The sequence below is a fragment of the Xanthomonas chitinilytica genome, assembly GCF_026107455.2.
In the GTDB taxonomy this organism is placed as follows: Bacteria; Pseudomonadota; Gammaproteobacteria; order Xanthomonadales; family Xanthomonadaceae; genus Stenotrophomonas; species Stenotrophomonas chitinilytica.
On sequence record NZ_JAPCHY010000001.1, the window covers coordinates 1 to 57,671 of the forward strand.

Consider the following 57,671-nt stretch of genomic DNA (forward strand, 5'->3'; position numbering starts at 1 on the left):
GCCTCACGCAGGAAGCCGATGATCTGCTCTTCGGAAAAGCGCTTCTTCACGTCCAATCTCCTTACTCTGGGGAATTGGACTCCAGATCGCCGCGCTACTCAAAACCGGGGGGACGTCGGCCGGATTTCCTTCTCCGCCGGCGGGCGTGATCGTTCCCCCGGGCAACAGCGCGTTGAAGCGGATGTTCTCCGGCGCGTGCTCCGACGCCAGCGACTGCACCAGGCCGAGCAGGCCGGCCTTGGCCGCCGCATACGCCCCCATTCCCGGCATTCCGCCATTGCTGAAGCCCACGAACGATGAAGTAAAGACGACCGACCCCCTTCCCTGCTTTCGAAGCGCTGGAATCTGTGCCTTGGCCGCCAGGAAGGCGCTTGTCAGATTGATCCGGATAACGTCCTCCCAATTGGCGACCGCCATGTCCGGAATCGACACCATCTCTCCGACGGCCCCGACATTGTTGAATGCACCGTCCAAGCCGCCGAACGCGTTCACCGCCAGGTCGACCAGGGACTCCGCGTAGCCTTCGTCCTTCACATCACCGGCCCGGAATACGGCCCTGCCGGCACCGCGATTTATCCGGGCGGCGACAGCTTCGAGGTGGTCTGCCCGCCGTGCACCCAAGACCACGTTGGCTCCTTCGGCTGCAAACAACAAGGCTGCCGCGGCGCCGATTCCGCTGCTCGCTCCAGTCACGATGATCGTCTTGTCTTCCAGTTCCATGGTTCATCAATCCGGATTGAATGGGTTGGCCATGCTACGAACGGGCGAGTGGCCCGACTATCCGGTTCTTGCGCCGTAATCGCAGTCGTCCGCGCCGAACCCGGAACCGGGATGTCCGGGGATCGACGCGGGCTCGATGGACGTCATGCCTGGGCCTCCTTTTCCAAGAGGGCACGCTTGCGCTCGATGCCCCAGCGGTAGCCGGACAACGCACCATCGGTTCTGACGACGCGGTGGCAAGGAATCGCCACTGCGATCCTGTTGGCAGCACAGGCCCGCGCCACGGCGCGGGCCGATCCGGGATCGCCAATGCGCCGGGCAACCTCGGCGTAGGAGACCGTCTGTCCGGCCGGCACCTGCCTCAATGCCTGCCAGACCCGTTCCTGGAACGCCGTGCCGCGGATGTCGAGCGGCAGGTCGAGCCCGGTCTGCGGCGCTTCGACAAAGCCCACGACCCGCGCGACCAGATTTTCGAACTCGGCGTCGCCGCCGACAAAATCGGCCTTGGGGAAGTGGTCCTGCAGGTCGCGGACCAGCTGGTCAGGATCGTCGCCCAGGGTGATTGCGCAGATTCCCTGGTCGCTTTGCGCGACGAGAATCGCGCCGAGCGAGCACTGCCCCACGGCGAAGCGGATGACCGTGTTCTTTCCACCATTCCTGAAGGCTGATGGCGTCATTCCAAGCGCCTCGCTGGATCGCTCGTAGAACCGGCTGCTGGAATTGAACCCGGCGCCCAGGATCGCGGTGGTCACGCTGCGGTCCCGGTTCGACAACTCGTTGCGAAGCCTGCGCGAGCGATGCGCGGCGCCCCAGGCCCGTGGCGTGAGCCCGGTGATCGATTTGAACTGGCGGTGGAAATGATAGGGACTCATTCCGACCCGTGCGGCCAGTTCCTCCAGTTTCGGTATCTGCGCCGATGCCTCGATGAGGCGACAAGCTGCCGCTATCAGCTCGGCATTGATCTCCGCGATCGACCTGCCATCCGGGTTGCAGCGGCGACACGCCCGGAAGCCGGCTGCTTCGGCCTCGGCGGGAGCGGCATAGAGGGTGACATTGGCAGGTTTCGCTGCCCGGGAAGGACATGAAGGACGGCAATAAACTCCCGTTGTCCTTACCGCGTATACGAAGGATCCGTCAGCGCCTGGATCCCGGTTGACCACGCTTGTCCAGCGTGGATCCCGCTCGGCTGGAACTCCATTGTCGGGCATGGCAGGTACGATCCGGACTTGCTCCGCGGAAATTCTAGACGGACGCCCCACCACTTCACTCCGGTTCTTGCTTTCGATTTCCGGCAAAACTGAGGCCGGAATCGATTCTCTTGCCGGTTCACCGGCAAACCCGGCTCTGGCCAACGCTTTGGTCGACCTTCACGCCTGGGGAAAAGAGACACGGTCCATCGCAAGCGGAGCCGGGCCCGTTGCCTGGACGAAGAAGAGCTGCCAGGGACCATTTCCGAAGCATTCCACAAAGCGGAACAAGTGGTCAGCGGCCATTTGATTCGTCGGAACTGTCCCTGACAACATTTTCGCCACCTTCGACTTTCAGTGTTGCCCCGGTTTGGGTGGGTGGGCCGGCGCAGGCCAGCGCGCCTTCCGGATCATCGAGAACGAGCATGTCGTGAAGTACGCTGGATGGATCGCGTGCACGGCTGCGGCAATGGTGCCAGAGGCGTTGTCCAATCCAGTACGCCAGGTCGGCCGGGCGCTCCGCGGTGCCAGCGTTCCACATCCAGCGGGTCCCTGCCGCGACCGCTTCGGGATCCGGTTCGGGTCCCTGCCAGTGCCGCTTCACGATGGCGCGATCTTCCACGAACGAGGCGAGCAGCGACCGTTCGCGGGCCATCGCCCACGCGTTGTCGATGCCGGACGGGTCCTGCCCCAGCACCAATGCGGCGAAATAGTTGGCCGCTCCCTCGCGCAGGGCCCACATGAGCAGGTCGCGGCGGGCGGGATCGTTCTCCGGCAGGTCCGGTTGCGCGGTGTGGGCCAGTTCGTGCGCGAGCAGTTGGCGGAACTGCATTTCCCAGTCGTCGCCGCAGAACCGCTCCAGCGCCATCGCCACGTTGTGGCCAGGCAGCTTCATGCCGGCCGAGTTGCCGGCACCGAACAGCAGGTACACCGTCGGCCGCGGGAAATCGGGTACCAGCCGGCGGTAATCATCGACGAGCTCGCCGGCGATCGCTTCCATCGCCGCCTGCTCGGGCAGGCACCGCTCGATCGCGCGCTGATAGTCATCGCGTCGCGTCGCGATGGCCGCGGCCATCGCATCCACGCCGCCAATGGCCGCGACATCGAAATCGTGCAATGCCTCGCTTCCCGGTTCGAAATAGTGGCGGCGCAACGCCGCCGCATCGGGATGCCCGGCACGGGCCTGCCATGCGTCGACGAAACGGCGGGCGTCGTCGCCGTCGACCAGCGGCGGCTGGCTCGCCAGGCCACGCAGCGGCACCAGCATCGCAACGGCTGCAATGGAACAGGCGACGAGGATGACCAGCGATCGTCTGGGCATGGCCGTACGGACAGGGCAGGACGATTCCCGCGTGCCATCGAACGATGGGAACGAAGCCCGGGGCTGTCAACCCACACGTCCTTGCCGCTGCAACCGGTGGGTGCGGTCCCACAGGTGCTGGGGCCTGCCCGATCCGTCGCGCCCTGGATGTATCGCTCCGGCTTGGCGAACCGGCTTTACATGCAGGATCCGCTCTCGGCGGCGTGGCCCCTCCCAGTCCGCCTGCCCACCTTTCCCTCTCCGGGCGCGTGGGTGATGCACTTACCTTGTCGATCTGCGGCGGCCAACAATTCATTCAAGCCGGTCAATCGAGGTGCGACACCTGGGCCGTTGAAAGGCTCTTCCCCTGACCAGCCATCCGGCTGCGGCGGCCTTCCAGGCCGGCCATGGCCGCCTCGCGCCGCGGCTCACGCTCCACTTCCCATGGAGGTGAGCCGCTGGCGCCCTCGCTCACTGCAACGGAATCGCCACCTCCACCGCATCCATCACCAGCGGTGCGATGCGGCCGTCACCGCCGCCGAACTGCATCGCCCCGCCCTCCTCGCTGAGCTTGCGGTAGCCGCTGTCGTAGTCCCAGGTGGTGACGAGGATTCTCGCTCCGGCCAGGGTGTCGGGCCTGCCGAGGGCGGCGGCCGGGAACGTGAGACTGACCCGCCGGTTGTCCTTGTCCACCGCGATCGATGCGGCCGGCGAGACCGAGGTTCCCTCTTCCGTCGCGGTCGCGCCTTCGGCGCCGAACAGGGCGTTGGACCAGCCGTGCAGGCGCGCACGGTAGTGCCAGCGCATGCCCTCCGGCATGCCGGCGTTCTGCAGGGGCATCACCGTACTTCCGCCTTCGCGTCCGGGAAGCTGCAGGAAAACGGTGAAGGCGACATGGTCGAAGCCGTTGGGCGGGTTCCACAGTGCCACCAGCCCGCTCATCTGCAGTTCCAGGCGCAGGGCGCCGCCGGCGCCGTACACCCGCAGGCGATGGATGTCGCCCGGGCGCTGCGCCCAGCCCGGGTCCTGCGGATAACGGTAGTTCCCGTCCGGGCCGCGGTCGTCGCCGGCGGGGTCCTCCACCTCGGCCAGCAACTGCCATTGCCGCTCGACGCGGAAATGGGCCGGCGCCGATGCCGTCTCCGTTGCCGGGTCCCAGGCCACGATCCGGTGTTCCAGCGCCGCGTCGATCATGTCCTGGGTATCGACCGTGGCCCGCCAGCGTCCGTCGGCGGCCACCGGCACGCGTTGCGCGGCGCCGATGTCGCCATCGACCACCAGCAGGACCGCAGCCGCGCCCGGCGCGCTGCCGGCGACCTCGAAATCGTCCGCCACCGGCGCCTGCGGCAGGCCGTCGATGGCCGGGCGTGGCGTGCCCGGCGCCTGCCGGGTCCGCACATCGCCGGCGACGCGCCACACCCTGCCCGCCCGTGCCGGCAGCTGCAGGCTCAACCGCCCGGCGTCGCCGACGACCGCCGGGGCCGTGTCGCCATCGATGTCGAACAGCACCTGCAACGAGGTACCCGCGGGCAGGCCGGTTTCCAGGTTGTCCAGCAGCACCGGATGGTCGGCGGTGTTGAACGCCACCAGTGCGGAATCCTCGCCATGGCGCATCCGCCAGGCGATCGCGCCGGGGCCGGCCGCATTGGCCTGCAGGATCTCCGGCGTGCCGCGCGAGAACAGGCGATGTTCGCGGCGCAGCGCCGTGGCCTGCTGCAGGAAGCGGTACAGCGGCGCCTGCGTATCGAACCGGTCCTGGCCGCCGGCGTCGTAGCCGGCCGCGAACATCGCCGTGCGCGGCCGGGTGAAGCCCTGCTCGGTGCCGTAGTAGATCGTGGGAATTCCCGGCAGGGTCATGATCGCCAGCAGCGCCTGCTTCAGCCCCGCCTCGCTGCCGCCGGCCAGGAAACGGTCCACGTCGTGGTTGTCGACGAAGGTGGGCATCAGGTGCGGCCGTGCATGCACCCGCATCATGTTGTCGATGCGCCACGCCAGTTCCGCGCTGGCGTGGCCGCGGGCGAACACGTCGCCCAAGGTGCCGTAGAGCGGGAAGTTGATCATCGACGGCAGCAGCGGCCCTTCCGCGTCGGCCACGTAGCCCTCGATGCGCCGCGCCTGCCGGTCCTCGAACGGGCGGTCGATGCCGAAGCCCTCGCCGAAGGCGAGGAAGTCCCCGCGCCCGGTATCGCGCGCCACCTGCAGCATGCCCGGCGCCTGCGGGTCGTCGCTGTGGAGGAAATCGCGGAAGTATTCTTCCGGCACGTAGAACGCGGTATCGATGCGGAACGCATCCACCCCGGCCTCGCGTATCCAGTCGCCGTAGGCCTTGCGCAGTGCCCGCCGCACCTGCGCGTTCTCGGTATTCAGGTCGTCCAGGCCGGCGAGCTGGTAGTCCAGTTCCTGGTGCCGCTGGGCGAAGTCGGTGATGTCCGGGGTCCAGTGGTAGAGGCCGGCCCGCACGTGGGCGGGGTTGCCGGGGTCGTTCAGGTCGAACGGCGCGGCCGGCTGCCGCTGCCCGGGGTGCCAGCGGCAGTCGCGGGCCGGCCGGCCGGTGTCCGCCGAGCAGGAGAAGTAGTCGCCGGTGTGGTTCACCACCACGTCCTGCACCAGGTACATGCCGGCCGCGTGCAGCCGCCGCGACAGGTCGCGGTAGGCGTCGAGATCGCCGAAATGCGCGTCCACCCGCGAGAAGTCCTCGGCCCAGTAGCCGTGGTAGCCGCCGTAGTTGGCGCGCGGATTCCACCACTGGTTGGCCACCGGCGGAGTGATCCACAGCGCGGTGGCGCCCAGCCCGCGGATGTAGTCCAGCCGCCGCGCCAGCCCGGCCAGGTCGCCGCCGCTGAAGCGCGACGGGTCGGCCGGGTCGTATTCGCCCTGCCCCTGGTCGTTGTTGCCCGGGTCGCCGTCGTCGAAGCGGTCGATCATGGCGAAATAGACCACCTGGTCGCGCCAGTCCGGCGAGGACACGTGCAGCGGCCCCTCCGCTTCCCCTGCCAGGACGGCGGCGGAAAACCACCCGCATGCCGCCATCGCCAGATACGACGCTGTCTTGCGCATTGCCCCTCTCCCATGAATTGCGGCCCATGCGCCGGCGGCTGCGGTAGCCGGCGTTGCTTGCCGCGTCATGACGATGGTGGCCACTGGAAGCGGTTACGGCAGCCCCGGCGGCCTTGAATACGTATGCAGCCGGGTTCCGCAAACCAAACCCGCGCTTAACATGAATCGTCGTCCGACTGCGGGCTTTCACCCGACGCGGCGCACGCCCCGGCAACAGCGGGGCTACAAAAAAATCCGAATTGCCAACATTGCCTGGGAGGGGAAAATGTTGAACCTGAAACGCAGTGCGTTGAGCGTAGCGCTGGCTGCCATCGTGGCGCCCGGCTGGGCCATCGCCCAGACTGCCCAGGCCGATGCCGGAACAGAGGCATCCAGGGCCATCAACCTGGATACCGTCCAGGTCACCGGCATCCGCCGCGCGATCGAGGCCTCGATCGACACCAAGCAGTCCGAGAACACCGTGGTCGAGGCGATCTCGGCCGAGGACATCGGCAAGCTGCCCGATGCCAGCATCGCCGATTCGCTCGCCCGCCTGCCCGGCCTGACCGCGCAGCGCTTCGGCGGCCGCCCGCAGGAAATCAATATCCGCGGCTTCGCCGGCGACTTTTCCACCGCCCTGCTCAACGGCCGCGAACAGGTCAGCCTGGGCAACAACCGCGGCGTGGAGTTCGACCAGTACCCGTCCGAGCTGATGAGCCAGGTGGTGGTGCACAAGACCACCAGCGCCGACATGGTCGGCCAGGGCCTGTCGGGCACGGTCAACCTGAAGACGGTGCGCCCGCTGGCCTTCGGCGAGCGCACCGTGGCGGTGAACGTGCGCGGCGACATGAACGAGCTGGACAGCGGCAAGGAATACGGCAGCCGCTACTCGATTTCCTACATCGACCAGTTCGCCGACGACACCGTGGGCATCGCGATCGGCTATGCGCGCATGGACAACCCGATCCAGGGCCGCCAGTACGAGGCCTGGGGCTTCACCGGCGACGACAACGGCGTGCTCGGCGGCGCCAAGTACTTCAGCTACGACACCGACAACGTCCGCGACGGCGTGATGGGCGTGCTGGAGTTCAAGCCCAACGACAGCTTCTCCTCGACCCTGGACCTGTTCTATTCCAAGTTCGACAAGGAGGAGTACAAGCGCGGCCTGGAGATGGGCTTGGTGTGGGGCAACGGCTCCACCCTGGTGGACAGCACCACCAGCGCCAACGGCACCGCGGTGGACATGCAGTGGGAGAACGTGCGCCCGATCGTGGTGCGCAACGACTACAACGGCGTGCACGACAAGCTGTTCGCGCTGGGCTGGCGCAACGAGCTGGTGCTGTCCGACTACTGGAAGCTGACCACCGACGTCAGCTACTCCAGGGCCGAGCGCAAGGAGCGCATCCTGGAGACCTACGCCAACCTGCTCGACGAGGGCACCGACAGCGTGCGCGCGGTGCTCAATCCGCGCGGCTGGTTCGACGTGACCCTGGGCCAGGACTACGGCAATCCGGCCCTGCTCGGCTTCTCCGACCCGGGCGGCTGGGGCGGCGAGCGCGCCCAGGCCGGCTACCTGAAGGACTTCGACGTCAAGGACACGCTGTCGTCGATCCGCTTCGACGTCGAACGCGTCTTCGACGGCGGCTTCATCAGCAGCATCGCCTTCGGCGCGAACCACAGCGAGCGCGACAAGAGCCGCGCCTCGTTCGAGAACACCCTGTGCGTGACCGCCGGCTGCGTCGACAACGAGTACGGCGCCATCCCGGCGCAGTACATCGGCGACTCCTCGTTCGGCTTCGCCGGCATCCCGTCGATCCTGCGCCTGAACTCGCTGGCCATGCTCAACGACGGCGTGTTCCACCTGCTGCCCAAGGTCCACCAGGACATCGCCAACAAGAACTGGGAGATGGAGGAGGAAAGCAACACCGCCTACTTCCAGGTCAACATCAACGGCGACCTCGGCCCGGTGCCGGTACGCGGCAACGTCGGCGTGCAGGCCGTGCACGTGAAGCAGAACTCCGTCGGCATCGCCAGCTTCGAGGGCGTGCCGCTGTCCGATCCCAGCCAGGCCGGCGCCAGCTTCACCCACTACCTGCCCAGCCTGAACCTGTCGTTCCAGCTGCCGGCCGAACAGTACCTGCGCGTCGGCGCGTCGCGGCAGATGGCGCGCCCGCGCATGGACGACCTGCGCGCCAACGCCAACTTCTACTTCGACCAGACCCGCGGCATCCTCTCCGGCGACGGCGGCAACCCCACGCTCAAGCCGTGGCTGGCCGATGCCTACGACCTGTCCTGGGAGAAGTACTTCGGCGGCAAGGGCTACGTCAGCGCGGCGTACTTCTACAAGGACCTGAACACCTACATCTACAACCAGACCCGCCAGTTCGATTTCAGCCAGCTGCCGCTGCCCCCGGGCGTGGACCCGGGCGACCTGCCGAGCGGCCTGGTCGGCGAGTTCAGCCAGCCGGCCAATGGCGAAGGCGGCAAGATCCACGGCTACGAACTGGCCGTGTCGGTACCGCTGGAACTGCTGTGGGCGCCGCTGGAAGGCTTCGGCATCACCGCCAACTACTCCGACACCACCAGCAAGATCGAGCCCAATGGCCCGGGCACCACCGAGCCGCTGCCGGGCCTGTCGAAGTACGTGTCCAACATCACCGCCTACTACGAGCGTTACGGTTTCTCGGCCCGCGTGAGCCAGCGCAACCGCTCGGCGTTCCTGGGCGAGGTACAGGGCGCCGGCGGCGACCGCACCAAGATCTACTTCGAGGGCGAGACCGTCACCGACCTGCAGCTGGGTTACACCTTCCAGACCGGCCCGCTGGAGAACCTGTCGATCCTGTTGCAGGTGAACAACCTGGAGAACGAGCCGTTCCGGGCGCTGTCCGACAACATGAACGACCGCCCGAGCCAGTACTACGAGTATGGCCGCACCTACCTGCTGGGCCTGAACTACCGGTTCTGATCCCGCAGTCGACTCGACCCCAAGCCCGCCGGCGCGATCCGGCGGGCTTTTTTCTGCAACGGCTGGCGCCGGCAATCCCCGCGCGGCTCAGTGCTTCCTGCCGCCCAGCATTTCGTCGCGCCCCTGTTCGGCCCTGGACGCGCCGATCGCGGTCTCCACGTTCCTGACCTCCTCGGGCGGCGGCAGCAGCACCGGCATGCCCAGCGACTGGATCCACAGTTCCCGGCACCATCCCATCGTGTGGTAGAGGTGGTGGTCCTCGTCGCTCTCGACCGCCCTGTAGGCCGGCTCGAGCACCTCGCCCAGCGGCCCGCCCTGCTCCACGACCTTGCCGATGAGCTCCCAGTTCTGGTGGTCCTTGGTCTCGGCCAGCACGACGCATTCGGCGGCCACCCGTTCGGCCGCTTCCGGCGGACCGGAAGCGATCGCCATTTCGATCGCCTCGACCAGCGAGGAGCCCAGGTGCGCCACCACCTTGCGACCCGGCGAGGCTTCCCCGGCCTCCATCCCGAGCTGCTCGAAAACGCGCATCAGCACCTGCTCGTGGGTCCTGGTCTCCTCGAGATACTCGCCCCACTCCTGCTTCAGGTCCTTGTTGACCGCCGCCGCGATGGCTGCGGTGTAGATCCGGATCCCGCCGCGCTCCGTTTCGAGCGCCTGAAGAAGCAGTTCGTGGACCTGATCGTTCTTGACCTTAGCTGGAACGGGCCATGGCCAACACTCCGGACATCGATGGATGAGGCCCCTCTTCGCGGAAAAACACCACGTGACAGGGACCCGAGGACGACCTCCACATTCCCCGATCCGCAGAGGTTGCGACGGCCGATGGAGAAACGCATGAAGCCGCGCGCAGATACCGCGCTTCTGATCCCGGACATGCTCAACCGGTTCGACTTCGAGGACGGGCCGCGCCTGGCGAAGGCAGCCGCCGCCATTGCGCCGCGGATCGCCCGCCTGCGCGAGCGCTTCGACCTGGCGGGCGCACCGACCATCCATCTCAACGACAACTTCTCGCACTGGCAGGGAGAGTTCCGCGAACTGGTCGCTCGCTGCCTGGAGGCCGGCGGCCATCCCGCCGCCATCGCCGGCCACCTCGCCCCGCGCCCCCGCGACTACCACGTGCTGAAACCCAAGCACTCCGGCTTCCTTGCCACGCCCCTGGCCATCCTGCTGGCCAGGCTGGGGATCCGGCGACGGGTGCTGACCGGGATCGCGGCGGATTCCTGCGTGCTGGCGACCGCCCAGGACACCAACATGCGCGAGTACCGGATCTGGTCGCCGCGGGACTGCGTGGCCGCCATCACGGGCGAGTGCAGGGAAAGAGCGCTGAAACTCATGGCCAGCGCCATGACTGCGAAGGTCGCGGCCAGCACCCCGGGCCGGGGCATCTTCCCCCGCCAGGCACGCGGCGGTGCTGCGCGACGATGCCGGCAAGTTGTTACCGTCGGGAAAGTTCGCGACTGGTGGCCCGACGAAGCCCCAAAAGAAAAGCGGGCCGAAGCCCGCTTTTCCTGGTCTGCAACAGCGTCGTGGCTTATTCGGCCACCACGCCCTCGCCTTCTTCCACGGCCTTCATCGACAGGCGGATGCGGCCCTGCTTGTCGACTTCCAGCACCTTGACCTTGACCACGTCGCCTTCCTTCAGCTTGTCGCTGACCTTCTCCACGCGCTCGCTGGAGATCTGCGAGACGTGCACCAGGCCGTCCTTGCCCGGCAGGATGGTGACGAACGCGCCGAAGTCCATGATCTTGGCGACCTTGCCTTCGTAGATGCGGCCCGGCTCGACGTCCGAGGTGATCTGCTCGATGCGCGACTTGGCGGCCTGCGCGGCGATCGCGTTGACCGAGGCGATGACGATGGTGCCGTCGTCCTGGATGTCGATCTGGGTGCCGGTTTCCTTGGTGATGGCCTGGATGGTCGAGCCGCCCTTGCCGATCACTTCGCGGATCTTGTCCGGGTGGATCTTGATGGTCAGCAGGCGCGGCGCGTAGTCGGACAGCTCCGAACGCGGGGTGGTCAGCGCGTTGGCCATCTCGCCCAGGATGTGCAGGCGGCCGGCCTTGGCCTGTTCCAGCGCCTTCTTCATGATCTCTTCGGTGATGCCTTCGATCTTGATGTCCATCTGCAGCGCGGACACGCCTTCGGCGGTACCGGCCACCTTGAAGTCCATGTCGCCCAGGTGGTCTTCGTCACCCAGGATGTCGCTCAGCACCACGAAGTTGTCGCCTTCCTTCACCAGGCCCATGGCGATGCCCGCCACCGGCGCCTTCACCGGCACGCCGGCGTCCATCAGCGCCAGCGAGGAGCCGCACACCGAGGCCATCGACGAAGAGCCGTTGGATTCGGTGATTTCCGACACCACGCGGATGGTGTACGGGAACTCTTCGATGGTCGGCATCACCGCCAGCACGCCGCGCTTGGCCAGGCGGCCGTGGCCGATCTCGCGACGCTTCGGCGCGCCGAAACGGCCGCACTCGCCCACCGAGTAGGGCGGGAAGTTGTAGTGGAACAGGAAGTTTTCCTTGTACTCGCCCGAGACGGCATCGATGACCTGGCCGTCGCGCGCGGTGCCCAGCGTGGTGACCACGATGGCCTGGGTCTCGCCGCGGGTGAACAGCGCCGAGCCGTGGGTGCGCGGCAGCACGCCGGCCTTCACGGTGATCGGACGCACGGTGTCCAGCGCACGGCCGTCGATGCGGACCTTGGTGTCCAGCACCGAGTCGCGCATGGTGCGGTATTCCAGCTCGCCGAATTCCTTGGCCAGTTCGGCCGGGTTCCAGCCCTCGGCGGCGACGCGGCCGGCCAGCTGCTCGGTCACGTCCTTCTTGATGGCGGCGATGGCGTCGCGGCGCTGCAGCTTGTCGCGCACCTGGAAGGCCTCGGCCAGCTGGGTGCCGACCGCTTCCTTCAGCGCCGAGATCAGCGCCTCGTTCTTGGCCGGGGCGACCCAGTCGCTCGGCTTGGTGCCGGCTTCGACGGTCAGCTCGTTGATCGCGTTGATGACCTTCTGCATCTCGCGGTGGCCGAAGGTCACGGCGCCGAGCATCACTTCCTCGGACAGCAGCGCGGCTTCGGATTCGACCATCAGCACGGCGTTGGCGGTACCGGCGACCACCAGCTCCAGCTGCGATTCCTTCAGCTCGCTGACGGTCGGGTTGAGGATGTACTGGCCATCCTTGTAACCGACCTTGGCGGCGCCGATCGGACCCATGAACGGGGTGCCGGCCAGGGCCAGCGCCGCCGAGGCGCCGATCAGGGCCGGGATGTCACCGTCCACTTCCGGGTTCAGCGACATCACCGTGGCGATGATCTGCACTTCGTTCTTGTAGTCTTCGGGGAACAGCGGGCGGATCGGGCGATCGATCAGGCGCGAGATCAGGGTTTCCTTCTCGGTCGCGCGGCCTTCGCGCTTGAAGAAACCACCCGGGATGCGGCCACCGGCGTAGAACTTCTCCTGATAGTCGACGGTCAGCGGGAAGAAGTCCTGGCCTTCGCGCGCGCTCTTGGCAGCGACGGCACTGACCAGCAGTACGGTGTCGTCCATCTTGACGATGACGGCGCCGCTGGCCTGGCGGGCGACTTCGCCGGTCTCAAGCGTGACGGTGTGTTTGCCGTACTGGAAGGTTTTGGTGATTTTTGCCACGGGGGTTTCCTTGGATGATGCTTTCTTCAGATGGACCGGCGGCGGCCCTTGCCGTCGACGGGTGACCGGGCGGTTCCGGTCGCTGGTTTTTTACGGGGTACCAAAACAAAACCGCGGCGCATCGCTGCGCCGCGGGGGATTCGTTGCTTAGCGACGCAGGCCAAGCTTCTCGATCAGGGCCTTGTAACGCTCGACGTCCTTCTTCTTCAGGTAGTCGAGCAGGCTGCGACGGCGGTTGACCATCTGCAGCAGGCCGCGGCGGCTGTGGTGGTCCTTCTTGTGGGTCTTGAAGTGGCCGGTCAGCAGTTCGATGCGGGCGGTCAGCAGGGCGACCTGGACTTCCGGCGAACCGGTGTCGGCAGCGCCGCGCTTGTTTTCTTCAATGACCTTCTGGGTGTCGATCGACATGATGTTTTCTCTTGGATGCGTGGCCGGCAGGAACGTGCGATGACGCACCGCGCAGCTCGCCGATTACCGATGGATGCGCCGTAGGCGCGACGTGCCTGAAAAGGCCGCAATATTGTACCGGCGCGGGGCCGCCGGGACAAGGCGCAGGCCTTCCCCGGCCCCAGGAATTCCCCCTGTAGGAGCGACGTCAGTCGCGACCGGGCTTTCCCGACCGAGGGTCAGGGCCGAGAACCCTCCGGCAGGTTTCACGGCAAGGCCCCGTCGCGACTGACGTCGCTCCTACAGTTCCCTCGGGCAGCCCCGGGATCAGAGGTTGAACAGGCGCTGCGGCGCCAGCAGGCCGGTGGCGTCCACCTGCCCCAGGCCCAGTTCGAGGCCGTCGGCCTGGAACACCGCCACCGCCCCTTCCGGCCAGGCCGGGTCGCGCAGGCGCTGGCCCATGCGGAAGCGGCGGGCCTGCTCGGCATCCAGCTCCACCCTCGGGAAGCCGGCCAGGCCGGCCGACAACGGCAGCAGCCAGGCCTGCATCGCCGCCTCGTCGCCGCGCTCGGCCAGGTCGCGCAGGGCGTCCAGGGTCACCATCGGCGCCTGCCGGAACGGCTCCACCCACAGCCGCCGCAGCCCGGCGATGTGCGCCCCGCACCCCAGGACCTCGCCCAGGTCGCGGGCCAGGCTGCGGATGTAGGTGCCGGAGCCGCAGGTCACCCGCAGCGACAGCCGCGTCGGCTGCCGGTCCAGCACCTCGATGGCGTGCACCTCGACTTCGCGCTCGGGCGCCTCGATGGCTTCGCCGCGCCGCGCCTTCGCGTACAGCGGCTCGCCGCCCTGCTTGAGCGCCGAATAGACCGGGGCGCGCTGGCGGATGCGGCCGCGCAGCGGCGCCAGCGCCGTTTCCAGCATCGCCTCGTCGATCGCCGGCACCGGGCGGGTGCGCAGCGGCTGGCCGTCGGCGTCGTCGGTATCGGTGGTGGTGCCCAGCACCACCTCGGCGTCGTAGGCCTTGGCCGAGCCCAGCAGCAGGCCGGCGATCTTGGTGGCCTCGCCGAAGCACAGCGGCAGCATGCCGGTGGCGAGCGGGTCCAGGCTGCCGGTATGGCCGCCCTTCTCCGCGCGGAACAGCCGGCGCGCCACCTGCAGGGCGGCGTTGGAGCTGATGCCGGTCGGCTTGTCGAGCAGCAGGATGCCGTCCAGGCGGCGGAATGCGATGCGTTGGGACATGGAAGCTACGTTGCGGCGCCGGCGATGCGGCGGAACCGGCCACGGGCCGGCGGGCGATTCGAGCGGCAGGCGACCGAGGGCCGGCCGCCGATACCAGAACAGCCCTTGCGGGCTGTCTGGGGTCTTATTCCTCGTCCGGCTTCGACTGCGCCGCGAGCGTATCGGGCAGGTCGCGCAGGATGTTGTCGATGCGTTCGCCGCGGTCCACCGAGTCGTCGTAGTGGAAATGCAGCTCCGGCACGTGCCGCAGCTTCATCGCCCGCGCCAGCGCGGTGCGCAGCTCGCCCGACAGCTCCTTCAGCCCCTTGACCGCCTCGGCCGAACGCTCGGGCATCAGTGCGGTGACGTACACCTTGGCATGGGCCATGTCGCGGGTGACCTCGACATCGGACACGCTGACCGAGGGCAGCCCATGCTCGCGCACGGCACTGTGCACCAGCGTGCCCAGATCGCGGCGGATCTGCGCGGCTACGCGGTCGGTACGGTGGAAGGTCTTGGGCACGTCGGGAACTCTTCTGTAGGGGGAAGCGGTACTGCCTGGAACCGGGGCCGGGACGCCCTGCGGCGCCCCGGCTCCGTATTGCGGTTACAGCGTGCGCTGGACTTCGATGCGCTCGAAGCACTCGATCTGGTCGCCGGCCTTGACGTCGTTGTAGGCCTTCACGCCGATACCGCACTCGGTACCGTTGCGGACCTCGTCGACGTTCTCCTTGAAGCGGCGCAGCGATTCCAGTTCGCCTTCGAACACCACCACGCTGTCGCGCAGCACGCGGATCGGCTTGTTCCGCTTGACCACGCCCTCGACCACCATGCAGCCGGCGACGGCGCCGAACTTGGAGCTGCGGAACACGTCGCGGACCTCGGCGATGCCGATGATTTCCTCGCGGATCTCCACGCCCAGCAGACCCGAAGCCACCTGCTTCACCTGGTCGATCACGTCGTAGATGATCGAGAAGTAGCGCAGGTCGACGCCGTTGGATTCGATGATGCGGCGCGCGGAGGCATCGGCACGCACGTTGAAGCCGATCACGGTGGCCTTGGAAGCGACCGCCGAGTTGGCGTCCGACTCGGTGATGCCGCCCACGCCGGAGTGGATCACGTTGATGCGGATGTCGTCGTTGGACAGCGCCACCAGTGCCTGGCACAGCGCCTGCACCGAGCCCTGGACGTCGGCCTTGACGAGCAGGTTCAGCACCTGCTGGCCTTCGCCCTTGCCCATCTGCGCCATGATGTCTTCCATGCGGCTGCCCGCGGACTGCACCAGGCGCGACTCGCGCCGCTTGGTCTCGCGCTGCTGCGCCACTTCCTTGGCCAGGCGCTCGTCGTCCACCACCACGAAGTCGTCGCCGGCATCGGGCACGCCGGACAGGCCGAGCACCTGCACCGGGATCGACGGGCCGGCGTGGTCGGGCTGCTTGCCGGTTTCGTCGAACAGGGCGCGCACGCGGCCGTACTGGATGCCGCACACCAGGTAGTCGCCCTTCTTCAGGCTGCCCTGCTGCACCAGCACCGTGGCCACCGGGCCGCGGCCCTTGTCCAGCGAGGATTCGATGACCACGCCGCTGGCGCGGCCTTCGGCCACCGCCTTCAGCTCCAGCACTTCGGCCTGGATCGTGATCGCGTCCAGCAGGTCGTCGATGCCCAGGCCGGTCTTGGCCGAGATCTCCACCATCTGGATGTCGCCGCCGAAGTCCTCGGCCACGACCTGCTCGCCGAGCAGTTCGTTCTTGACCCGCATCGGGTCGGCGTCGGACTTGTCGATCTTGTTGATGGCCACGATCAGCGGCACGTTCGCCGAACGCGCGTGCTGGATCGCTTCCTTGGTCTGCGGCATGACGCCGTCGTCGGCGGCCACCACCAGCACCACGATGTCGGTCAGCTTGGCGCCGCGGGCGCGCATCGAGGTGAACGCGGCGTGGCCCGGGGTATCCAGGAAGCTGATCACGCCCTTGGGCGTTTCCACGTGGTAGGCGCCGATGTGCTGAGTGATGCCGCCGGCTTCGCCGGTGGCGACCTTGGTGCGGCGGATGTAGTCCAGCAGCGAGGTCTTGCCGTGGTCGACGTGGCCCATGATGGTGACCACCGGCGGACGCGCGACGGCCTCGCCCTGGTCGCCCTCGGTCAACGCCAGCAGCGCGTCCTCGATGTCGTCGCTGTCGGCGCGGGTCACCTTGTGGCCGAGTTCCTCGGTCACCAGTGCCGCGGTGTCGTGGTCGATGGTCTGGGTGATGGTGGCCATCACGCCCATCTTGAACAACGCCTTGACCACGTCGCCGCCCTTGAGCGCGAGCTTCTGCGCCAGGTCGGCCACGGTGATGGTCTCGCCGATGGCGACCTCGCGCACGACCGGAGCGGTCGGACGCTCGAAACCATGGCTGCCGCTGCCGCTGCGCGACTGTTCGTTGCCGCGGCGGTTGCCCGGACGCGACGACGGACGGCCGCGCGAACCGGTGTTGCTGCGACGCGCACGGTCGGCCGCGGACAGGTGCAACTGGCCGGCGAAGCGGTTGCCGCCGTCGTCGTCGGACGCCATGGCGTGCGAACCGCGCGGCTTGACCGGCTTGGCATGGGCGGGCCGCTCCTCGGCGCGCGGCGCGGCCGGCTTGGCCGCCGCCGGCGCAGCCGGACGCGCGGGCCTGGCCGGCTCTTCCACGGCGGTGGCGGCCACGGCAGCCGCTTCGGCCGCCTTGCGTTCGGCCTCGATGCGCTCGCGCTCGGCTTCTTCTTCCCTGCGCTTGCGTTCGATCTCTTCGGCGCGCTGGCGATCGATCTCGGCCAGCCGGCGCTGTTCTTCCAGATTGCGCTGCCTGGATTCCTCCAGCTTGCGCAGGATCTCCGCACGCTCGTCGTCCACCGGGCCCGATGCGCGCCCTTCCGCCGTATCGGCCGTCTTGACGTAGGTGCGCTTCTGCCGCACCTCGACGTTGACGGTGGTCTTGCTGCGGCCGGCGCTGACGGTCACTTCCTGCAGCTTGCGCCGGTTCAGGGTGATCTTCTTGGGCACGGCCTCGCCCTCGTCGGCACCCTGCTCGCTCTTGCCATGGGTGCGGCGAAGGAAGCCGAGCAGCTTCATCTTCTCGGTACTGGTCACGACCTGGTCGGGACCGCTGAACTTCATGCCGGCCTCGGCCAGCTGTTCCAGCAGTTTCTCGACCGGCGTGTTGACCAGTGCGGCAAGCTTGCGGATGGTGGTTTCCTGCGACATTCGGATCCTATGATCTGGTTGGCGCCCCCTCGACACTTGCGAAGGTTGCGCGGATTCTAAGCCCTGAACGGGTCAGGGCACTGTTCATCGCTGGCTCATTCGCCGCGCTCCAGGCGGGCGATCTCCTCGGCGCGGGCTGCCAGGACCAGCGCCGCGGCGCGTTCCAGGTCCATGTCCTCGATGCCGAATTCCAGGATCTCGTCAGCCGCCAGCTCCGAAAGATCCTCGCTCGTGCGCACGCCATGGCCGGCCAGCGCGTAAGCAGTGGCGTCGTCCATGCCTTCCAGCGAAAGCAGGTCCTCGGCCGGCTGGCCTTCCTCCAGGCCCTCCTCCTCCGCCAGCGCCTCGTTGAGCAGCGCGTCGCGGGCTCGGGCGCGCAGTTCCTCGACGATGTCCTCGTCGAAGCCCTCCACCGCCAGCAGTTCGCCGACCGGCACGTAGGCCACTTCCTCGACGGTGTTGAAGCCCTCGGACACCAGGATGCCGGCGATTTCCTCGTCCACTTCCAGCTTGTCCATGAACAGCTGGCGGGCGACGGCCTGCTCGGCCTCCGACTTCGCGGTGACCTGGTCCTGGGTCATCACGTTGAGCTGCCAGCCGGTCAGGCGGCTGGCCAGGCGCACGTTCTGGCCGCCCTTGCCGATCGCCTGGGCCAGGCGGTCCTCGGCCACGGCCAGGTCCATCGAGTGCTTCTCTTCGTCGACGATGATCGACTGCACTTCGGCCGGCGCCATCGCATTGATGACGAAGTTGGCCGGGTTCTCGTTCCACAGCACGATGTCCACGCGCTCGCCGTTGAGCTCGTTGGACACGGCCTGCACGCGCGAACCGCGCATGCCGATGCAGGCGCCGATGGGATCGGTACGGGCGTCGTGCGCCAGCACCGCGATCTTGGCGCGGTCGCCCGGGTCGCGGGCGCAGGCCTTGATCTCGACCAGGCCCTGGCCGACTTCCGGCACTTCCAGCTTGAACAGCTCGATCATGAATTCCGGTGCGGCGCGGCTGATGAACAGCTGCGGGCCGCGCGGCTCCGAGCGCACTTCGGCCAGGTAGCCGCGCACGCGGTCGCCGGTGCGCAGCACGTCGCGCGGAATGCCCTTGTCCTTGGGGATGAAGGCTTCGGCGTTGCCGCCCAGGTCGACGTAGATGTTGCCGCGCTCGGCGCGCTTGACCACGCCGGTGACCAGCTCGCCGACGCGATCCTTCCACGCATCGACCACCTGCTGGCGCTCGGCCTCGCGCACGCGCTGCACGATCACCTGCTTGGCGGCCTGCGCGGCGATGCGGCCGAAGTCCGGGTTCTCGATCGGCTCTTCGATGTAATCGCCCACTTCCACGCCGTCGGCTTCGTCGATGGCGTCCATCAGGCGGATCTGGCGGTCGGGCGACTCCATCACCACGTCGTCGGCCACGACTTCCCAGCGACGGAAGGTTTCGTAGCTGCCGTCCTTGTGGTCGATGGCGACGCGCGCCAGCACGTCCTGGTCGGGATAGCGCTTCTTCGCCGCCGAGGCCAGCGCGGCCTCGATCGCCTCGAAGATCACTTCCCGCGGTACGCCTTTTTCGTTGGCGACCGCATCCACTACCAGCAAAAGTTCCTTGCTCATTGGCTCACTCCGCGCGCGGCTTGTCGGCCGCCGGCTCGTTGGATGGTTTCTTTTTCGCCTTGCCACCCTGCTTGGGGGCCGGGCCAGTGGGTTTGGTCGGCGCCAGGCCGAGGGCGGCCCAGTCCGGAATGATGCGCGCCTTGTCGATGTTGTCGAACGCGGCGACCAGCGGGCGGCCATCGACGGCGAACGTCACCGTGCCCTGCTGTTCGTCGACGGCGACGATCTCGCCCTGCAGGCGGCGACGGCCGTCCTGCGGCAGCTTCAGGCCGACCTTGGCCGACTCGCCGAGATGGCGCTGGAACTGCTCCAGCGTGAACAACGGACGATCGACGCCGGGCGAGGACACCTCCAGGGTGTAATTGCCGCTGATCGGGTCCTCGACGTCCAGCTGCGCGGAGACCTCGCGGCTCACGCGCTCGCAATCGTCGATGTTGACGATGCGCTCGGGCTGCTCGGCCAGCGGCACGTCGATATACAGGCGCAGGGTCGCGCCACCGGGTGCCGGCAGGTACTCCGCACCCAGCAGATCGAGCCCCAGCGCCTGCACGGTGGGGCCCAGCAGATTCGCGATTTCGGTTGCCTTGTCGCTCACAGCCTGCCTTGGTTCTATGAATGGGGACTGGCACTACCCAGCCGGGTTTTCCGTCTTCCGGAAACAGCAAAGGGCCCAGCTGGGCCCTTTGTCCGGTATGAATCCGGTGACTGGATTCCGGTTGCAAGAACGGGAACATGTCGTTCTTGCGAGCCCAGCTTTCCGAATCTCCGCAGGACTTCCGGGGAAGTCCTGCGCGACTCGAAGCTGGTAGCGGGGGCAGGATTTGAACCTGCGACCTTCGGGTTATGAGCCCGACGAGCTGCCAGACTGCTCCACCCCGCAGCAGAAGCGGAATTATGAAGGTTCGATGCGGATATTGCAAGCTTCGAAACTTCTTTTTTGCGACCCGCCGGGGCGGGAAACAAAGGAAGGCGATGTTGCCGCCTCCCTGCCGAACCGGCCCTGGGGACCGGGTTCGATGCGGCGCCGCCTTTCGGAAACCGCCGCATTCAGTAATGCAGGGCGCGCATGTTACACGATGCGCGCGGGTTTGTGTCGAAAATCAGGACAAATGCGTGAACGCGTCCTTGCACCACTGCAGGATCGGGTTCATGCCCAGCGGCAGCACCAGCAATGCCAGCGCGTTGACGCCCAGCACGATGCCCAGCACGCGGTCGCGGCCGACCGGCATCGGCTCGCCCACCGGCTCGTCGAAGTACATCACCTTGATCACGCGCAGGTAGTAGAAGCAGCCGATCACCGCGCAGATCACGCCGAGGATCGCCAGCCACAGCAGGCCGCCGTCGACCGCCGCGCCCAGCACCATCAACTTGGTCCAGAAGCCGAGGAACGGCGGGATGCCGGCCAGCGACGCCATGATGCACAGGACCAGCCCGGCCATCCACGGATTGCGCGCGTTCAGGCCCTTGAAGTCGTCGATGTTCTCGGCCTCGAAGCCGCGGCGCGACAGCGCGATGATCGCGCCGAACGCGGCGGTGGACATGATCGCGTACGACACCGCGTAGAACAGCGCCGCGGTGTAGCCGCGCTCGCCGCCACCGGCGATGCCCAGCAGCAGGAAGCCGATGTGCGAGACCGTCGAATAGGCCAGCATGCGCTTGAGGTTGCTCTGCGCGATCGCCATCAGGTTGCCGATCACCAGCGACAGCGCCGCCAGCCCGCCGATCACGCCCTGCCACTGCTCCGACAGCGGGCCCACGCCCACTTCCAGCAGCCGGTAGGCCATGCCGAAGGCGGCCAGCTTGGGCGCCGAGCTGATGAACAGCGCGATCGGGGCCGGGGCGCCCTGGTACACGTCAGGCAGCCACATGTGGAACGGCGCCGCACCGAGCTTGAAGGCCACGCCGGCGATCATGAACACCACGCCGGTCAACAGCAGCAGGGTCTCGTCGGAATGGGTGATCGCTTCGTGGATCGCCGGCAGGCTGAGCGTGCCGGTGGCGCCGTAGATCAGCGACATGCCGTACAGCAGCAGGCCCGATGCCAGCGAACCGAGCACGATGTACTTCATGCCGGCTTCGGTCGCCAGGCCGTTCTCGCGGTTGCTGGCCACCAGCGCGTAGGAGCACAGCGCCAGCAGTTCCAGGCCCAGGTAGACCATCAGCAGGCTGCCGGCCGAGACCAGGATCATCATGCCGGCGGTGGCGAACAGCAGCAGCACCGCGATCTCGCCCTGGTACAGGTCGCGCTCGCGCAGGTAGTTCCAACCGTAGATCAGGGTCAGGCCACTGACCAGCACCACCACGGTCTTCATCACGTCGGCGGCGTTGTCGCGCACGAACATGCCGTGGAACACCTCGCCCTGCCCGCCGACGCCGGCGACCAGCATGGCGAACACGACCGCCAGGATCGCGACCGACAGGATGTGGGTCCAGACCTTGTGGCGCTGGCTGATGAACAGATCGAGGATCAGCAGCGCGAAGGTGCTCCCGATCAGCACCAGTTCTGGCAGCAGCGGCGGGAGGTCGGCGGCGGTCAACGGCACAAGCGTCGGCGTGGTCATCATCAAATCCTGGAATCAATACTCTCGACGGCCCGATTACAGCAGCTTGCTGGATGCGATCTGCATCGCCAGCTTCGCGATCGACGGCTCCATCAGGTCGGTCAACGGCTTCGGGTACAGACCCACGGCCAATACACCCACGGCGAACACGCCAAGCACCAGCCACTCGCGGCCGTTGATGTCCTTCAGCCCGGCGACATGGGCATTGGCCACCTCGCCGAAGAACACGCGCTTGTACAGCCACAGCGTATAGCCGGCGCCGATGATCAGCGTGGTCGCGGCGCCGAAGGCCACCAGCGGGTGCCACTGGAAGCTGGCCAGCACCACCATGAACTCGCCGACGAAACCGCTGGTGCCCGGCAGGCCCGCGTTGGCCATGAAGAACAGCATGGCGAAGGTGGCGAACCACGGCATCGTGTTGACCACGCCGCCGTAGTCGGAGATCCGCCGGCTGTGCACGCGGTCGTACAGCACGCCGACGCAGGAGAACATCGCGCCGGAGACGAAGCCGTGCGAGATCATCTGCACCATGGCGCCCTGCAGGCCCAGGCGCGCGGCGTCCGGATTGCCGGCCTCGCGCACCAGCCACAGCGCGATGAAGGTGCCCAGGGTGACGAAGCCCATGTGCGCGATCGACGAATAGGCGATCAGCTTCTTCATGTCGTCCTGCACCAGCGCCACCAGGCCGACGTAGATCACCGCCACCAGCGACAGCGCGATCACCAGCCACGCCCATTCCTGGCTGGCGTCGGGGACGATCGGCAGGTTGAAGCGCAGGAAACCATAGCCGCCGATCTTCAGCGCGATCGCCGCCAGGATCACCGAACCGGCGGTCGGCGCCTCGACGTGCGCGTCCGGCAGCCAGGTGTGGACCGGGAACATCGGCACCTTGACCGCGAACGCGATCAGGAAGGCGAAGAAGATCCAGGTCTGTTCCTTGGCGCTGAGCTGCAGCGCGTACAGGTCGGCCAGCTGGAAGCTGCCGCCCTTCAGGTACAGGTAGATCAGCGCCACCAGCATCAGCACCGAGCCGAGGAAGGTGTACAGGAAGAACTTCAGGGCCGCGTAGATGCGGCGCGGGCCGCCCCAGACGCCGATGATCAGGAACATCGGGATCAGCATGGCCTCGAAGAACACGTAGAACAGCATCGCGTCGGTGGCGGCGAAGATGCCGACGGTGACGCCTTCCAGGATCAGGAACGAGGCCACGTACTGGTTCACGCGCTTGTCGATCACGCCCCAGGCGCCGATCAGCGCCAACACCCCGACCAGCGTGGTCAGCAGCACCAGCGCGATGGCGATGCCGTCCACGCCCAGGTTGTAGCCGATGTCGAACGCCGGGATCCACGGCCGCTGCTCGACGAACTGCAGCGCGTCGTTGCCGGGGTCGTAGCCGCTGAGCAGCGACAGGCTGAACAGGAACGTCAGCAATGCCACGCCCAGCGACGCCCAGCGGGCGATCCGTGCGTCGCGCACGGCAAGGATCAGGGCACCGCCGATGATCGGCAGCCAGATGAGGACACTGAGTAGGGGCCAGTTCGACACGTCTTCTTATTCCGTACAGGTCAGCGCCAGAAATGCATCAGCACGCCCAGCAGGGCGATCAGGCCGATGATCATCACGAAGGCGTAGTGATAGAGGAAACCGGATTGGGTACGGCGCAGCAGGCTGGCCGCCAGATCGACCACGCGGGCCGAACCGTTGACCACCAGGCCGTCAACCACATGCGTATCGATGGCGCGCGACACCTTGCCCAGCTGCAACGAACCGCCGGCGAAGCCGTTGATCCACAGCTTGTCGAAGCCGTACTTGTTCTCCAGCACCGACACCAGCGGCGCCAGTGCCTTGCGCGCACGCCCGGCCAGCTCCGGCTTCCAGATGTAGCACAGCAGCGCCAGCAGCAGGCCGGCCACGGTCAGCCAGAACGCCGGCATCATCATGCCGTGCAGCGCGTACTTGACCGGGCCATGCCAGAACTCCTGGCCGACCGCGGCCACGGTATCGCGCGCCGGGTCGTAGAAGTCGACGATGCCGGTGAAGAACGAGCTCGCCTGCCCCGGGATCGCGGCCGCGGCATGCGCGCCGGACCAGCCGGTGCCGAACAGCATCGGACCGATGGTGAAGAAGCCGATCGCGATCGACGGGATCGCCAGCAGGATCAGCGGCAGCGTCACCACCCACGGGGTCTCGTGCGGCTCGTGGGCGCCGTGATGGCCATGGCCGTGGTCGTCGTGGTGCGCGTCGGCGGCGTGGTGGCCGTCATGGCCGTGGCCATGGTCGTCGTGCGCGTCGCGGAAGCGTTCCTTGCCGTGGAAGGTCATGAACAGCAGGCGGAAGCTGTAGAAGCTGGTGACGATCACGCCGCCCAGCACCGCCCAGTAGCCGTAGGTCGCGATCCAGCTCGACGACTCGTGCGCGTGGTGCGCGGCCGCCTCGATGATCGTGTCCTTGGAATAGAAGCCGGAGAAGAACGGGGTGCCGACCAGCGCCAGCGTACCGATCCACATGGTGACGAAGGTGATCGGCATGTACTTGCGCAGGCCGCCCATCTTGCGCATGTCCTGCTCGTGGTGCATGGCGATGATCACCGAGCCGGCGCCCAGGAACAGCAGCGCCTTGAAGAAGGCATGGGTCATCAGGTGGAACACCGCGGCCGAGTAGGCCGACACGCCCAGCGCCACGGTCATGTAGCCCAGCTGCGACAGCGTCGAATAGGCGACCACGCGCTTGATGTCGTTCTGCACGATGCCGATCAGGCCGGTGAAGAACGCGGTGGTGGCGCCGATGAACAGCACGAAATCCAGCGCGGTCTGCGACAGCTCGAACAGCGGCGACATGCGCGCCACCATGAAGATGCCGGCGGTCACCATGGTCGCGGCGTGGATCAGCGCCGAGATCGGGGTCGGGCCTTCCATCGAGTCCGGCAGCCACACGTGCAGCGGCACCTGCGCCGACTTGCCCATCGCGCCGATGAACAGGCAGATGCAGATCAGCGTGGCCACGTTCCATTCCTGGCCGGCGAACAGCTGCACGACGGCGTGGCCGGTGATGTCGCTGCCCAGCATCGCGGTGGCGTTGGCGAACACCGTGGCGTAGTCCAGGGTGCCGAACGCCCACAGCACGCCGGCGATGCCCAGCAGGAAGCCGAAGTCGCCGACGCGGTTGACCAGGAACGCCTTCATGTTGGCGAAGATCGCGGTCGGGCGCTTGAACCAGAAGCCGATCAGCAGGTACGACACCAGGCCCACCGCTTCCCAGCCGAAGAACAGCTGCAGGAAGTTGTTGCTCATCACCAGGGTGAGCATCGAGAAGGTGAACAGCGAGATGTAGCTGAAGAAGCGCTGGTAGCCCGGATCGTCGGCCATGTAGCCGATGGTGTAGACGTGCACCAGCAGCGACACGAAGGTCACCACCACCATCATCATCGCGGTCAGGTTGTCGACCATGAAGCCGACGTGGGCCGAGTACTGGCCGACCTCGAAGAAGGTGTAGACGTTCTGGTTGAACGGGCTGGCGCCCTGCCCGACCAGCTGGTACAGCACGTAGCACGACAGCGCACAGCTGATGGCCACGCCCAGGATGGTGACGGCCTGGGCGCCCTTGCGCCCCACCTGGCGACCGAACAGGCCGGCGATGATGCTGCCGAACAGCGGTGCCAGCACCACTGCGATCAACAGACTCTTGGAGAGAGTGATTTCCATCTGCGGATCAGCCCTTCAGCGAATCGACTTCGCCGACATTGATGGTGCGGCGGGTACGGAACAGGGTCACCAGGATCGCCAGGCCGATCGCGGCCTCGGCCGCGGCCACGGTCATGATGAAGAACACGAACAGCTGCCCGGCGGGGTCGCCCAGCTCGCGCGAGAAGCCGATGAAGTTGATGTTCACCGACAGCAGCATCAGCTCGATCGACATCAACAGCACGATGATGTTCTTGCGGTTGAGGAAGATGCCGGCGACGCTGATGCAGAACAGCACCGCGCCCAGCGCCAGCATGTGGCCCAGAGTGATCATGGCTTGGTCTCCTCCGCGTCTTGCGATTGCGTGGGTTTCGAGGCGCTGTGCACCACCGGCGTTTCCGCCGCCATCTTGACCATGCGCAGGCGGCTGCCCGCCTTGACCCGGGTCTGCTCGGACGGGTTCTGCGTCTTCAGGCCGGTACGGCGGCGCAGGGTCAGCATCACCGCGGCGATCACCGCCACGGTCAGGATCACCGCGGCGAACTCGAACGGCAGCAGGTACTCGGTGAACAGGCTGCGCGCCAGCCAGGTGGTGTTGGAGGTGTCGGCCGCCAGCGCGGCGGCGTTGTCGGCCGGGAACGGGTTGACCGCCCTGCCCTTCACCCCGATCAGGATCAGCATCTGCACCAGCATGGCCACCGCCACCACCAGCCCGATCGGCAGGTAGCGCACCCAGCCCTCGCGCAGGTTGGTCGGGTCGATGTCCAGCATCATCACCACGAACAGGAACAGCACCATCACCGCGCCGACGTACACCAGCACCAGCGCCACGGCCAGGAACTCGGCGCCGACCAGCAGCCACACGCAGGCCACGGAGAAGAAGGTCAGGATCAGGCACAGCACGGCGTACACCGGGTTGCGCACGCTGATCACCGCAGCGGCGGAAACGCCGGCCACGATCGAGAAGAACCAGAAAGCGATATTTACCCAATCCATCTCGCGACCTCAGCGGAAAGCGGCGTCGGCGGCGCGGCGTTCGGCGATCTCGGCTTCCAGCCGGTCTCCGATCGCCAGCAGCTGCGGCTTGGTGACGATGTTCTCGCCACGATTCTCGAAGTGGTACTCGAGAATGTGGGTCTCGACGATCGAGTCCACCGGGCAGCTTTCCTCGCAGAAGCCGCAGTAGATGCACTTGAACAGGTCGATGTCGTAACGGGTGGTGCGGCGGGTGCCGTCCTCGCGCCTGGTCGAGTCGATGGTGATCGCCAGCGCCGGGCACACCGCCTCGCACAGCTTGCAGGCGATGCAGCGCTCCTCGCCGTTGGGATACCGGCGCAGCGCATGCAGGCCGCGGAAGCGCGGCGACTGCGGGAACTTCTCCATCGGGTACAGCACGGTGTACTTCGGCTTGAAGGCGTACTTCAGCGTCAGCCACAGGCCGCCGAGCAGTTCGAGCAGCAGCAGGCTCTTGAAGTAATGGATAACCCTGTTCATCACTCAGACGCCCTTTTGGATCACACCGAAAAACACCATCAACGCCGTTACCGCGATCCACACGATGGTGAGCGGGATGAACACCTTCCAGCCCAGGCGCATGATCTGGTCGTAACGGAAGCGCGGGAAGCTGGCACGGAACCAGATGTACGCGCTGGCGAAGAACACCACCTTCAGCAGCAGCCACGGCCAGCCGCCGTTCCAGATCCAGTCGATCCACGGCGAGATGTCCGCCGTGACCCAGCCCTGGATCGGGCTCAGCCAGCCGCCGAGGAAGAAGATCGAGATCAGGAAGCTGATCAGGATCATGTTGGCGTATTCGGCCAGGAAGAACAGCGCGAACGCACCGCCGGAGTATTCGACCATGTGGCCGGCGACGATTTCCGACTCGCCCTCCACCACGTCGAACGGCGCGCGGTTGGTCTCGGCCACGCCGGACACCCAGTACACGACGAACAACGGCAGCAGCGGGATCAGGAACCAGTCGAAGAAGCCGGAGTTGCCGGCCTGCGCGGCCACGATCTCGCTCAGGTTGAGGCTGCCGGCGGCGATCATCACGCCGACCAGGGCGAAGCCCATCGCGATCTCGTAGCTGACCACCTGCGCGGCCGAACGCATCGCGCCGAGGAAGGCGTACTTCGAGTTCGAGGCCCAGCCGGCCAGGATCACGCCGTACACGCCCAGCGAGGTCATCGCCAGCAGGTACAGCAGGCCGGCGTTGGCGTTGGACAGCACCAACTTGGCATCGAACGGCACCACCGCCCAGGCGGCGAACGCCGGCGCCAGCACGATCAGCGGCGCCAGCACGTACATCGACTTGTGCGCGCTGCTGGGACGGATGATCTCCTTGAACAGCAGCTTGAAGACGTCGGCGAAGGCCTGGAAGATGCCCATGCCGACGTACATCGGCCCGTGGCGCACGTGCATCCAGCCGATCAGCTTGCGCTCCCAGACCACGTAGAAGGCCACGGCGATGATCACCGGCATGGCGATCGTCAGGATCTTCAGCACGATCCACAGTACCGCGCCGATGTCGCCCAGCCCCAGCAGCCACTGGTGCAGCGGGTCGATCGCGTTCAACAGCATCTCGTTCATGCAGCCACCACCGTTACCCGACCGGCGCCCAGCGGTGCGGTCGCACCGTGGCCCGTTTCGATCCAGACCGAACCTGCCGCGACCCGTGCGTCCACCACCACCGGCAGCGTCGCCTTGCCGGCCTCGGTGCCGACCTTGGCCATCTGGCCTTCGCTCAGCTGCAGGCGGGCGGCGTCATCGCTGTTGAGCACGATGCGCGGCGCGTTGTTGAGCGGGTGCGCCTGCAGCGCGGCGGCGCGGCGGACCACTGCATCGGTGCGGTAGATCGCCGGCGTGGCCGCCACTTCCAGGCCCTCGCCCGCCACCGGCGTGGCCGCCGAGGTGGCGACCTCGACGCTGACCGGGGCCAGGCTGGCGCGCAGGCCGGCCAGGTCGGTGAACTCGAAACCAGACAGCTGCAGTTCGCCGCCGAGCGCACGCAGCGCACGCCAGCCTTCGCGTGCCTCGCCCGGCAGCTTGCCGCCGGCGCGGGCCTGCTGTTCGCGACCGTCGAGGTTGGTCAGGGTGGCGTCGACTTCCGGCAGCGCGCCGATCGGCAGGATCACGTCGGCGACGTCGCGGGTCGAAGCGCAGGCGTACTGGCTGAACGCCACCACCTGGGCACCGGCCAGCGCCTTGCGGGCGGCAGCGGTGTCGGCGAAATCCAGGCCCGGCTCGATGCCGTACAGGACATAGGCCTTGCGCGGCTGGGCCAGCATCGCGGCGACGTCCTTGCCGGCCGGCAGTACGCCGGCACGGGCCAGGCCCACGGCATTGGCGCCCTGCGGGATGCGGCACAGGCGGGCGCCGGTGGCCGTGGCGAACTCGCGCGCGGCGGCGCGGATCGCGGCAGCCTGCGGATGGTTCTCGGCGACCGCGCCGACCAGCAGCACGGCATTGCCGCCCGCGGCCTTGACCGCATCGCGCAGCTCGGCATTGCCCAGCGCCTCGACGAACTTCGACGGCGCCACGATCTGCTTGCCGGCCAGCGCGAACGCGAAGTCGAAATCGACCGGGTTGATCGCATGGATCTTGGCGCCGTGCTTGGTCTGCGCCTTGCGCAGGCGGGCGTGCAGCAGCGGCAGCTCATGACGGATGTTGCTGCCGAGCACGACGATCGCGTCGGCGCGCTCGATCTCCGCCAGCGGCATCGCGAACGGCTCGGCCACGGCGGCGTCGGAGAAGTCGCGGTTGTCGATGCGGTGGTCGATGTTGCTCGAACCCAGGCCGGCGGCCAGACGTGCCAGCAATGCGCCCTCCTCGTTCGAGGTGGCCGGATGCACCAGCACGCCGAGGTCGTCGCCGCGATTGCCGGCAAGTACCTCGCGGGCAACGGCCAGGCCTTCGGCCCAGCTCACTTCCTTCCATTCACCGTCGACCTTCTTCAACGGCTTGACCGCACGGTCTTCGCTGTACAGGCCCTGGTGCGAATAGCGGTCGCGATCGGACAGCCAGCATTCGTTCACCGCCTCGTTGTCGCGCGGCACCGCGCGCAGCACTTCGCCGCGGCGCACGTGCACGAACAGGTTGGAACCCATCGCATCGTGGTAGCCCAGCGACTCGCGCGCGGTCAGTTCCCACGGGCGGGCGCGGAACTGGAACACCTTGTTGGTCAGCGCGCCGACCGGGCACACGTCGATGACGTTGCCGGACAGCTCGGTGGTCAGCGGCTTGCCGTCGTAGGTGCCGATCTGCAGGTTCTCGCCGCGGTACATGCCGCCCAGCTCGTAGGTACCGGCCACTTCCGCGGTGAAGCGGACGCAGCGGGTGCACTGGATGCAGCGGGTCATCTCGGTGGCGACCAGCGGACCGATGTCCTCGTCCGGCACCACGCGCTTGCGCTCGTTGAAGCGGCTGACCGAGCGGCCGTAGCCCAGCGACACGTCCTGCAGCTCGCACTCGCCGCCCTGGTCGCAGATCGGGCAGTCCAGCGGGTGGTTGATCAGCAGGAACTCCATCACCGAACGCTGGTACTTCAGCGCCTTCTCGCTGCGGGTGGCGACCTTCATGCCGTCCATCACCGGAGTGGCGCAGGCCGGCGCCGGCTTGGGCGACTTCTCGACGTCGACCAGGCACATGCGGCAGTTGGCCGCGATCGGCAGCTTCTCGTGGTAGCAGAAGCGCGGGATCGGGATGCCGGCCTTGTCGGCGGCCTGGATGATCATCGACCCCTTGGGCACCACCAGCGACTGGCCGTCGATCTCGACGGTCACGTGGTCCGGTGGCACGTTGGGATTTACCGGTTGCGCGCTCATGCGGCAGCAGCCTCCACCTTCTTGCCGTCAACCATCGAATGACCGTTGACGATGTAGTACTCGAACTCGTCCCAGAACTGGCGCAGGAAGCCCTGGATGGGCCATGCCGCCGCCTCGCCGAAGGCGCAGATGGTGTGGCCCTCGATCTGGCCGGCCACGGTGCGCAGCTGGTGCAGGTCTTCCATCGTGGCCTTGCCGGCGACGATGCGTTCCAGCACGCGGTGCATCCAGCCGGTGCCCTCGCGGCACGGGGTGCACTGGCCGCAGGATTCCTTGTGGAAGAACTGCGAGATGCGGCAGGCGAACTTGACGCAGCAGACGCTGTCGTCCAGCACCACGATCGCGCCCGAACCCAGGCCGGTGCCCAGTGCGCGCAGGGTGTCGTAGTCCATCTGCAGGCCCTTGAGTTCCTCGGCCTTCAGCACCGGCATCGATACGCCGCCCGGGATCGCGCCCTTGAGGGTGCGGCCCGGACGCAGGCCGCCGGCCATCTCCAGCAGCTCGTCGAAGGTGGTGCCCAGCGGCACCTCGAAGTTGCCGCCCTTCTGCACGCAGCCGGAGACCGAGAAGATCTTCGGGCCGCCGTTCTTGGTCCGGCTCAGGCCCAGGAACCATTCCGGGCCGTTGCGGATGATCGCCGGCACCGAGGCGTAGGTCTCGGTGTTGTTGATCGTGCTCGGCTTGCCGTACAGGCCGAAATTGGCCGGGAACGGCGGCTTGTAGCGCGGCTGGCCCTTCTTGCCTTCCAGCGATTCCATCAGCGCGGTTTCTTCGCCGCAGATGTAGGCGCCGGCGCCCAGCGCGCCGTAGATGTCGATGTCCACGCCGCTGCCCAGCACGTTCTTGCCCAGCCAGCCGTGCTTGTAGGCATCGGCCAGGGCCTGCTCGAAGTGCTCGAACGGCTCGTGGTGGAACTCGCCGCGCAGGTAGTTGTAGCCCACGGTCGAGCCGGTGGCGTAGCAGGCGATGGCCATGCCCTCCACCACCGAGTGCGGGTTGTAGCGCAGGATGTCGCGGTCCTTGCAGGTGCCCGGCTCGGACTCGTCCGAGTTGCACAGGATGTACTTCTGCATGTCGCCCTTGGGCATGAAGGACCACTTCAGGCCGGTCGGGAAGCCCGCGCCGCCACGGCCGCGCAGGTTCGACTGCTTGACCATCTCGATGACCTGCTCCGGCGGGATCTTCTCTTCGAGGATCTTGCGCAGGGCGGCGTAGCCACCGGTCTTGAGGTAGCTCTCGTACGACCACGGGGTGTCGTAGTGCAGCGTGGTGTAGACCACCTGGTGCGGCAGCGGGGCGGGACCGACCGGACCGGCGGGAGCGTGATGATGTGCCATGGCTTACTCCAACCCGTCCAGCAGCTCGTCGACCTTCTCGACGGTCAGGCGCTCGTGGTAATGGCCGTTGATGACCATCATCGGCGCACCGGCGCAACCGGCCAGGCACTCTTCCTCGCGCTTGAGGTAGACGCGGCCGTCGGCGGTGGACTGGCCCAGCTTGCAGCCGAGCTTCTTCTCGGCGTGCGCGACCAGATCCTCGGCACCGTTCAGCCAACAGCTGATGTTGGTGCAGAAGGCGACGTTGTTGCGGCCGACCTTCTCGGTCTCGAACATCGAGTAGAAGCTGGCGACCTCGTAGGCCCACACCGGCGGCAGGTCCAGGTACCGGGCGACGGCGGCGATCAACTCGTCGCTCAGCCAGCCCTGGTTCTGTTCCTGTGCGGCGTGCAGGCCCTGCAGCACCGCCGAGCGCTTGCGATCCGGCGGGAACTTGGCCAGCCAGTGATCGATGTGCGCGCGGGTCTTGTCGCTCAGCACCACCATCGGGTCGACGTCGCGCGCCGCCTCGAAATTACCTGTCGCCTTCATCGGCCGACCTCAGCAAATACCAAATCGTGATTGAGCAGTACCCGCGCCGCCGGCATCGCGTGCCGGGTCGCAGGCGCCTTCCCGTCGCCCGGGCTCACCGGTCGACCTCGCCGAACACCAGGTCGTAGGTGCCGATCATCGCCACCACGTCGGCGAGCATGTGCCCGCGCACGACCGAATCGATCGAAGACAGATGGGCGAAGCCCGGCGCGCGCAGGTGCACCCGAAACGGCTTGTTGGCGCCGTCGGACATCAGGTAGCAACCGAACTCGCCCTTCGGCGCCTCGACCGCGGCGTAGGTTTCGCCGGCGGGGACGCAGTAGCCTTCGCTGAACAGCTTGAAGTGGTGGATCAGCGCTTCCATGTCGTCCTTCATGTCCTCGCGACGCGGCGGAGCGACCTTGAAGTTCTTGACCATGACCGGGCCGGGGTTGGCCTTGAGCCACTGCACGCACTGCTTGATGATGCGGTTGGACTCGCGCATCTCGGCCACGCGGACCAGGTAGCGGTCGTAGCAGTCGCCGTTGGTGCCGACCGGGATGTCGAAATCGACCGCGTCGTACTTGGCGTACGGCTGCTTCTTGCGCAGGTCCCACTCGATGCCCGAACCGCGCAGCATGGCGCCGGTCATGCCCCAGGCCAGCGCATGCTCGGGCGACACCACGCCGATGCCGACGGTGCGCTGCTTCCAGATGCGGTTGTCGGTGAGCAGGGTCTCGTATTCGTCGACGCGGGTCGGGAACTCGTTGGTGAAGTTCTCCAGGAAGTCCAGCATCGAGCCTTCGCGGGCGGCGTTCAGGCGCTTGAGCGCCTTGCCCTTGTGCCAGCGCGATTCCTTGTACTTGGGCATGTGGTCGGGCAGGTCGCGGTAGACGCCGCCCGGACGGTAGTAGGCCGCATGCATGCGCGCGCCGCTGACCGCCTCGTAGCAGTCCATCAGCTCCTCGCGCTCGCGGAAGGCGTACAGCATCACCGCCATCGCGCCCAGGTCGAGCGCATTGGAGCCCAGCCACATCAGGTGATTCAGGATGCGGGTGATCTCGTCGAACATGGTGCGCACGTACTGCGCGCGCTCGGGCGCCTCGATCCCCATCAGGGTCTCGATCGCGCGCACGTAGGCGTGCTCGTTGCACATCATCGACACGTAGTCCAGCCGGTCCATGTAGCCGATCGACTGGTTGAACGGTTTGGACTCGGCCAGCTTCTCGGTGCCACGGTGCAGCAGGCCCACGTGCGGGTCGGCACGCACGATGGTCTCGCCGTCCATTTCCAGGATCAGGCGCAGCACGCCGTGCGCGGCCGGATGCTGCGGGCCGAAGTTCATCGTGTAGTTGCGGATCTCCTGCCGGCTCTCGGCGGGATTGCTCGCAAAGGCCTGGCTGGCCGGCTGGAACTCGCTCACTTCACTGCCTCCGTCTGCGCGCTTTCGCCGGCCGCGGTCTGGAAGCGGGCGTCGTCGCGGATGACGCGCGGCACGCCGACTCGCGGTTCGACCGAGGTCACCGGCTCGTAGATCACGCGCTTCTTTTCCTCGTCGTAGCGCACTTCGACGTTGCCGATCAGCGGGAAGTCCTTGCGGAACGGATGGCCGACGAAACCGTAGTCGGTCAGGATCCGGCGCAGGTCCGGATGGCCTTCGAAGATCACGCCGAACAGGTCGAACGCCTCGCGCTCGAACCAGTTCACGCCCGGCCAGATGTCGGTCAGCGAGGCCACCACCGGCAGCTCCTCGCTCGGGGCGTAGCAACGCACGCGCATCGTCAGGTTGTGCTGGTAGGAACGCAGCTGCACGACCACCGCGAAGCGCTGCTGCGGCACCGGCTGCGGCTGGGTTCCCTCGGGGGTTTCGCGGCTGGGGAACTCGCCCCAGGCGAAGCGGCCGACCGCCTTGCCTTCGACGCCGCGGCTGAAGCCCTGCGACGAGGCATCGTCGGTGTCCCACTCGTCGCTGCCGTAGCCCAGGTAGTCCAGGCCGCACAGGTCGACCAGCTGTTCGAAGCCGAGCTCGTCGCGCAGCGCCAGGCAGGTGGCATGCCAATCGGCAGCAGGCACTTCCAGCGTCACTTCGCCGCGCGGTTCGACCACGAAGACCTGCGCGCCGGCGAAACGCGCGTTGAGTCGATCGATGAAGGAGGATGCTTGCTGTGCCATGGGGGCTTGGCGTGCTCTATGAAAGGAAGGGAATCAGCGCGCGATGGTCTGGGTGCGCCAGATCTTCTTCTGCAACTGCAGGATGCCGTAGACCAGCGCCTCGGCGGTCGGCGGGCAGCCCGGGACGTACACGTCCACCGGCACCACGCGGTCGCAGCCGCGCACCACCGAGTACGAGTAGTGGTAGTAGCCGCCGCCATTGGCACAGCTGCCCATCGAGATGACCCACTTCGGGTCCGGCATCTGGTCGTAGACCTTGCGCAGCGCCGGGGCCATCTTGTTGACCAGGGTGCCGGCCACGATCATCACGTCGGACTGGCGCGGCGACGGGCGGAACACCACGCCGTAGCGGTCCAGGTCCAGGCGCGAGGCGCCGGCGTGCATCATCTCCACCGCACAGCAGGCCAGGCCGAAGGTCATCGGCCACATCGAGCCGGTGCGGGCCCAGTTCAGCAGCGCGTCGACGCTGGTGGTGACGTAGCCCTTCTCCAGCAGCGGGTTGTCGCCTTCCGGGCGCAGGATGTCGTCGACCCGCCCTTCCGGGATGGGGTTGTTCATCAGCCCATCGAGAGTCTGAATCACTCCCATTCCAGCGCTCCCTTCTTCCACACGTAGATAAAGCCGAGGAACAGCATGCCCACGAACAGGCCCATGGTGACCAGCGAACGGGCGCCGATTTCCATGAACACCTGGGTCCAGGGCACGATGAAGATGATTTCCAGGTCGAAGACGATGAACTGGATGGCGATGAGGTAATAGCGCACGTCGAACTTCATGCGCGCGTCCTCGAAGGCCTCGAAGCCGCACTCGTACGGAGAGAGCTTCTGCGCATCGGGGCTACGGGGGCCGAGGAAGCGGCCGACCAGCATCAGCGCCACGCCGATACCGGTGGCAACGATCAGGAACAGCAGAGACGGCAAATATTCGGCCAGCACAGCGATTCTCTCTTGCCTCTGCCTACGTGCCTGCTGGCATTTCGGCATGGGGGATTGACGGGTGCAACCTCGCGGCGCTGGTGCGCCCCACGAAACCCGCAAACAAACATATGGTGCCCAAGAGGGGACTCGAACCCCTACGACTCTCGTCGCTACCACCTCAAGGTAGTGCGTCTACCAATTCCGCCACCTGGGCCTACGTGCGCACCGGCGTGCCAGTGCGCTGCGTATTGTAACCGTCTTCAGTCTTTCTGCGAGCCTTCCGCCGGCTTTTCTTCACCCTCCGCGGCGGTTTCCGCCGGAGTCGGCACAGCGGCCTGCGGCACGGCCTCGGCGGCCGGTGCCTGCGGCACCTGCAGCTCGCCCGCCGGCACGGCCGGGGCCGATTCCACCGGCTGCGACATCAGCCCCAGCCCCTGCTCGACGGCCGTGCGCGAGCCGTGGCTGGCGTACCAGGCCATGAACAGGCTGATGCCGAAGAACACCACGGCCAGCCACTTGGTGGACTTGGACAGGAAGTTGGAGGCCCCGCGCGAACCGAAGACCGTGCCCGAGGCACCAGCGCCAAACCCGGAGCCCGCCGCCGCACCGGCGCCGCGCTGCATCAGGATCAGGGCGATCATCGAGACCGCCACCAGCACATAGACCACATTGAGGATCAACATCAGCATTTCGAATCCGTCCCCGGACAATACTTCTCGTTAGCGACCGGCCGCCGCCTGCGCGATGGCCAGGAAATCGGCGGCCACCAGCGAGGCGCCGCCCACCAGCCCTCCATCGACATCCGGCTGCGAGAACAGTTCCGCGGCGTTGTCGGGCTTGACGCTGCCGCCGTACAGGATCGGCAGCGAATCCGCGATTCTAGCATCGCGTGCGGCCACTTCGCCACGAATGAAGGCGTGCACGGCCTGCGCCTGGGCCGGGCTGGCGGTGCGGCCGGTGCCGATCGCCCAGACCGGCTCGTAGGCCACCACCGCCCGGGCGAAGCCCTCGGCCCCGGCCAGGTCCAGCACCGGCGCCAGCTGCGCGGCGATCACCTGCTCGGTCTGGCCGGCCTCGCGCTGCTCCAGGGTCTCGCCGACGCACAGGATCGGCACCAGCCCGGCGTGCAGCGCGGCGGCGAACTTGCGCGCCACCAGCTCGCTGCTCTCGTGGTGGTACTGGCGGCGCTCGGAATGCCCCACCAGGCCATAGCCGGCGCCCACGTCGACCAGCATCGTCGCCGAGACCTCGCCGGTATAGGCGCCCTTCTCGTTGCTGCTGACGTCCTGGGAGCCGAAAGCCAGCGCCTGGCCCTCGAAATCCTCGACCAGATCGCCCAGGTACGGCAGCGGCGGCAGGACCACCACTTCCACGCCCGGCAGCGGCAGCCCGGCGGCGACCTGCCCGACCAGTTCGGTGGCGAATTGACGGCTGCCGTGCAGCTTCCAGTTACCGGCCACGATCTTGCGGCGCATAGAACCCATTCCTGTCCGTTCGGGCGCGCAAGGATAGCCGATCCGCCCTGCGCCCTTCTCCCCCGGCGGACATAATCGGCGGCCATGGCCGCCCGCGCGCCATCCGCCATCGAACAGGAGTCCTGCGCATGTCCACACCCGTTCCCGGCCCTGCCCCCGCCCCGAGACCGGGATATGCGCTGGTCACCGGCGCCTCCAGCGGCATCGGCGCCGAGATCGCCCGCCAGTACGCCCGCCGCGGCGTGCCGCTGATCCTGACCGCGCGCCGCGAGGACCGGCTCGAGCAGCTGGCCGCCGAGCTGCGCCCGCTGGTCCCGGTGGAGGTGGTCGCGGCCGACCTGGCCGATCCCGGCGCACCGCTGGCGCTGTACGAGGAAGTGCAGCGGCGCGGGCTGGCGGTGCGCATCCTGGTCAACAACGCCGGCTACGGCGTGCCCGGGCGCTACCTGGCCAACGACTGGCAGACCCATGCCGATTTCCTGCAGGTGATGGTCGGTGCGGTCAGCGAGCTGACCTGGCGCTTCCTGCCGGCGATCCGCCGGCACGGCGACGGCCGCATCCTCAACGTGTCCTCGGTGGCCGGGCTGGTCCCTGGCGCCGACGGCCAGACGCTGTACGCGCCGGTCAAGGCCTACATGGTCCGGTTCAGCGAATCGCTGGCGCTGGAGAACGCCGGCCAGGGCGTCCACGTGACCGCGCTGTGCCCCGGCTTCACCTGGTCCGAGTTCCACGACGTCACCGGCACCCGGCAGATGATGTCGAAGCTGCCCGGGTGGCTGTGGCTGCGGGCCGACGCGGTGGCCCGCGCCGGGATCGATGCCGCCGAGCGCGGGCAGGTGCTGGCGGTGCCGGGACTGGCCTACAAGCTGGCGTGCGTGGCGGCGCGGCTGCTGCCCAGCCGCCTGCTGCTGGCCCTGATGGGGCGCAATTCGCGGAAGATCCGCCGGGCCGGTTGAGCGCGCCCGTCGCGGGCGATGCGGGTCATGCGATCGCCGGGACGTGCGTGCGGATGCGCCGGGGTTCCCGGTCCGGCCTGGTCGCGACCTGCGTCGCTCCTGCAAGAGGGAGCGGCGTCATGGCGTGTCCAGCTTCTTCAGCAGCGGCACGATCAGGTCCATCGGCAGCGGGAACACGATGGTGGAGTTGTTCTCGCCGGCCACCTCGATCAGGGTCTGCAGGTAGCGCAGCTGCAACGCCTGCGGCTGCCGGGCCAGGATCGCCGCGGCCTCGCCCAGCTTCTCGGCGGCCTGCATCTCGCCCATCGCATGGATCACCTTGGCCCGCCGCGAGCGTTCGGCCTCGGCCTGCTGGGCGATGGCGCGGATCATGCTCTCGTCCAGGTCCACGTGCTTGATCTCGACGTTGCTGACCTTCACTCCCCACGGGTCGGTCTGCTCGTCGAGGATGGCCTGGATGTCGTGGTTGAGCTTGTCGCGTTCGGTCAGCATCTCGTCCAGCTCGTGCTGGCCCAGCACCGAGCGCAGCGTGGTCTGCGCCACCTGGCTGATCGCCTCGTAGTAGTGCTCCACCTGCAGCACCGCCTTGTCCGGCTCGACCACGCGGAAGTAGACCACCGCGTTGACCTTGACCGAGACGTTGTCGCGCGAGATCACGTCCTGCGGCGGCACGTCCATCACCACCGTGCGCAGGTCCACCCGGATCATGCTCTGCACCCCGGGAATGACGACGATCAGCCCCGGCCCCTTGGTGCCGGTGTAGCGGCCGAGGGTGAGGATGACCCCGCGCTGGTATTCCTTCAGCACCTTGATCGTCATCAGCAGCAGGGCCAGCAGCAGGATGACGAGGGTTGCGGTGAATCCGAACATGACTGTCTCCTTCGTGCGCTCGCGCGGGCCGCGCAGGCAGGCACGACCGGGATGGAGGCGGTTCCCTCGCCGTGGTCGCGTCCCTGCCGTGGTCGGCGCCGGCGACGCGCCTCAGGTCTTCTCCACCCGCAGCGTCAGCCCCTCCATGGCCAGCACCCGCACGGTGTCGCCCCGGACCAGCGGCTGCTCGGCGCGGATGCGCCAGTGTTCGCCCTTCAGCCGCGCCCAGCCCTGGCCGTCGGCGAACTCGCTGACCACCAGCTGCGCGCGCAACAAGGCCGCCTCGCCGGTGACCACCCGGCTGCGCCGCGAACGCATCAGCAGCCAGACCGTGGCCGACATGCCCAGCACCGCGGCGGTGGCCACGCCGGCGACGACGCCGCGATGGGTCTGGTAGCCGGGCACGTCGATGTCCAGCAACAGGATCGAGCCGATGATGAAGGCGGTGATGCCGCCGAAGCCGAGCACGCCGAAGCTGGGCAGCATCGACTCGGCGACGATCAGTGCGATGCCCAGCAGGATCAGCGCCACGCCGACGTAGTTGATCGGCAGCAGCTGGAACGCGAACAGCCCCAGCAGCAGGCAGATCGCGCCGGTCACGCCCGGCAGCACCGCGCCCGGGTTGTAGCCTTCCAGCAGCAGTCCGTAGATGCCGGCCAGCAGCAGGAAATAGGCCACCCCGGGATTGGTCAGCACCGCCAGGAAACGCATCCGCCAATCCGGGGCATAGGGCTGCAGCGGCAGGCCGGTGGTGGCCAGGGTGGATTCGCCATCGGCCAGTTGCACCGTGCGGCCGTCGACCTGTCGCAGCAGGTCGGCGCCATCGCGGCTGAGCAGGTCCACCACGTTCAGTTCCAGCGCCTCGCGCGCGGAGGCGCCGATGCCTTCGCGCACCGCGCGCTCGGCCCAGTCGGCATTGCGCCCGCGGCGCTCGGCCAGGCCGCGGATATAGGCCACCGCATCGCCCAGGTGCTTGTTCTGCATGGCATCGCCGCGCCCGCGCGACGGCTGCGCAGCGCCGTCGTCCTGCCGGTCCCAGTCGCCGGCGGCGTCGCGCGGCTCCTGGTCGTCGCCGCCGAACGGCCGCCCGCCCAGCGGTACCGGCGTGGCCGCGCCCAGGTGCGTGGCCGGGGCCATCGCCGCCACGTGGCAGGCATAAAGGATGTAGGTGCCGGCGCTGGCCGCGCGCGCGCCGTCCGGCGCCACGTAGCCGATCACCGGCAGCGGCGAATTGAGGATGGTGCGGACGATGTCGCGGGTGGCGCCATCCAGCCCACCCGGCGTGTCGATGCGCAGCACGATGGCACTGGCGCCATTGGCCACCGCCCGGCGGCTGGCCTTCTCGAAATACCCGGCGGTGGCCGGCCCGATCGCGCCATCGATCTCGATCAGCGCCACGTGCGGGGCCGCAGCCTCCCGTTCCTGGGCGCCGGCCGCAGCCAGGAGCATCCCGCACAGCAGCACTGGCAACCAATACCGCGACATGGCCGGAGTATGCTCCGGCCAATGTATACAAGGGGTTACGCGGCGAATGGCACCGTTTTCCCCCTGTAGGAGCGACGCCAGTCGCGACAGGCTATCGGTAAAGCCCCATCGCGACTGACGTCGCTCCTACAAGGGCTGGAAATCAAGCTCGCCTTACTTGAGCTTGATTTCCTTCAGGCGCTCTTCCAGGAAACCGTGGGCGGTGATCGCCTGCGGGTAGCGGCTGGGGTTGTCCCCGCTCACGCAGGACGGCAGCACGTCGATCAGGAAATCCGGGTTCGGGTGCAGGAAGAACGGCACCGAGTAACGCGGCTGGCGCGCCTGCTCGCCCGGGGGGTTGACCACGCGGTGGATGGTCGAGGGGTACACGTGGTTGGTCAGGCGCTGCAGCATGTCGCCGATGTTGACCACGATGGTGTCCTCGTCGGAGGTGAACGGCACCCACTCGCCCTGCTTGGACTGCACCTCCAGGCCCGCGGCGCTGGCACCGACCAGCAGGGTGATGAAGTTGATGTCGCCATGGGCGCCGGCGCGCACGTTGGGAATGTCGTCGGCGGTGATCGGCGGGTAGTGGATCGGGCGCAGGATCGAGTTGCCGTTGTCGGTCTTGTCGGCGAAGTAGTCCTCCGGCAGGCCGATGTGCAGCGCCAGCGCCGACAGCACCCGCGACCCCAGGTTGTCCAGCGCCTGGTACAGGCCATAGCCGCGCGCCTTGAATCCGGGCACCTCCTCCGGCCACAGGTTCGGCGGCATCACCTCGCGGTACTTGGAATCGTCCGGGATCTCGCGGCCGATGTGCCAGAACTCCTTCAGGTCGAAGTGCCTGGAACCCTTGGCCGTCTCCACGCCGAACGGGGTGTAGCCGCGCGCGCCGCCGCCACCGGGCACGTGGTACTTGCGCTTGACCTCGTCGGGCAGCGCGAAGAACGCCTTGAACGCATCGTAGGCCGCGTCGATCTCGGCCTGCGGGATGCCGTGGTTGCGGATGCCGGCAAATCCCCATTCGCGGTAGGCGGCGCCCAGCTCGGCCACGAAGGCCTCGCGGTCGCTGTCGAAGCGGGTGATGTCGAGGGTGGGAATACGGGAAGTCATCTCATTGCTCCAGGGGAATGGGAACGGTGGCGCCATTGCAGCCCACCGCCCCGGGTACAGCCATGATCCAGCTCAAACCGACGCGGCGGCGGCCCGTACCGCGTCGGCAAGGCGCTCCAGGGTCGCCTGCATCAGCGCGGCGTCGTCGGCTTCCACCGTGACCCGCACCACCGGTTCGGTACCGGAAGGCCGCAGGAACGCCCGGCCACGCCCGGCCACCGCCGCCTGCGCCTGCGCCAGTGCCTGCTGCACGGCGGCGCTTTCCACCGCGGCGCGCGCGCCCTGTTCCAGACGCACGTTGATCGTCTTCTGCGGCACCTGCGACAAACCCGCCAGGGCCTGGCGCAGCGACTGGCCGGTGGCCTTGAGCGCTTCCAGCACCTGCAGCGCGCTGACGATGGCGTCGCCGGTGGTGGCGCGGTCCAGGCACAGCAGGTGCCCGGAGGCCTCGCCGCCGAGCACGCCGCCGCCTTCGACCAGCGCCTGGTGCACGTAGCGGTCGCCGACCTTGCTGCGCACGAACGGGATCTGCAGCTGCGCCAACGCCTGCTCCAGTCCGTAGTTGGTCATCAGCGTACCGACCACCGGCCCGCGCAACCGGCCCCTGGCCTGCCAGGCCCGGGCCAGCACGTACAGCAGGCCATCGCCGTCGACCGGGTTGCCCTGGTCGTCGGCCATCAGCACGCGGTCGCCGTCGCCGTCGAAGGCGATGCCGAGATCGGCGCCGGTCTCGCGCACCTTGGCGGCCAGGCTGTCGATGTGCATCGAGCCCACGCCGTCGTTGATGTTCAGCCCGTTCGGCTCGGCGCCGATGGCCACCACCTCGGCGCCCAGTTCGCGGAACAGCAGCGGTGCGATGTGGTAGGTGGCGCCGTGGGCGCAGTCCAGCACCACCTTCATGCCGCGCAGGTAGAAGTCGCGCGGCACGCTGGCCTTGCAGAACTCGATGTAGCGGCCGACCGCGTCGCGGGCGCGCATCGCCTTGCCCAGCTTCTGCGAGTCCACCGTGGCGAACGGCGTGTCGAGCGCGGCCTCCAGCGCCAGCTCGGTGGCATCGTCGAGCTTCTCGCCCTCGGCCGAGAAGAACTTGATGCCGTTGTCGTAGTGCGGATTGTGCGAGGCGCTGATGACGATGCCGGCGTCGGCGCCCAGGGTATGGGCGAGGAACGCCACCGCCGGGGTCGGCATCGGTCCGAGCAACTGCACGTCGGCGCCGGCGGCGACCAGCCCGGCCTCCAGCGCGGCCTCGAACATGTAGCCGGAGATGCGGGTGTCCTTGCCGATCACCACCGTCGGCCGGCGCCCGGTGTTCTCGACCAGCACCCGGCCCAGCGCGTTGCCCAGGCGCAGCACGAAGTCGGCGGAGATCGCGCCCTGGCCGACCCGACCGCGGATGCCGTCGGTGCCGAAGTACCTGCGGGCCGCCATCAGGCGGCCGCCTGGTCGGCCGCAGGCCGCTCCTGGCGCATCATCATCGCCAACAGGTCGGCCAGCCGCTCGCGCATCTGGCGGCGGTCGCAGATCTGGTCGATGGCGCCGTGCTCGAGCAGGAACTCCGAGCGCTGGAAGCCTTCCGGCAGTTTCTCGCGCACGGTCTGCTCGATCACGCGCGGGCCGGCGAAGCCGATCAGCGCCTGCGGCTCGGCGATGTTGATGTCGCCCAGCATCGCGAACGAGGCCGACACGCCGCCGGTGGTCGGATGGGTCAGCACCGAGATGTACGGCAGCCCGGCCGCGCGCAGCCGGCCCAGCGCCGCGGAGGTCTTGGCCATCTGCATCAGCGAGAACAGGCCTTCCTGCATGCGCGCGCCGCCACTGGCGGAGAAGTTGACGAAGGGGCAGCCCAGTTCCAGCGCGGTCTCGGCCGCCAGCGCGAAACGCTCGCCGACCACCGAGCCCATCGACCCCCCCATGTAGGCGAAATCGAACGAGGACGCCACCAGCGGCCGGCCCTTGAGCAGGCCGCGCATGGCGACCAGCGCGTCGTATTCGCCGGTGTTCTTCTGGGTGGCCTTGATGCGTTCGCTGTACTTCTTCTGGTCCTTGAACTTCAGCACGTCGGTCGGCCCCAGGCGGGGGGCGATCTCGGTGGTGCTGTCGGCGTCGAACAGCGAGGCCAGCCGGGCACGGGCGCGGATGGCCATGTGGTGGCCGCACTTGGGACACACCTCCAGGTTCTCCGCCAGCTCGGGACGGTACAGCGCCGCGCCGCAGCTGCTGCACTTCTCCCACAGGCCTTCGGGAACGCTGCGCTTCTTGCTGGGGGTGTTGTCGGTACGGATGCCCGACGGCATCAATTTGCTGAGCCAACTCATGCGGGATGACGGTTCCGTTCAAGGCGGCCAGGACGGCCGCGACAGGGGCGACAGTCTAGCGCGCGGCGGCAAACCGACGGTAGCGTACAGAGGCGCCCCGCGCCGGCGGCAACCAGGCAAGTCCGGCAATGCCACGTTCGCGACCCGTCGCCCAGCGTCCCGCCCCGCCATCGTGCGACCGGCGCCGACGGCCGCCCCACCGGCTCCGCGACCGGCTGCCGGCCCGGCACTTCCGACGGCCTGCCGCCGCGCGAGGCAGCGCTGCCGGGACGGTCCACCGCGGCCGGCGAAGGCCACGGGCGCGACGCGACCGCGGCTGAAGGCGGCTCAGTCCGCGTCCAGCGCCCGCCGCAGCGGCTGCAGGAACGCCCCGGCACGTTGCGCCGCGGCGGCGACGTCGCCGGCATCGGCCATGGCCGCCACCAGCGCGCTGCCCACCACCACGCCCTCGGCATCGGCGGCCATGGCCGCGGCGCTGGCCGCATCCTTGATGCCGAACCCCGCCACCACCGGCACCTGCGCCTGTTGCCGCAAGGCCCGCAGGCGGGCGCCCGCCGCCTGGCTGTCCAACCGCTCGGAGGCGCCGGTGACGCCGGCGAAGCTCACGTAATACAGGTAGCCCTGCGCCATCGCGCACAGCTTGCCGACGCGGGCATCGGTCGTCGTCGGCGAGGCCAGCAGGATCAGGCCCAGTCCGGCGGCGGTGAAGATCTCCCGCGTCTCGGCGGCTTCTTCCGGCGGCAGGTCCACCAGCAGCACGCCGTCCACGCCGGCGGCCACCGCCTCCTCGGCGAAGCGCGCGGTGCCGTGGATCTCGACCGGGTTCAGGTACCCCATCAGCACCACCGGGGTCGCCGCGTCGTCGCGGCGGAAGGCGTTGACCGTCTCCAGCACGTAGCGCAGGCCGGCGCCGCGGGCCAGCGCGCGCTCGGAGCTGCGCTGGATGGTCGGGCCGTCGGCCATCGGGTCGGAGAACGGCACGCCCAGCTCGATGACGTCGGCGCCGGCGGCGACCAGCGCATGCATCACCGGGACGGTCGCCTCCAGCGACGGATCGCCGGCGGTGATGAAGGGAATCAACGCCTTGCGGCCGCTGGCGCGCAGCGCGGCGAAGCGTTCGTCGATCCGGGACACGGGCATCAGGCACATCCTTCTATGAGTTCGACGGAGTCGCTGGCGCCCCAGTACACGGACGTCACCACCCCGTCATCGAGTTCGACGCGGATCGCCAGATCCGAGCCCGGGTCCTGCCAGGTCAGGTAGTGACCGGTTTCCGGCACATAGGCATGCGGGGAGAACACCGCCCCGGCGGGCAGGCGTTCCAGCGCCTGCTCGCGGCTGATGCCCGCCGTCAGGCCGAACGGCCCCACCGGCTGCCGGATGGCGCCGTCCTCCTCCGTCGCCACGTCCAGGTCGAAGCGCACCACCACGTCGTCCTGCACCATCATCGACACGCCTTCGGGCAGCAGCCCGCCGGAGTAGTACTCGCAACCGCCGCCTTCGAGTATTTCCAGCAGGCCGGCCGCCTGCCACTGCCCCTGCGCGGCAAGGTCGGCATAGCGCTGCCCGACCAGTACCGGACCGGCGTGGTCCAGGCGGGTCTCGGCGACGGCCGGCGGCGCGGCATCCGCCGCTTCCGGCGGGGGCGGTGCATCGGCGGCATCGACGTCGACCGCTGCAGCTTCAGGGGCCACCGGCGCGGGCGTGGTGGCGGCCGGCACCGCCGCGACCTCCTGCTCCGCCGGCGCGCAGGCGGCCAGCGACAGCGCGAGCATGGCGGCGACGGCCGGTCCGGGTTGCCGGCTCACAGCACGATCCCCTCGCGCGCGGCGATGGTGTGCACGTCCTTGTCGCCGCGACCGGACAGGTTGCACAGCACCAGCTTGTCCTTCGCCAGGCCGCGCGCCAGCTTGATCGCCTGCGCCACCGCGTGGCTGGATTCCAGCGCGGCGAGGATGCCTTCGGTATGCGCCAGCAGGTGGAACGCGGCCAGCGCCTCGTCGTCGGTGATGCCCAGGTAGGTCGCGCGGCCGGCATCGGCCAGGAACGCATGCTCGGGGCCGACGCCCGGATAGTCCAGGCCGGCGGAGACCGAGTGGGTCTCGATGATCTGGCCGTCGTCGTCGCAGATCACGTAGGTGCGGTTGCCGTGCAGCACGCCCGGGCGGCCGGCCGAGATCGACGCGGCATGGCGGCCGCTGGCGATGCCGTCGCCGGCGGCCTCGGCGCCGTAGATCGCCACGTCGCGGTCGTTGAGGAAGGCGTGGAACAGGCCGATGGCGTTGCTGCCGCCGCCGACGCAGGCGGTGATCGCGTCCGGCAGGCGGCCGTAGTCGGCCAGCATCTGCGCCCGCGCCTCGCGGCCGACGATGGCGTTGAAGTCGCGCACCATGCGCGGGTACGGGTCCGGGCCGGCGACGGTGCCGATGATGTAGAAGGTGTCCTGGACATTCGTCACCCAGTCGCGCATCGCCTCGTTGAGCGCGTCCTTGAGCGTGGCCGAGCCGGAAGTCACCGGCACCACCGTGGCGCCCAGCAGCTTCATCCGGTAGACGTTGATCTTCTGCCGCTCGATGTCGGTGGCGCCCATGTAGACCACGCACTCCAGGCCCAGCCGCGCGGCCACGGTGGCGCTGGCCACGCCATGCTGGCCGGCGCCGGTCTCGGCGATGATCCGGGTCTTGCCCATGCGGCTGGCCAGCAGCGCCTGGCCGATGGTGTTGTTGATCTTGTGCGCGCCGGTGTGGTTCAGGTCCTCGCGCTTGAGCAGGATCTGCGCCCCGCCCACTTCGCGGCTGAGCCGCTCGGCCTGGTAGATCGGGCTGGGGCGGCCGACGTAGTGGGCCAGGTCCTTGTCGTAGGCGGCGATGAAGGCCGGATCGCGGCGCGCCGCGTCGTAGGCATCGGCCAGCTCGCGCAGCGGCCCGATCAGGGTCTCGGCGACGAAACTGCCGCCATAGCGGCCGAAATGGCCGTCGGCGTCGGGGTAGGCGTGGAAATCGGGAATCGGGGCGGACATGGCGGTTCTGCCTGGGCAAATCAGGCAGACACTTTATCGCACACACAACCCTTTAAAAATGGATAAAGTCTGACCTTTGATGTGAGAAAAAATCACATGCCGACTGCCCGCCCGCTGCCCTCGCTCAATGCCCTGCGCGCTTTCGAGGCCGCCGCCCGGCTGCGCAGTGTCAGCGCTGCGGCGGCGGAACTGCACGTGACCCACGGCGCGGTCAGCCGGCAACTGCGCTTGCTGGAAGAGGAGCTGGGCGTGCCCTTGTTCGAGCGCGACGGCCGCGGCATCCGCCCCACCGCCGCCGGCCGGCAACTGCGCGAGGCCGCCGGCGCCGCCTTCGCCCTGCTGCGCGATGCGGTGGCGGAACTGCGCCGGCCGGTGCGGCCGAATGCGCTGGTGCTCGGCTGCCCCGGCAGCGTGCTGGCGCGCTGGATGATCCCGCGCCTGCAGGCACTGCAGCGCGACCTGCCCGGACTGACCCTGCACCTGTCCGCCCACGAGGGCGAATTCGGCCCGTCGCTGGAAGGACTGGATGCGGCGCTGCTGATCGGCCAGGCGCCCTGGCCGGCCGACTGGGAAGTGCATGCACTGGCGCCGGAGCGGATCGGCCCGGTGCTGTCCCCTGCCCTGGCCGCGACCCTGGCCCCGCCCGGCAGCGGAGCGCAGGCGCTGCTGCGGCAAGCGCTGCTGCACACCGCCTCGCGACCGCAGGCGTGGCCGGCCTGGGCGCGGGCACACGGGCTCGACCCGACGGCGCTGCGTTACGGCACCGGCTTCGAGCACCTGTATTACCTGCTCGAAGCTGCGGTGGCCGGCCTCGGCGTGGCCATCGCCCCCGAGCCATTGGTCGCCGACGACCTGGCCAGTGGCCGCCTGATCGCCCCGTGGGGCTTCGTCGACACCGAGGGCTGCTGGGCGCTGTGCTCCACCAGCGACCGCAACGATCCGCGCGTGCCGGAGCTGGCCGGCTGGCTGCGGCGGCAGCTGGCTTGAAGCGGACGTTGTCCAGCGCCTTGCAGGAACGACAGTAGGAGCGACGTGAGTCGCGAAGCGCGTAATGCTTGCCAGCCGGGAAACCGGAAGCATCGCGACTGACGTCGCTCCTGCACGATGGTTCCCGCAGCCGCTCGCGGTGGATGCTGCGCATTCCATCGGCGATGGCGATCGATTGCCCGTGCACGTGGCGCGGCCTTGACCGGACGCCATCTGCAGCACTGCAGGAGCGACGCCAGTCGCGAAGCGCGTGGTGTTCGCCAGCCGAAGAGCCGGAAGCTCGCGACTGACGTCGCTCCTACAAGGGCCCCCGGGGTCGTTCCTGCCGGTCCTCAGCCCTGGGTCGGCGCCGCCAGCCGCTGCTGCACGTCCTCGCGCAGGCGCGCCAGTTCGGTTTCCGCCTGCTGGCGCTGCTGCATGCCCTCGCGGTGGATGTTGCGCACCTCCTCGACGGTGGCGATCAACTGCTCGTGCACGTGGCGCAGGGTGGCCACGTCGATCACCGCGCGCTGGTTGGCCTTGGCCGTGTCCACCGAGGTCTGCCGCATCAGCTCGGCATTGCGGCGCATCAGCTCGTTGGTGGCGTCGTCGATGGCGTTGGACAGCTCCACCGCGTTCTTCTGCTCGTTGAGCGAGAGCTGGATCGCGAACTGGCGCTTCCACGACGGGATGGTGATGTCGCGCACCGCGTTGAACTTTTCGATCAGCTGGATCGCGTTGGCCTGGATCAGCCGGATCATCGGCAGCGACTGGTCGGCCGCGTGCTGCATCACCACCAGGTCGCCGATGCGCTTGTCGAGCAGGCGGATGGCGTTGTCGATCTCGCCGCGGCGGATGCGCGTCTCCGGGTCCTCGGCGCCGAGCAGCGCCTGGTGCTGGCGCACCAGCTCGGCCAGCCGCAGCTTGCCGGCGGCGATGTGCAGGCCCAGGCTCTGGCGTTCCTCGCGCACCATCCCGTGCATGCGGTCGAATTCGCCCACGCGCTGGCCCATGGTCGCCTGCTGCGCGGCGACGTCGCCCATCAGCTGTTCGATCTGGCGATTGGTGTCGCTGAACTTCTGCACCAGCTCGCCCTTGGAGACGCGCAGGCGGTCGATCAGGGCGCCGATCACCGGCACCTTCGAGCGCTCGTTGAGGCCGTCGAGCTTGAGCGAGCGCGCGATCCGCACCACCTCGCCGAGCTTCTCGCCGGAATCGCCGAGGTCGCGGTTGCGCACCTGGTCGAGCAGCTGGCTGGAGAACGCGGCGCTCTTGCCGGCGGCCTCGCGGCCGAACACGTGCAGGTTGCCGGGGCTGATGTCCTCCAGCGTGCGCGCGATCTCCTCGATCCGCGGCCGGTCCGCATCGGTCAGCCCCAGCGCCTTGAGTCCGGCCTCGTCCAGACCCGGCGCGGTGGCGACCGGTACCAGGGTGTTTTCCTGCGTCATCTGCGAAATCTCCTGAAAACGGTGCGCGCCCGGGCGCACGAAGAGCGATGGGAAGTCCGGTTCAGCGCAGTCTAGCCTGCATCGCGGCGACCTCGGCCACGATCTGGTCGTGGCTGCGCGCCGAGGCGGCCAGGCGCGCCGGCTCGCGGGCGGCGCGCTCGGCCAGCGCGTTCTGCTCCCAGGCCGGCAGCAGCACGTCGCGGATGCGGCGGTAGCGCTCCAGCAGTTCCAGTCCCTGGGCGTGCAGCAGCCGCAGTTGCGCCGCATCCATGCGCCGGGTCGCGGCGACGCCGCGCAGATGGTCGAGCCGCCGGCGCAGCCGCGCCTGCGGCGTGTCGGTGGCCCAGCCGTCCGCGGCCCCTGCCCCGTCCACCACCGGGTCCTGCAGCAGCAACACCGCGGCATCGGCCCAGCGTTCGATCGCCGCGGCGCCGGCTTCGGCGTGCGTGGCGGCGTCCGCGCGCCGCATCACCGCCGCTTCCAGCGCGTCGGCATGGCGGTCGCTGCGCACCAGCAGCACGCCCAGCTGCGCACGCAGCGTCTCGGCCTGCGCCTGCGCCTCCACGTCGCGCCCGAGCAGGCGCCCGAACAGGCCGCTGGCCCGGCGCAGTGCGCGCGGGTCGCGCGACTGCAACGCCAGGCGGATGTTGTCCATTTCCGCCACCAGCGCGGCCGCGGCGGCTTCGTCGCCATCGTCCGGCATGGCCGGCGCCAGTGCCACTGCCAGCACCGGGGTGCCGTAGCCGGCCACCGCCAGCGCATCGGCCAGGTCCACCGGCGGGACCGGCGGCTGCGGCCAGCCGGCGATGTCGGCCCGGCCGCCGTTCACACCTTGTCGTCGCCCGAGGGCAGCGGGCTGGGCGGCACGCTCGAATCGCCGTAGAAATGCCGGACCAGCGCCTCGTCCAGCGCCCGCTCCTGCGCGGTGCGGGCGCGGCGAGCCTTTGCAGCCGGCCGCGCCTCGCCGGCGCTGGCGGCGCGGGTGCGCAGCAGTTCGGTCAACGCCATCAGCGCGTCGCCGACCTTGGCCTGGTGCCCCTGCGACTCGCGCACCGCCTGCAGCACCGGCTCCAGGACCGTCTGCAACGACTCGGGCAATCCTTCCAGCGGATGGGCCGGCGCGGCCGCCTGCGGTTCGCGCCGGGCCGCCAGCTCCTGCAGCAGTTCCAACAGCCGCTGCCACGGCACCTGCGGCTCGACCGGCGCGGCGGCCGGCTCGCTGCGCAGCTCCTGCAGGCCGCTGGCGATGTCGGCCAGCTGCGCCACCACCCGCCCGCCGACATCGGCGTCGTCGGCACCCATGGCCTTGTTGCGCAGGAAGTCGCGCTTGATCTGCGCCCAGCGCGCGGCCTCCTCGTCCGACAGCACGCCGCGCAGCTCGGCCAGCTTGAGCAGGTTCTCCTCGGCGCCGGTGGTCAGCAACTGCGCCTCGCCCTGGTAGTGGTCGGAGATCAGCTGCTGCAGCTCGGCCTCGTTCATCACCGGCGAGATCTTCTCGGCCAGCTTGTTCATGTTGCGGTAGCTGCCCTGCAGCCTGAACGGCGGCTCGGTGCGGTAGCGGTCGTCCTGCGCGGCGCTGGCGATGTATTGCTGGTTGACGCGATACACCACGTCGCGCACGCGCAGCATGCGTTGCAGGGTGGCGACGATCTCGTTGACTTCCGCGCCGCTGTAGGCGTGGCTGAGCGCGTTGGTGGAGACGTCCTTGCCCTGCGCACGCTCGACCAGCAGGTACAGGTCGGCCAGGTCGCGGGTGGCCAGCGGCGCCAGCACCGGGTTGGAGGTCAGGCTGTTCTCGATGTAGCTCAGGGTGAAGGCGTCCTCCATGCCGCCGAGCACGTCGCCGAGGTTATAGATGTCGGCGCGGTTGGCCAGCATGTCCGGGATCTTGAACACCTCGCCGGACTCGGTGTACGGGTTGCCGGCCATCACCACGCAGAATTTCTTGCCGCGCATGTCGTAGGTGCGGGTGCGGCCCTTCCACACGCCCTCGATGCGGCGGGTGCCGTCGCACAGGGAGATGAACTTCTGCAGGAACTCGGGGTGGGTGTGCTGGATGTCGTCGACATACAGCATGGTGTTGTTGCCCATCTCCAGCGCCAGGTTGAGCTTTTCCAGCTCCTGCCGCGAGGTCGCGTCCGGCGCCTGCGCCGGATCCAGCGAGCGCACCTCGTGGCCCAGCGCCGGGCCGTTGATCTTCATGAAGACCAGCCCGAGGCGATTGGCGACGTACTCCATCAGCGTGGTTTTGCCGTAGCCCGGCGGCGAGATCATCATCAGCAGGCCCATCAGGTCGCTGCGCTTGTTCTCGCCGACCGCGCCCATCTGCTTGGCCAGATTGTCGCCGATCACGCCCAGATAAACGTCGTTGATCAGCTTGTTGCGCACGAAAGAGGACAGCGGCCGCGCCTTGAACTCGGACAGCCGCAATGCGTCGCGCTCGCGCGCGGCGATGCGCTGGCGCACCGCTTGATAACGATGGAAGCCGGCGACGAACACCTCGTTGTGGTGCTGCAGCCGGGCCAGGAAATCGTCCACCGGGAAGGTCATGCGCCCCTCGGCGATGCGCGGGTGCTCGCCCAGCAGCCCTTCTACTGTCGCCATCAATGCCAGGTCGTGGACGCGGCTGCGCAGCTCGCGGGTGGTCAGCAGCATCGCCGCCGCTTCCGGCACGTAGTTGCACAGCGGCGCGAACGCCGGATCGCGGCACAGGCCGTCCAGCCATTGCGTGGCCAGCACCCAGCCGGCGGCGGTCTTGCCGCGCTGGCGTTCCAGTTGCTTGTCGAAGTCCTCGCGCAACCCGGCCGCTTCCAGCCGCTGGCGCAGGCCATCGGCCAGTTCGCGGGCGTAACGGCTGAAGCCGAACACCGGTTCGCCCTGCGCCAGTTCCGCCGCCAGGTAGGCCGCGGCGGCCGGCGCCAGCGACGCCGGCAACCCGGATGCGTCGGCGAACGCGGCCAGCGCCTCGGCCATCTCCGCGCGCAGCGCCTCCAGCCCGTCGCGCGAGCCGAACAGGCGGAAGATCGCCTCGGCGCCGGCCTGACGCGCGGTCCACTGCGCCACGTCCTCGCGGCGCTGGTGCGCGGCCCAGAACAGCAGCGCCAATGCCCGCGCGCGCGGGGCGTGGATCAGCGCGCCGGCGTTCTGGTGCAGCGGCAGCAGCGCGCGCAGGATCAGCGTTGCATCGTGGTCGTGGATGCCGCGCTCGTAGCCCTCGCGGTAGCGCGGGGCGGCGAACTCACGCACGCTGCGCGCCAGCGCCTCGGGGTCGGCCAGCTGCTGGCGCAGTGCGTCGAGCGACAGGCCATCGCGCCCCTGCTCGGCCGCCAGCAGCAGGCTGCCGGCCAGATATTCGCCGCGATAAAGCTGCGGCGATTCCGAATCCAGCGACACCTGCCAGTACGGCTGCAGCGCGGCCAGTTCGTCGTCGTGGATCGGCTCCAGGTAGTCGGTACCGGTCAGGTGCAGCGCCAGTTCGTCGCCGCGCGGCAGGATGGTCAAGTCCAGTGGCTGGGTGTTGACGCTGAAACGGTGGCGCGGGCCGAGCCGGATCACGTTGCCGCCGGCCTCGAACAGGTCGCTGCGGTCGCGCAGCGCGCGCACCGCCTGGTCGCGCACGCCCTTGAGCCGGGCCTCGACGTCGTCGGCCTTGACGCTGTCGCGGTAACCGCGCAGGCGCTCGGCCAGTTCGCGCAGCTTGAGGATCAGCGGGTCGCCGGCGAAGAACGCGTTGAGCTCGTCGGCGCTGGTGAAGCGCTCGGTGCGGCGGCCGAGGCCGTCGAGGATGCGGTTGGCCGCGTCCAGCACCGAGCGCGCCTTGCGCTGGCGCTCGTCGAGCAGCGCCTGCTTGTGGGTCTCGAACGCCTCGACCAGTTCCTCGCGCTTGCCGAGGATGTCGCCCAGGAACTGCTCGTGCTCGCCGAACTGGCTCTCCAGTTCCTCCAGCTGCACCATCAGCCGCGACAGCTGCTCGTCGGCGCGTTCGGGATCGGTGGCCAGCGCCAGCGCGCTGGTGATGGCCTGCCCGAACAGCGCGAACTGCGCGGCGAACTGGGCCACCGCCTCGGCCGAGCCCAGCGTCCTGCGGCGCTGGTCGGCACGCGCGCGCGCCTGGTTCAGCCGCGCATAGACCTCCGACACCGCCTCCACCACCCGGGTGCGGGCGCTGGCGTCGTCCACCTTCAGCCCGGCCATCAGCTCGGACAGCATGTCCAGGTCGGCCGACATCGCCTGCATCGCCTGCAGCTGCTCGGCCAGTTCGCGCGCGGTGGCGGCGGCCTGCGCGGCCGCGTCCAGTTCCTGCAGGCGCTCATTGAACGGCGCCAGCGCGCCCTCGCTGCCGAGGAACTCGCCGGTGGCCACGCCGACCCGTTCGTGCGCCTGCTGCAGCGCCGCGCCCATCGCATCGATGGCATCGGTGTCGATGTAGCGGTAGTCGCGGATGGTGAGCAGGTGTCCGCGCTGGGCGCCGATCTCGTTCAGCGCCTCGACGAACGCCTGCACCGTCGCCCAGTTCTGCGGCTGCAGGCGCGCCAGCAGCGCCTTGTGCGCACGCGTGGCCTCCTGCATCGCGCGGTCGGACTGCTGGCGGATCGACTGCACCTTCTCGTATTCGTCCAGCACCGCCTCGCCGGTGGCGGTGATGCCGTGCAGCAGCGTCACCGCGCCGTCGCAGTGCTCGTCGTCCAGCCAATGGTGGGCGTCGAACAGGCGCCGGGCATCGTCGACCAGCCGCTGGTAGCGCTGCACCGACACGTCCTCGCCCTCGATGGCGCGGCTCAGGCCCAGCAGGTTGGAGATGCCGCGCACCAGCTCGGCATTGCCGATGCGGCCCATGAAGGTGTTGCCCGGCGGTCGGCTGGCGGCGAACTCGTCGCTGCTGAACGGGGTCTGCCACACCTGCATCGGATGGATGCGGGTGGGCTCGCTGCCCTCGGCATGGAACAGCACCATGCGCCCGTCCTGCAGCCGCGCGTAGCCGTGGCCGAAGATCGGGTTCTGCAGCGCCCGCTGGATGGTGTTGTAGACGAACAGCGCCGACTTGCCGCCTTCGCGCTCGTAGAAGATGTACAGCACGTCCTCGCCGTTGGGCGAGCGGATGGAACGCTTGAACTGCATGCCGTCCATGCCGGCCTCGAACGCCTTGTGCTCGCCGCTCTGCAGGTAGTAGCCGCCGGGAAAGATGATGCCGTGGTCCTCGGGCAGCTGCACGCAGGCCTGGACGATGGCGTCGTTGCGCAGGATCTTGCCGGTGAGGGTGTTGTAGATCAGCCCGCGCCACTGGCTTTCCCGGTACGGCAGCACCTTGAGCAGGATCAGCGAACCGACCCGGGCGAAGTCGAACTGGGCGTCGTCCAGCGACTGGGTGGTGTCCTCGACCGGCTCGCTGTAGATCCCCTGGCCGGTCTCGGTGTTGTTCTCGACCTTGACGGTGAGGTCGCCGCCGGTGGTCTCGACGAACAGCGTGTCGAGGATGTTCAGGTGCGGATGGCGGCCGCTGACCATCATCTCGCGGGTGGCGCGGGTCCATTCGAAATCGAACGGCGGCGGCAGCGCGATGTCGCGCTCGCCGCGGGCGTCGAGGTAGGTCAGCTCGCCGGCGGCGTCGATGGCCCAGCGGAACACGCGCACGTCGCTGCTGCGCTCGCCGATCTGGAACGCGGCCAGCAGCTTGCCGCCGGCCACGATCAGCTGCAGCAGCCGCGCATGCTTGTAATAGGCGTACAGCTCGCCGAAATCGTGGACGAAGCCGGGCTGGGACAGGAACGTGCCCTTGAAATCCACCGGTGCGACGTCGTAGCCGTCCTCGCCCTTGACCAGCCGGTACAGGCCGAACACGTCCTCGATCCGGGTCTGCGTCTTCAGGCCGATGAACACGTTGTAGCCGAACAGCAGCTGGTCGGCGCCGATCTGCACGATGTCGCGGCCGACGCAGTTGTTCCCGGTACGGATGCGGAAGCGGCCGACCACCTCCAGCCTGCTGTCGCCGAACTCGGCCAGGCGTTGCGCGTTGAGCGCCTCCACCACCTGGCGCAGGCGCTGGCCCTGTTCGCCCAGGCGCCGGCGCAGGACCTCGTAGGCGCCGCCCTGGGCGACGGCCTGGTCGACCTGCGCCTGGGACGCGCCGTCCTGGTTGGCGTCGGGAGTGGATACGGATTCGGACATCGTCGGCGGCTCCTGCCGGCTGGCGGACAGACAGGCCCACGCCAGCGTGGGCCATCACGCGGGGGCGCGTGGCGACCTGGGCCGCCACGCGACTGGCTGGATTCAGCTCGGGTCGGCCTGCACCGCCGCCGCTGCGGCGCCGTCGCCGGCGATCCGGCGGGCGTCCGGCTGGCGGACGACGCCGAGGTAGCGCTGCATCAGGTCCTGCAGGATCGGGCTCTTGTCGGCCAGGCCCTCGATCGAGCGGCCCAGCGAAACCGCCTTGACCAGGTTTTCGAACATGCCGCCGTCGCCACCCACCAGGTCGATGTCGGCCTTCTCCAGCGCCACCGCCAGCATCTCGGCGTTCTCCTTGGACACTTCCTTGCCGGCATCGATCGACGCCAGCGCCTGCTTCAGGCTGGTGTCGAGCATCATCCGGAACTCCTCGTGGCCGCGGGCGCTGTCGCTGAGCGCGTCGATCGCCTGGAACTTGCGGGTCAGGCCCTCGGCCTCGGCGAACAGGCGCTTCTCCACCACGGTCGCCTCGGCCAGGCCGATCGATTCGGCCGCCGTCGCCTTGGCCTTGCCCATCGCTTCCTCGCCCTGGGCCTTGGCTCCCAGGGTCTGCGCCAGCACCTGCGCCTCGGCCGAGCCCTGCTTGAGGTTGGCATCGGCCTTGGCCTCGATCACCCGCGCCTCGGCCACGCCCACCTTCTCGATCGCCAGCGCGCCAGCTTCCTTGACCTGGGCCTCGGCCAGTCCGGGCGCCGCGCGCTCGGCGCGCACGCCTTCGGCCAGCAGCTTCTTGGCCTCGGCCTGCTTGCCCGAGGCCTCGAACTCGGCCTGCGCCAGGGTGGTGATCTCCACTGCGCGGTGCTTGGCCGCGGTCTCGCGCGCCTGCGCTTCCTTGACCTCGCGCACCAGCGCCTCCTGGGCCTTGGCCTCGGCCTCGAGGATGGTGACCTGCTTCTGGCGGTCGGCCTCGGACACCTCGCGCACTTCCTTGATGCGCTCCTCTTCCTGCGCCACGGTCTTGTCGATGGAGATGCGCTCGCGGGTGATGTTGGCCACGTCCATCTTGCCCTGCTCGACTACCTTGTCGCGCTCCACGCCCTGCAGCTGCACCTCGCGGTCGGTGGTGACCTGCTCCAGCGCGCGCGCGCGCTCCACGCGCTCGGCCTCGATGGCCACCGCGCGCTGGCGGTTCTGCTCGGCCACTTCCACCTCGCGCAGGCGATTCTGCTCGCGGATGTCGATCAGCTGCTGCGCCTCGATGCGGGCGTTCTCGGCCAGCTGGCGCTGCTCCTCCTGCACCTTCATGGTCTCGGCTTCCTCGCGCGCGCGGATGGTCTCCACCTCGCGCTTCTGCCGCGCCTCGGCCTCGGCCTGCTGGCGTTCGAGCGCCAGCAGCGCCTCGCGCGCTTCCACATTTTTCTTGGTGATCGCCAGCTTCTCGTTCTGCTCCAGCTCGTTGGTCACCACGTTCTGGGTCGCGGTCAGCTCGGTGATCTTGCGGATGCCCTCGGCGTCGAGGATGTTGTGCGGATCGAGCAGCAGCTTCGGGGTCTGCTCCAGGTAGTCGATCGCCACGTCCTCGAGCACGTAGCCGTTGAGGTCGTTGCCGATCACCGCGATGATTTCGTCGCGGAACTCCTGGCGCTTCTCGAACAGCTCGGTGAAGTCGAACTTCTTGCCCACCGTCTTCAGCGCCTCGGAGAACTTGGCGTTGAACAGCTCGTCCACCGCGTGCTTGTCCGAAGCACGGTCGGCGCCGATCGCCTTGGCCACCCGCAGCACGTCGGCCTGGGTCTCGTTGACCCGCAGGTAGAACGCCACCGCGATGTCGGCGCGCATGTTGTCGCGGCAGATCAGCCCCTCCTTGCCGCGGCGGTCGATCTGCAGGGTGATCAGGCTGATGCGCATCAGCTCGGCGCGGTACAGCACCGGGATGATCAGCGCGCCGGTGAAATGCACCTTGGGCGTGGAGCTCATGTCGTTGACGATCAGCGCAACGCCCTGGTCCACCTTGCGGTAGAACGCCTTGAACAGGCCGGCCACGCCCAGCAGCAATACCAGCAGGATGCCGATACCGATCAGGAAGGGGGCCATCGTCGCAAAACTCATCGGTGCATCTCCTTGTCTCCCGCTACGAGGGAAGTTGAAAACGGCAGGCCCCGGTAATCCTGTTCGCGGATCACCAGGTAATGGTTGTGTTCCTTGAGGTAATCGACCAGCACCACGCGCTCGCCGCGCAAATGGCGCATGCCGGGTTGCGCGCGCACCTGCAGCACCAGGCCGGCGCCGCCATCGTCGACGTTGGCATGGCCGGCGCGCTCGCTGGCTTCCGGCGAGGCGATCACGCCCACCTTGCCGAGCAGCGACTCCTGCGCCACCGGCCGCAGCCTGAGCAGCAGCCGCCGGATCGGCCGCAGTATCCACGCCGACAGCGGCACCGCCGGCACCAGCGCCAGCACCGCCACCGCAGCGCCGACGGCCCAGCGCAGCGGCGCGGCCAGGTGCTGCAGCACGAACAGGTGCACGAAATAGGTGGCCGTCCAGCCGAAAAACGCCAGCAGCACCACCACCAGCATCACCGGCGCGCCGCCCAG

The 57,671-nt window shown here is 68.3% G+C and carries 45 protein-coding genes and 2 tRNA genes (1 of these 47 running past the window's edge); 4 read left to right on the forward strand and 43 right to left on the reverse strand.

What is annotated here, in order from left to right; genetic code table 11:
• Positions 1-3 precede the first annotated feature (3 nt).
• The 4 genes from OK345_RS00005 to OK345_RS00020 all read right to left on the reverse strand — a co-directional run bounded on the left by OK345_RS00005 (position 4) and on the right by OK345_RS00020 (position 6,264).
• Positions 4-720, reverse strand: a complete 717-nt coding sequence (locus OK345_RS00005) for an SDR family oxidoreductase (protein WP_425510927.1) — start codon at positions 718-720, stop codon at positions 4-6.
• Between the two features lie 143 nt (positions 721-863).
• Entirely contained in the window at positions 864-1,928 is a 1,065-nt protein-coding gene (ada, locus tag OK345_RS00010) for a bifunctional DNA-binding transcriptional regulator/O6-methylguanine-DNA methyltransferase Ada (RefSeq protein WP_265125058.1), read from the reverse strand.
• A 274-nt stretch (positions 1,929-2,202) separates the two neighbouring features.
• Entirely contained in the window at positions 2,203-3,228 is a 1,026-nt protein-coding gene (locus OK345_RS00015; protein ID WP_265125060.1) for a hypothetical protein, read from the reverse strand.
• Between the two features lie 450 nt (positions 3,229-3,678).
• A complete protein-coding gene (locus OK345_RS00020) occupies positions 3,679-6,264 on the reverse strand; it encodes an alpha-amylase family glycosyl hydrolase (RefSeq protein WP_265125062.1) in 2,586 nt (861 codons plus the stop codon).
• A gap of 265 nt (positions 6,265-6,529) precedes the next feature.
• On the opposite strand from OK345_RS00020, the gene OK345_RS00025 reads away from it, so the two are divergent.
• Positions 6,530-9,208 (forward strand): TonB-dependent receptor, encoded by a 2,679-nt coding sequence (locus OK345_RS00025; protein WP_265125064.1) that lies wholly within the window; start codon positions 6,530-6,532, stop codon positions 9,206-9,208.
• 87 nt (positions 9,209-9,295) lie between these two features.
• Here the strand turns inward: OK345_RS00025 and OK345_RS00030 are convergent, their stop codons facing one another.
• On the reverse strand, positions 9,296-9,739 hold the full coding sequence (locus tag OK345_RS00030; protein ID WP_265125066.1) for a hypothetical protein: 444 nt from the start codon (positions 9,737-9,739) through the stop codon (positions 9,296-9,298).
• A 306-nt stretch (positions 9,740-10,045) separates the two neighbouring features.
• Here OK345_RS00030 and OK345_RS00035 point away from each other — a divergent pair, with 306 nt between their 5' ends.
• Entirely contained in the window at positions 10,046-10,828 is a 783-nt protein-coding gene (locus tag OK345_RS00035; protein ID WP_265125068.1) for a cysteine hydrolase family protein, read from the forward strand.
• Here the strand turns inward: OK345_RS00035 and pnp are convergent.
• From pnp to tpiA, 25 genes are all read right to left on the reverse strand, one after another.
• Positions 10,743-12,851 carry a polyribonucleotide nucleotidyltransferase gene (gene pnp / locus OK345_RS00040; RefSeq protein WP_265125070.1) on the reverse strand — a complete coding sequence of 703 codons (2,109 nt, stop codon included), beginning with the start codon at positions 12,849-12,851 and terminating at the stop codon, positions 10,743-10,745. The two genes, OK345_RS00035 and pnp, sit on opposite strands and share 86 nt — an antisense overlap.
• A 147-nt stretch (positions 12,852-12,998) precedes the next feature.
• Positions 12,999-13,259, reverse strand: coding sequence for a 30S ribosomal protein S15 (gene rpsO, locus OK345_RS00045; RefSeq protein ID WP_054656964.1), 261 nt, complete (start codon positions 13,257-13,259; stop codon positions 12,999-13,001).
• 306 nt (positions 13,260-13,565) lie between these two features.
• Positions 13,566-14,477, reverse strand: coding sequence for a tRNA pseudouridine(55) synthase TruB (gene truB / locus OK345_RS00050; protein ID WP_265125074.1), 912 nt, complete (start codon positions 14,475-14,477; stop codon positions 13,566-13,568).
• Positions 14,478-14,601: 124 nt separating this feature from the next.
• Positions 14,602-14,979, reverse strand: coding sequence for a 30S ribosome-binding factor RbfA (rbfA, locus tag OK345_RS00055; protein WP_265125076.1), 378 nt, complete (start codon positions 14,977-14,979; stop codon positions 14,602-14,604).
• Positions 14,980-15,063: 84 nt separating this feature from the next.
• Positions 15,064-17,682, reverse strand: coding sequence for a translation initiation factor IF-2 (gene infB / locus OK345_RS00060; RefSeq protein WP_265125078.1), 2,619 nt, complete (start codon positions 17,680-17,682; stop codon positions 15,064-15,066).
• 95 nt (positions 17,683-17,777) lie between these two features.
• Positions 17,778-19,289: a transcription termination factor NusA gene (gene nusA / locus OK345_RS00065; RefSeq protein ID WP_265125080.1), complete on the reverse strand. Its 1,512-nt coding sequence runs from the start codon at positions 19,287-19,289 to the stop codon at positions 17,778-17,780.
• 4 nt (positions 19,290-19,293) lie between these two features.
• On the reverse strand, positions 19,294-19,884 hold the full coding sequence (rimP, locus tag OK345_RS00070; RefSeq protein WP_265125082.1) for a ribosome maturation factor RimP: 591 nt from the start codon (positions 19,882-19,884) through the stop codon (positions 19,294-19,296).
• Positions 19,885-20,092: 208 nt separating this feature from the next.
• Positions 20,093-20,169 (reverse strand) — tRNA-Met (locus OK345_RS00075).
• Between the two features lie 220 nt (positions 20,170-20,389).
• A complete protein-coding gene (gene nuoN / locus OK345_RS00080) occupies positions 20,390-21,850 on the reverse strand; it encodes an NADH-quinone oxidoreductase subunit NuoN (RefSeq protein ID WP_265125084.1) in 1,461 nt (486 codons plus the stop codon).
• 36 nt (positions 21,851-21,886) lie between these two features.
• Positions 21,887-23,395: an NADH-quinone oxidoreductase subunit M gene (locus tag OK345_RS00085; protein ID WP_265125086.1), complete on the reverse strand. Its 1,509-nt coding sequence runs from the start codon at positions 23,393-23,395 to the stop codon at positions 21,887-21,889.
• Positions 23,396-23,415: 20 nt separating this feature from the next.
• A complete protein-coding gene (gene nuoL / locus OK345_RS00090; RefSeq protein ID WP_265125088.1) occupies positions 23,416-25,551 on the reverse strand; it encodes an NADH-quinone oxidoreductase subunit L in 2,136 nt (711 codons plus the stop codon).
• A 7-nt stretch (positions 25,552-25,558) separates the two neighbouring features.
• Complete coding sequence (gene nuoK / locus OK345_RS00095; RefSeq protein WP_265125090.1) at positions 25,559-25,864, reverse strand: NADH-quinone oxidoreductase subunit NuoK; 306 nt, start codon at positions 25,862-25,864, stop codon at positions 25,559-25,561.
• Complete coding sequence (locus tag OK345_RS00100) at positions 25,861-26,526, reverse strand: NADH-quinone oxidoreductase subunit J (RefSeq protein WP_265125092.1); 666 nt, start codon at positions 26,524-26,526, stop codon at positions 25,861-25,863. Before OK345_RS00100 ends, nuoK begins: the two co-directional genes overlap by 4 nt.
• Before the next feature lie 9 nt (positions 26,527-26,535).
• Positions 26,536-27,024, reverse strand: a complete 489-nt coding sequence (gene nuoI, locus OK345_RS00105; RefSeq protein ID WP_265125093.1) for an NADH-quinone oxidoreductase subunit NuoI — start codon at positions 27,022-27,024, stop codon at positions 26,536-26,538.
• Positions 27,025-27,027: 3 nt separating this feature from the next.
• Positions 27,028-28,119, reverse strand: coding sequence for an NADH-quinone oxidoreductase subunit NuoH (gene nuoH, locus OK345_RS00110; protein WP_265125095.1), 1,092 nt, complete (start codon positions 28,117-28,119; stop codon positions 27,028-27,030).
• Positions 28,116-30,353, reverse strand: a complete 2,238-nt coding sequence (nuoG, locus tag OK345_RS00115; protein WP_265125097.1) for an NADH-quinone oxidoreductase subunit NuoG — start codon at positions 30,351-30,353, stop codon at positions 28,116-28,118. Before nuoG ends, nuoH begins: the two co-directional genes overlap by 4 nt.
• Positions 30,350-31,690 (reverse strand): NADH-quinone oxidoreductase subunit NuoF, encoded by a 1,341-nt coding sequence (gene nuoF, locus OK345_RS00120; RefSeq protein ID WP_265125099.1) that lies wholly within the window; start codon positions 31,688-31,690, stop codon positions 30,350-30,352. Before nuoF ends, nuoG begins: the two co-directional genes overlap by 4 nt.
• 3 nt (positions 31,691-31,693) lie before the next feature.
• Positions 31,694-32,221 (reverse strand): NADH-quinone oxidoreductase subunit NuoE, encoded by a 528-nt coding sequence (gene nuoE, locus OK345_RS00125; RefSeq protein ID WP_265125101.1) that lies wholly within the window; start codon positions 32,219-32,221, stop codon positions 31,694-31,696.
• Positions 32,222-32,315: 94 nt separating this feature from the next.
• Complete coding sequence (locus OK345_RS00130) at positions 32,316-33,623, reverse strand: NADH-quinone oxidoreductase subunit D (RefSeq protein ID WP_265125103.1); 1,308 nt, start codon at positions 33,621-33,623, stop codon at positions 32,316-32,318.
• Positions 33,620-34,372 carry an NADH-quinone oxidoreductase subunit C gene (locus OK345_RS00135; RefSeq protein ID WP_265125105.1) on the reverse strand — a complete coding sequence of 251 codons (753 nt, stop codon included), beginning with the start codon at positions 34,370-34,372 and terminating at the stop codon, positions 33,620-33,622. Before OK345_RS00135 ends, OK345_RS00130 begins: the two co-directional genes overlap by 4 nt.
• 33 nt (positions 34,373-34,405) lie before the next feature.
• The gene (locus tag OK345_RS00140) at positions 34,406-34,960 is read right to left on the reverse strand and encodes a NuoB/complex I 20 kDa subunit family protein (protein ID WP_265125107.1); all 555 of its coding nucleotides are present in this window, start codon (positions 34,958-34,960) and stop codon (positions 34,406-34,408) included.
• Positions 34,951-35,307 (reverse strand): NADH-quinone oxidoreductase subunit A, encoded by a 357-nt coding sequence (locus OK345_RS00145; RefSeq protein ID WP_265125109.1) that lies wholly within the window; start codon positions 35,305-35,307, stop codon positions 34,951-34,953. Before OK345_RS00145 ends, OK345_RS00140 begins: the two co-directional genes overlap by 10 nt.
• A 111-nt stretch (positions 35,308-35,418) precedes the next feature.
• Positions 35,419-35,503, reverse strand: a tRNA-Leu gene (locus tag OK345_RS00150).
• A 46-nt stretch (positions 35,504-35,549) separates the two neighbouring features.
• Positions 35,550-35,978 (reverse strand): preprotein translocase subunit SecG, encoded by a 429-nt coding sequence (gene secG / locus OK345_RS00155; RefSeq protein ID WP_265125111.1) that lies wholly within the window; start codon positions 35,976-35,978, stop codon positions 35,550-35,552.
• Positions 35,979-36,008: 30 nt separating this feature from the next.
• The gene (tpiA, locus tag OK345_RS00160; protein ID WP_265125113.1) at positions 36,009-36,764 is read right to left on the reverse strand and encodes a triose-phosphate isomerase; all 756 of its coding nucleotides are present in this window, start codon (positions 36,762-36,764) and stop codon (positions 36,009-36,011) included.
• A 128-nt stretch (positions 36,765-36,892) separates the two neighbouring features.
• Between tpiA and OK345_RS00165 the strand changes: the two genes are divergently transcribed.
• Complete coding sequence (locus tag OK345_RS00165; protein WP_265125115.1) at positions 36,893-37,720, forward strand: SDR family NAD(P)-dependent oxidoreductase; 828 nt, start codon at positions 36,893-36,895, stop codon at positions 37,718-37,720.
• 117 nt (positions 37,721-37,837) lie between these two features.
• Here the strand turns inward: OK345_RS00165 and OK345_RS00170 are convergent, their stop codons facing one another.
• The 8 genes from OK345_RS00170 to trpB all read right to left on the reverse strand — a co-directional run bounded on the left by OK345_RS00170 (position 37,838) and on the right by trpB (position 46,501).
• A complete protein-coding gene (locus OK345_RS00170) occupies positions 37,838-38,590 on the reverse strand; it encodes a slipin family protein (RefSeq protein ID WP_265125116.1) in 753 nt (250 codons plus the stop codon).
• A 111-nt stretch (positions 38,591-38,701) separates the two neighbouring features.
• Complete coding sequence (locus OK345_RS00175; protein WP_265125118.1) at positions 38,702-40,039, reverse strand: NfeD family protein; 1,338 nt, start codon at positions 40,037-40,039, stop codon at positions 38,702-38,704.
• A gap of 189 nt (positions 40,040-40,228) precedes the next feature.
• The gene (locus OK345_RS00180; RefSeq protein WP_265125120.1) at positions 40,229-41,167 is read right to left on the reverse strand and encodes an isopenicillin N synthase family dioxygenase; all 939 of its coding nucleotides are present in this window, start codon (positions 41,165-41,167) and stop codon (positions 40,229-40,231) included.
• 72 nt (positions 41,168-41,239) lie between these two features.
• Complete coding sequence (glmM, locus tag OK345_RS00185) at positions 41,240-42,595, reverse strand: phosphoglucosamine mutase (RefSeq protein WP_265125122.1); 1,356 nt, start codon at positions 42,593-42,595, stop codon at positions 41,240-41,242.
• Complete coding sequence (gene accD / locus OK345_RS00190) at positions 42,595-43,482, reverse strand: acetyl-CoA carboxylase, carboxyltransferase subunit beta (protein ID WP_265125124.1); 888 nt, start codon at positions 43,480-43,482, stop codon at positions 42,595-42,597. The genes glmM and accD overlap by 1 nt, the downstream gene beginning before the upstream one ends.
• 327 nt (positions 43,483-43,809) lie before the next feature.
• Positions 43,810-44,622, reverse strand: a complete 813-nt coding sequence (gene trpA, locus OK345_RS00195) for a tryptophan synthase subunit alpha (RefSeq protein ID WP_265154736.1) — start codon at positions 44,620-44,622, stop codon at positions 43,810-43,812.
• Positions 44,622-45,290, reverse strand: a complete 669-nt coding sequence (locus tag OK345_RS00200; RefSeq protein ID WP_265125126.1) for a hypothetical protein — start codon at positions 45,288-45,290, stop codon at positions 44,622-44,624. Before OK345_RS00200 ends, trpA begins: the two co-directional genes overlap by 1 nt.
• Positions 45,287-46,501, reverse strand: coding sequence for a tryptophan synthase subunit beta (gene trpB / locus OK345_RS00205; protein WP_265125128.1), 1,215 nt, complete (start codon positions 46,499-46,501; stop codon positions 45,287-45,289). Before trpB ends, OK345_RS00200 begins: the two co-directional genes overlap by 4 nt.
• Before the next feature lie 96 nt (positions 46,502-46,597).
• Here trpB and OK345_RS00210 point away from each other — a divergent pair, with 96 nt between their 5' ends.
• Positions 46,598-47,488, forward strand: coding sequence for a LysR family transcriptional regulator (locus tag OK345_RS00210; protein ID WP_265125130.1), 891 nt, complete (start codon positions 46,598-46,600; stop codon positions 47,486-47,488).
• A gap of 332 nt (positions 47,489-47,820) precedes the next feature.
• Here the strand turns inward: OK345_RS00210 and OK345_RS00215 are convergent, their stop codons facing one another.
• The 5 genes from OK345_RS00215 to OK345_RS00235 all read right to left on the reverse strand — a co-directional run.
• Positions 47,821-48,915 (reverse strand): toxic anion resistance protein, encoded by a 1,095-nt coding sequence (locus OK345_RS00215; RefSeq protein WP_265125131.1) that lies wholly within the window; start codon positions 48,913-48,915, stop codon positions 47,821-47,823.
• A 61-nt stretch (positions 48,916-48,976) separates the two neighbouring features.
• The gene (locus OK345_RS00220) at positions 48,977-49,744 is read right to left on the reverse strand and encodes a hypothetical protein (RefSeq protein WP_265125132.1); all 768 of its coding nucleotides are present in this window, start codon (positions 49,742-49,744) and stop codon (positions 48,977-48,979) included.
• Positions 49,741-55,080 (reverse strand): DNA repair ATPase, encoded by a 5,340-nt coding sequence (locus OK345_RS00225; RefSeq protein WP_265125135.1) that lies wholly within the window; start codon positions 55,078-55,080, stop codon positions 49,741-49,743. The genes OK345_RS00220 and OK345_RS00225 overlap by 4 nt, the downstream gene beginning before the upstream one ends.
• 102 nt (positions 55,081-55,182) lie before the next feature.
• Positions 55,183-57,186, reverse strand: a complete 2,004-nt coding sequence (locus OK345_RS00230; protein WP_265125137.1) for a flotillin family protein — start codon at positions 57,184-57,186, stop codon at positions 55,183-55,185.
• Positions 57,183-57,671 carry the 3' portion of an OB-fold-containig protein gene (locus tag OK345_RS00235; protein ID WP_265125139.1) on the reverse strand. 207 nt of this gene lie beyond the right edge of the window, so the window shows 489 of its 696 coding nt (coding positions 208-696); its start codon lies off the right edge, out of view; the stop codon is at positions 57,183-57,185. Before OK345_RS00235 ends, OK345_RS00230 begins: the two co-directional genes overlap by 4 nt.

What these genes read in the sequence shown, in the direction of transcription:
- OK345_RS00180 (WP_265125120.1), bottom strand. Translation starts at nt 41,167, where the DNA reads ATGACTTCCCGTATTCCCACCCTCGACATCACCCGCTTCGACAGCGAC.
- OK345_RS00165 (WP_265125115.1), top strand. Translation starts at nt 36,893, where the DNA reads ATGTCCACACCCGTTCCCGGCCCTGCCCCCGCCCCGAGACCGGGATAT.
- glmM (WP_265125122.1), bottom strand. Translation starts at nt 42,595, where the DNA reads ATGGCGGCCCGCAGGTACTTCGGCACCGACGGCATCCGCGGTCGGGTC.
- nuoG (WP_265125097.1), bottom strand. Translation starts at nt 30,353, where the DNA reads ATGAGCGCGCAACCGGTAAATCCCAACGTGCCACCGGACCACGTGACC.
- ada (WP_265125058.1), bottom strand. Translation starts at nt 1,928, where the DNA reads ATGCCCGACAATGGAGTTCCAGCCGAGCGGGATCCACGCTGGACAAGC.
- OK345_RS00175 (WP_265125118.1), bottom strand. Translation starts at nt 40,039, where the DNA reads ATGCTCCTGGCTGCGGCCGGCGCCCAGGAACGGGAGGCTGCGGCCCCG.
- nusA (WP_265125080.1), bottom strand. Translation starts at nt 19,289, where the DNA reads ATGAGCAAGGAACTTTTGCTGGTAGTGGATGCGGTCGCCAACGAAAAA.
- trpA (WP_265154736.1), bottom strand. Translation starts at nt 44,622, where the DNA reads ATGCCCGTGTCCCGGATCGACGAACGCTTCGCCGCGCTGCGCGCCAGC.
- OK345_RS00100 (WP_265125092.1), bottom strand. Translation starts at nt 26,526, where the DNA reads ATGGATTGGGTAAATATCGCTTTCTGGTTCTTCTCGATCGTGGCCGGC.
- OK345_RS00035 (WP_265125068.1), top strand. Translation starts at nt 10,046, where the DNA reads ATGAAGCCGCGCGCAGATACCGCGCTTCTGATCCCGGACATGCTCAAC.
- nuoF (WP_265125099.1), bottom strand. Translation starts at nt 31,690, where the DNA reads ATGGCACATCATCACGCTCCCGCCGGTCCGGTCGGTCCCGCCCCGCTG.
- nuoK (WP_265125090.1), bottom strand. Translation starts at nt 25,864, where the DNA reads ATGATCACTCTGGGCCACATGCTGGCGCTGGGCGCGGTGCTGTTCTGC.
- rpsO (WP_054656964.1), bottom strand. Translation starts at nt 13,259, where the DNA reads ATGTCGATCGACACCCAGAAGGTCATTGAAGAAAACAAGCGCGGCGCT.
- OK345_RS00020 (WP_265125062.1), bottom strand. Translation starts at nt 6,264, where the DNA reads ATGCGCAAGACAGCGTCGTATCTGGCGATGGCGGCATGCGGGTGGTTT.
- OK345_RS00030 (WP_265125066.1), bottom strand. Translation starts at nt 9,739, where the DNA reads ATGCGCGTTTTCGAGCAGCTCGGGATGGAGGCCGGGGAAGCCTCGCCG.
- tpiA (WP_265125113.1), bottom strand. Translation starts at nt 36,764, where the DNA reads ATGCGCCGCAAGATCGTGGCCGGTAACTGGAAGCTGCACGGCAGCCGT.
- nuoL (WP_265125088.1), bottom strand. Translation starts at nt 25,551, where the DNA reads ATGGAAATCACTCTCTCCAAGAGTCTGTTGATCGCAGTGGTGCTGGCA.
- nuoI (WP_265125093.1), bottom strand. Translation starts at nt 27,024, where the DNA reads ATGAACAGGGTTATCCATTACTTCAAGAGCCTGCTGCTGCTCGAACTG.
- accD (WP_265125124.1), bottom strand. Translation starts at nt 43,482, where the DNA reads ATGAGTTGGCTCAGCAAATTGATGCCGTCGGGCATCCGTACCGACAAC.
- truB (WP_265125074.1), bottom strand. Translation starts at nt 14,477, where the DNA reads ATGTCCCAACGCATCGCATTCCGCCGCCTGGACGGCATCCTGCTGCTC.
- OK345_RS00170 (WP_265125116.1), bottom strand. Translation starts at nt 38,590, where the DNA reads ATGTTCGGATTCACCGCAACCCTCGTCATCCTGCTGCTGGCCCTGCTG.
- trpB (WP_265125128.1), bottom strand. Translation starts at nt 46,501, where the DNA reads ATGTCCGCCCCGATTCCCGATTTCCACGCCTACCCCGACGCCGACGGC.
- nuoH (WP_265125095.1), bottom strand. Translation starts at nt 28,119, where the DNA reads ATGAACGAGATGCTGTTGAACGCGATCGACCCGCTGCACCAGTGGCTG.
- OK345_RS00135 (WP_265125105.1), bottom strand. Translation starts at nt 34,372, where the DNA reads ATGGCACAGCAAGCATCCTCCTTCATCGATCGACTCAACGCGCGTTTC.
- OK345_RS00140 (WP_265125107.1), bottom strand. Translation starts at nt 34,960, where the DNA reads ATGGGAGTGATTCAGACTCTCGATGGGCTGATGAACAACCCCATCCCG.
- OK345_RS00230 (WP_265125137.1), bottom strand. Translation starts at nt 57,186, where the DNA reads ATGAGTTTTGCGACGATGGCCCCCTTCCTGATCGGTATCGGCATCCTG.
- OK345_RS00015 (WP_265125060.1), bottom strand. Translation starts at nt 3,228, where the DNA reads ATGCCCAGACGATCGCTGGTCATCCTCGTCGCCTGTTCCATTGCAGCC.
- OK345_RS00025 (WP_265125064.1), top strand. Translation starts at nt 6,530, where the DNA reads ATGTTGAACCTGAAACGCAGTGCGTTGAGCGTAGCGCTGGCTGCCATC.
- OK345_RS00215 (WP_265125131.1), bottom strand. Translation starts at nt 48,915, where the DNA reads ATGACGCAGGAAAACACCCTGGTACCGGTCGCCACCGCGCCGGGTCTG.
- secG (WP_265125111.1), bottom strand. Translation starts at nt 35,978, where the DNA reads ATGCTGATGTTGATCCTCAATGTGGTCTATGTGCTGGTGGCGGTCTCG.
- OK345_RS00210 (WP_265125130.1), top strand. Translation starts at nt 46,598, where the DNA reads ATGCCGACTGCCCGCCCGCTGCCCTCGCTCAATGCCCTGCGCGCTTTC.
- infB (WP_265125078.1), bottom strand. Translation starts at nt 17,682, where the DNA reads ATGTCGCAGGAAACCACCATCCGCAAGCTTGCCGCACTGGTCAACACG.
- nuoE (WP_265125101.1), bottom strand. Translation starts at nt 32,221, where the DNA reads ATGAAGGCGACAGGTAATTTCGAGGCGGCGCGCGACGTCGACCCGATG.
- OK345_RS00005 (WP_425510927.1), bottom strand. Translation starts at nt 720, where the DNA reads ATGGAACTGGAAGACAAGACGATCATCGTGACTGGAGCGAGCAGCGGA.
- nuoN (WP_265125084.1), bottom strand. Translation starts at nt 21,850, where the DNA reads ATGACCACGCCGACGCTTGTGCCGTTGACCGCCGCCGACCTCCCGCCG.
- OK345_RS00225 (WP_265125135.1), bottom strand. Translation starts at nt 55,080, where the DNA reads ATGTCCGAATCCGTATCCACTCCCGACGCCAACCAGGACGGCGCGTCC.